Source organism: Mycobacterium sp. IDUB_36 (assembly GCF_055419225.1).
Map to the genome: position 1 here is coordinate 1 of NZ_JBVAXH010000001.1, position 57,671 is coordinate 57,671.

Annotated in this window: 44 protein-coding genes (1 of these 44 running past the window's edge); 18 read left to right on the forward strand and 26 right to left on the reverse strand. The window is 67.4% G+C overall.

The features are described 5' to 3' along the window. Nucleotides 1-293, forward strand: a 293-nt coding sequence (locus ACZYW1_RS00005) for a hypothetical protein (protein WP_463782234.1), incomplete at its 5' end; no start/stop codon positions are given. An 88-nt stretch (nt 294-381) separates the two neighbouring features. Here ACZYW1_RS00005 and tyrS read toward each other — a convergent pair. Continuing rightward, on the reverse strand, nt 382-1,656 hold the full coding sequence (gene tyrS / locus ACZYW1_RS00010; protein WP_463782235.1) for a tyrosine--tRNA ligase: 1,275 nt from the start codon (nt 1,654-1,656) through the stop codon (nt 382-384). A 53-nt stretch (nt 1,657-1,709) separates the two neighbouring features. Then, nucleotides 1,710-2,321: a DNA-3-methyladenine glycosylase gene (locus ACZYW1_RS00015; protein ID WP_463782237.1), complete on the reverse strand. Its 612-nt coding sequence runs from the start codon at nt 2,319-2,321 to the stop codon at nt 1,710-1,712. 58 nt (nt 2,322-2,379) lie between these two features. On the opposite strand from ACZYW1_RS00015, the gene ACZYW1_RS00020 reads away from it, so the two are divergent. From ACZYW1_RS00020 to ACZYW1_RS00030, 3 genes are read left to right on the forward strand one after another with little or no spacing between them, the layout of a single operon-like run. Further along, a complete protein-coding gene (locus ACZYW1_RS00020) occupies nt 2,380-3,132 on the forward strand; it encodes an ABC transporter ATP-binding protein (RefSeq protein ID WP_463782238.1) in 753 nt (250 codons plus the stop codon). Next, nucleotides 3,078-3,896 carry an ABC transporter permease gene (locus ACZYW1_RS00025; RefSeq protein WP_463782240.1) on the forward strand — a complete coding sequence of 273 codons (819 nt, stop codon included), beginning with the start codon at nt 3,078-3,080 and terminating at the stop codon, nt 3,894-3,896. The genes ACZYW1_RS00020 and ACZYW1_RS00025 overlap by 55 nt, the downstream gene beginning before the upstream one ends. Beyond that, nucleotides 3,893-4,516 carry a TetR/AcrR family transcriptional regulator gene (locus ACZYW1_RS00030; protein ID WP_463782242.1) on the forward strand — a complete coding sequence of 208 codons (624 nt, stop codon included), beginning with the start codon at nt 3,893-3,895 and terminating at the stop codon, nt 4,514-4,516. Before ACZYW1_RS00025 ends, ACZYW1_RS00030 begins: the two co-directional genes overlap by 4 nt. On the opposite strand, the gene ACZYW1_RS00035 is transcribed toward ACZYW1_RS00030, so the two are convergent. Beyond that, nucleotides 4,482-4,694: a Trm112 family protein gene (locus ACZYW1_RS00035; protein WP_463782244.1), complete on the reverse strand. Its 213-nt coding sequence runs from the start codon at nt 4,692-4,694 to the stop codon at nt 4,482-4,484. The genes ACZYW1_RS00030 and ACZYW1_RS00035 overlap by 35 nt on opposite strands. A gap of 14 nt (nt 4,695-4,708) precedes the next feature. After that, on the reverse strand, nt 4,709-7,678 hold the full coding sequence (locus ACZYW1_RS00040) for an acyl-CoA synthetase (RefSeq protein ID WP_463782246.1): 2,970 nt from the start codon (nt 7,676-7,678) through the stop codon (nt 4,709-4,711). Between the two features lie 180 nt (nt 7,679-7,858). On the opposite strand from ACZYW1_RS00040, the gene ACZYW1_RS00045 reads away from it, so the two are divergent. Together ACZYW1_RS00045 and ACZYW1_RS00050 are read left to right on the forward strand one after the other, a co-directional pair. Continuing rightward, nucleotides 7,859-9,637, forward strand: a complete 1,779-nt coding sequence (locus ACZYW1_RS00045) for an ABC-F family ATP-binding cassette domain-containing protein (RefSeq protein ID WP_463782247.1) — start codon at nt 7,859-7,861, stop codon at nt 9,635-9,637. A 170-nt stretch (nt 9,638-9,807) separates the two neighbouring features. Beyond that, nucleotides 9,808-12,108: a putative bifunctional diguanylate cyclase/phosphodiesterase gene (locus tag ACZYW1_RS00050; protein WP_463782249.1), complete on the forward strand. Its 2,301-nt coding sequence runs from the start codon at nt 9,808-9,810 to the stop codon at nt 12,106-12,108. Nucleotides 12,109-12,112: 4 nt separating this feature from the next. Here ACZYW1_RS00050 and argH read toward each other — a convergent pair whose 3' ends face one another. The 10 genes from argH to pheS are packed head-to-tail and all read right to left on the reverse strand — an operon-like array spanning nt 12,113 to nt 24,077. Continuing rightward, complete coding sequence (gene argH / locus ACZYW1_RS00055) at nt 12,113-13,525, reverse strand: argininosuccinate lyase (protein ID WP_463782250.1); 1,413 nt, start codon at nt 13,523-13,525, stop codon at nt 12,113-12,115. Further along, nucleotides 13,522-14,730, reverse strand: a complete 1,209-nt coding sequence (locus tag ACZYW1_RS00060) for an argininosuccinate synthase (RefSeq protein ID WP_463782251.1) — start codon at nt 14,728-14,730, stop codon at nt 13,522-13,524. The genes argH and ACZYW1_RS00060 overlap by 4 nt, the downstream gene beginning before the upstream one ends. Nucleotides 14,731-14,758: 28 nt before the next feature. Then, nucleotides 14,759-15,253 carry an arginine repressor gene (locus ACZYW1_RS00065; RefSeq protein WP_463787606.1) on the reverse strand — a complete coding sequence of 165 codons (495 nt, stop codon included), beginning with the start codon at nt 15,251-15,253 and terminating at the stop codon, nt 14,759-14,761. After that, complete coding sequence (argF, locus tag ACZYW1_RS00070) at nt 15,250-16,176, reverse strand: ornithine carbamoyltransferase (RefSeq protein WP_463782252.1); 927 nt, start codon at nt 16,174-16,176, stop codon at nt 15,250-15,252. Before argF ends, ACZYW1_RS00065 begins: the two co-directional genes overlap by 4 nt. Continuing rightward, complete coding sequence (locus tag ACZYW1_RS00075; protein ID WP_463782254.1) at nt 16,173-17,363, reverse strand: acetylornithine transaminase; 1,191 nt, start codon at nt 17,361-17,363, stop codon at nt 16,173-16,175. The genes argF and ACZYW1_RS00075 overlap by 4 nt, the downstream gene beginning before the upstream one ends. Next, nucleotides 17,360-18,229, reverse strand: coding sequence for an acetylglutamate kinase (gene argB, locus ACZYW1_RS00080; protein WP_463782255.1), 870 nt, complete (start codon nt 18,227-18,229; stop codon nt 17,360-17,362). Before argB ends, ACZYW1_RS00075 begins: the two co-directional genes overlap by 4 nt. After that, nucleotides 18,226-19,440 (reverse strand): bifunctional glutamate N-acetyltransferase/amino-acid acetyltransferase ArgJ, encoded by a 1,215-nt coding sequence (argJ, locus tag ACZYW1_RS00085; RefSeq protein WP_463782256.1) that lies wholly within the window; start codon nt 19,438-19,440, stop codon nt 18,226-18,228. Before argJ ends, argB begins: the two co-directional genes overlap by 4 nt. Then, nucleotides 19,437-20,489, reverse strand: coding sequence for an N-acetyl-gamma-glutamyl-phosphate reductase (argC, locus tag ACZYW1_RS00090; protein ID WP_463787607.1), 1,053 nt, complete (start codon nt 20,487-20,489; stop codon nt 19,437-19,439). The genes argJ and argC overlap by 4 nt, the downstream gene beginning before the upstream one ends. 49 nt (nt 20,490-20,538) lie before the next feature. Continuing rightward, nucleotides 20,539-23,025, reverse strand: coding sequence for a phenylalanine--tRNA ligase subunit beta (pheT, locus tag ACZYW1_RS00095; protein ID WP_463782257.1), 2,487 nt, complete (start codon nt 23,023-23,025; stop codon nt 20,539-20,541). Further along, on the reverse strand, nt 23,025-24,077 hold the full coding sequence (gene pheS / locus ACZYW1_RS00100; RefSeq protein ID WP_463782259.1) for a phenylalanine--tRNA ligase subunit alpha: 1,053 nt from the start codon (nt 24,075-24,077) through the stop codon (nt 23,025-23,027). The genes pheT and pheS overlap by 1 nt, the downstream gene beginning before the upstream one ends. Nucleotides 24,078-24,263: 186 nt before the next feature. Here pheS and ACZYW1_RS00105 point away from each other — a divergent pair, with 186 nt between their 5' ends. Beyond that, entirely contained in the window at nt 24,264-28,160 is a 3,897-nt protein-coding gene (locus ACZYW1_RS00105) for a Pls/PosA family non-ribosomal peptide synthetase (protein WP_463782261.1), read from the forward strand. After that, on the forward strand, nt 28,115-29,488 hold the full coding sequence (locus ACZYW1_RS00110) for a M1 family metallopeptidase (protein ID WP_463782262.1): 1,374 nt from the start codon (nt 28,115-28,117) through the stop codon (nt 29,486-29,488). Before ACZYW1_RS00105 ends, ACZYW1_RS00110 begins: the two co-directional genes overlap by 46 nt. A 3-nt stretch (nt 29,489-29,491) precedes the next feature. Here ACZYW1_RS00110 and ACZYW1_RS00115 read toward each other — a convergent pair whose 3' ends face one another. From ACZYW1_RS00115 to ACZYW1_RS00125, 3 genes are all read right to left on the reverse strand, one after another. Next, the gene (locus tag ACZYW1_RS00115) at nt 29,492-30,289 is read right to left on the reverse strand and encodes a rhomboid-like protein (RefSeq protein ID WP_463782264.1); all 798 of its coding nucleotides are present in this window, start codon (nt 30,287-30,289) and stop codon (nt 29,492-29,494) included. 9 nt (nt 30,290-30,298) lie between these two features. Then, nucleotides 30,299-31,210, reverse strand: coding sequence for an adenylate/guanylate cyclase domain-containing protein (locus tag ACZYW1_RS00120; protein ID WP_463787608.1), 912 nt, complete (start codon nt 31,208-31,210; stop codon nt 30,299-30,301). Nucleotides 31,211-31,413: 203 nt separating this feature from the next. Then, complete coding sequence (locus tag ACZYW1_RS00125) at nt 31,414-31,818, reverse strand: VOC family protein (RefSeq protein ID WP_463782265.1); 405 nt, start codon at nt 31,816-31,818, stop codon at nt 31,414-31,416. 210 nt (nt 31,819-32,028) lie between these two features. On the opposite strand from ACZYW1_RS00125, the gene ACZYW1_RS00130 reads away from it, so the two are divergent. Beyond that, entirely contained in the window at nt 32,029-33,090 is a 1,062-nt protein-coding gene (locus ACZYW1_RS00130) for an oxygenase MpaB family protein (RefSeq protein ID WP_463782267.1), read from the forward strand. Here ACZYW1_RS00130 and ACZYW1_RS00135 read toward each other — a convergent pair. From ACZYW1_RS00135 to infC, 4 genes are read right to left on the reverse strand one after another with little or no spacing between them, the layout of a single operon-like run. Continuing rightward, complete coding sequence (locus tag ACZYW1_RS00135; RefSeq protein WP_463782269.1) at nt 33,087-33,887, reverse strand: TrmH family RNA methyltransferase; 801 nt, start codon at nt 33,885-33,887, stop codon at nt 33,087-33,089. The two genes, ACZYW1_RS00130 and ACZYW1_RS00135, sit on opposite strands and share 4 nt — an antisense overlap. Before the next feature lie 11 nt (nt 33,888-33,898). Then, complete coding sequence (rplT, locus tag ACZYW1_RS00140; RefSeq protein WP_463782270.1) at nt 33,899-34,288, reverse strand: 50S ribosomal protein L20; 390 nt, start codon at nt 34,286-34,288, stop codon at nt 33,899-33,901. 52 nt (nt 34,289-34,340) lie between these two features. Continuing rightward, on the reverse strand, nt 34,341-34,535 hold the full coding sequence (gene rpmI, locus ACZYW1_RS00145; RefSeq protein WP_285189198.1) for a 50S ribosomal protein L35: 195 nt from the start codon (nt 34,533-34,535) through the stop codon (nt 34,341-34,343). Nucleotides 34,536-34,563: 28 nt separating this feature from the next. Continuing rightward, entirely contained in the window at nt 34,564-35,172 is a 609-nt protein-coding gene (gene infC, locus ACZYW1_RS00150; RefSeq protein ID WP_463787609.1) for a translation initiation factor IF-3, read from the reverse strand. A gap of 404 nt (nt 35,173-35,576) precedes the next feature. On the opposite strand from infC, the gene lysX reads away from it, so the two are divergent. From lysX to ACZYW1_RS00170, 4 genes are all read left to right on the forward strand, one after another. Next, the gene (lysX, locus tag ACZYW1_RS00155; protein ID WP_463782272.1) at nt 35,577-38,888 is read left to right on the forward strand and encodes a bifunctional lysylphosphatidylglycerol synthetase/lysine--tRNA ligase LysX; all 3,312 of its coding nucleotides are present in this window, start codon (nt 35,577-35,579) and stop codon (nt 38,886-38,888) included. 75 nt (nt 38,889-38,963) lie between these two features. After that, on the forward strand, nt 38,964-40,430 hold the full coding sequence (locus ACZYW1_RS00160; protein WP_463782274.1) for an alpha/beta hydrolase: 1,467 nt from the start codon (nt 38,964-38,966) through the stop codon (nt 40,428-40,430). Then, nucleotides 40,427-40,849, forward strand: coding sequence for a DUF6653 family protein (locus ACZYW1_RS00165; protein WP_463782275.1), 423 nt, complete (start codon nt 40,427-40,429; stop codon nt 40,847-40,849). Before ACZYW1_RS00160 ends, ACZYW1_RS00165 begins: the two co-directional genes overlap by 4 nt. 9 nt (nt 40,850-40,858) lie before the next feature. Continuing rightward, nucleotides 40,859-41,107 (forward strand): hypothetical protein, encoded by a 249-nt coding sequence (locus ACZYW1_RS00170; protein ID WP_463782277.1) that lies wholly within the window; start codon nt 40,859-40,861, stop codon nt 41,105-41,107. Here the strand turns inward: ACZYW1_RS00170 and uvrA are convergent. After that, complete coding sequence (uvrA, locus tag ACZYW1_RS00175) at nt 41,104-44,022, reverse strand: excinuclease ABC subunit UvrA (RefSeq protein ID WP_463782278.1); 2,919 nt, start codon at nt 44,020-44,022, stop codon at nt 41,104-41,106. The two genes, ACZYW1_RS00170 and uvrA, sit on opposite strands and share 4 nt — an antisense overlap. 102 nt (nt 44,023-44,124) lie before the next feature. Between uvrA and ACZYW1_RS00180 the strand changes: the two genes are divergently transcribed. Beyond that, the gene (locus ACZYW1_RS00180; RefSeq protein WP_463782280.1) at nt 44,125-44,802 is read left to right on the forward strand and encodes an MBL fold metallo-hydrolase; all 678 of its coding nucleotides are present in this window, start codon (nt 44,125-44,127) and stop codon (nt 44,800-44,802) included. A gap of 89 nt (nt 44,803-44,891) precedes the next feature. Next, a complete protein-coding gene (locus ACZYW1_RS00185) occupies nt 44,892-46,406 on the forward strand; it encodes an Hsp70 family protein (RefSeq protein WP_463782281.1) in 1,515 nt (504 codons plus the stop codon). A 6-nt stretch (nt 46,407-46,412) separates the two neighbouring features. Here the strand turns inward: ACZYW1_RS00185 and ACZYW1_RS00190 are convergent, their stop codons facing one another. Continuing rightward, nucleotides 46,413-46,853, reverse strand: a complete 441-nt coding sequence (locus tag ACZYW1_RS00190; protein WP_463782282.1) for a universal stress protein — start codon at nt 46,851-46,853, stop codon at nt 46,413-46,415. Nucleotides 46,854-47,156: 303 nt separating this feature from the next. Here ACZYW1_RS00190 and ACZYW1_RS00195 point away from each other — a divergent pair, with 303 nt between their 5' ends. After that, nucleotides 47,157-48,719 carry a glycosyltransferase family 39 protein gene (locus tag ACZYW1_RS00195; RefSeq protein WP_463782284.1) on the forward strand — a complete coding sequence of 521 codons (1,563 nt, stop codon included), beginning with the start codon at nt 47,157-47,159 and terminating at the stop codon, nt 48,717-48,719. A gap of 11 nt (nt 48,720-48,730) precedes the next feature. Here ACZYW1_RS00195 and ACZYW1_RS00200 read toward each other — a convergent pair whose 3' ends face one another. From ACZYW1_RS00200 to ACZYW1_RS00210, 3 genes are read right to left on the reverse strand one after another with little or no spacing between them, the layout of a single operon-like run. Then, entirely contained in the window at nt 48,731-50,122 is a 1,392-nt protein-coding gene (locus ACZYW1_RS00200) for an MFS transporter (RefSeq protein ID WP_463782285.1), read from the reverse strand. Next, nucleotides 50,119-52,287, reverse strand: a complete 2,169-nt coding sequence (uvrB, locus tag ACZYW1_RS00205; RefSeq protein WP_463782287.1) for an excinuclease ABC subunit UvrB — start codon at nt 52,285-52,287, stop codon at nt 50,119-50,121. Before uvrB ends, ACZYW1_RS00200 begins: the two co-directional genes overlap by 4 nt. Nucleotides 52,288-52,326: 39 nt before the next feature. Next, nucleotides 52,327-54,375: a serine/threonine-protein kinase gene (locus ACZYW1_RS00210; protein ID WP_463782289.1), complete on the reverse strand. Its 2,049-nt coding sequence runs from the start codon at nt 54,373-54,375 to the stop codon at nt 52,327-52,329. A 299-nt stretch (nt 54,376-54,674) separates the two neighbouring features. On the opposite strand from ACZYW1_RS00210, the gene ACZYW1_RS00215 reads away from it, so the two are divergent. Together ACZYW1_RS00215 and ACZYW1_RS00220 are read left to right on the forward strand one after the other, a co-directional pair. After that, nucleotides 54,675-57,290 carry an ATP-binding cassette domain-containing protein gene (locus tag ACZYW1_RS00215; RefSeq protein ID WP_463782290.1) on the forward strand — a complete coding sequence of 872 codons (2,616 nt, stop codon included), beginning with the start codon at nt 54,675-54,677 and terminating at the stop codon, nt 57,288-57,290. Between the two features lie 21 nt (nt 57,291-57,311). Beyond that, on the forward strand, nt 57,312-57,671 hold the 5' portion of the coding sequence (locus tag ACZYW1_RS00220) for a ribonuclease FAU-1 family protein (RefSeq protein WP_463782292.1). It continues 141 nt past the right edge of the window; 360 of the gene's 501 nt are visible here — the first part of the coding sequence; its start codon is at nt 57,312-57,314; its stop codon lies off the right edge, out of view.

Sequence of the window (57,671 nt, forward strand, 5' to 3'; positions counted from 1 at the left end):
ACAGGCAGGAAAGAATTCACAATCAGAGAAACCTGATCACAGCAAAAAGACACCAAAAACTGGCATCAAAAACAAAAAAAACCACACCCCCCAACACGGGAAGTCAGAAAGCATGGCCAAAAAACAACAACAAAAACAAAACCACCAAACACACTATTGAGTTCTCAAACAACACCCACAACGGCCGCGCACAAGACCCGCGGCTGAAAGCCGCTCACTCGCTCTGCGGACGTCGAAGGAAAACCACCGAAGCGGTTCTTCCCTCTGGGATGCCGCCGCGCTCTCCGGACTGACCGGGTCGCAGCGACTCGATTAAGTTACGTGACAGGAAACTTGGAGTCAAACAGGCTGCTAGAAGGCGTGTTTCACGCCGCCTCAAGATCAGTCGACGCGTTGGGCCCCGGCGATGTTCCGCTTGCCGCGGCGCAGCACGAGCCACCGTCCGTGCAGGAAGTCGGCCGGCTGCGGCGCCCAGTCCTCGGAATCGATCTTGGCGTTGTTGACGTAGGCCCCGCCCTCGGCGATCGTCCGCCGTGCGGCCCCCTTGCTCTCGGCCAGGCCGCTTGCGACCAGCAGGTCGACGATCCCGGTCGGCGCACCCGGCACCAGCTCGGCGACCGACGTCTCTTGAAGTGCGGCCTGCAGGGTGGCCTCGTCGAGGCCGGTGAGTTCACCGCGACCGAACAACGCGCCGCTGGCCTGCTCTACGGACTCGGTCGCCTGCTCGCCGTGGACGAGCGTCGTGAGCTCGCGGGCCAGCCGGCGTTGAGCCGCGCGCTGCTGGGGGCGTTCGGCGGTGCTGGCCTCCAGCTCCGCCAGCTCATCGGCCGGCAGGAAGGTGAACCAGCGCAGGTACCGGACGACGTCGGCGTCGGCCGTGTTGACGAAGTACTGGTACCAGGCGTAGGGACTGGTCATCTGGGGGTCCAGCCACAGATTGCCCCCGCCGGTCGACTTGCCGAACTTGGTCCCGTCGGCGGAAGTCACCAGCGGGACCGTCAACGCATGAGCTGAGGCGGCAAGCTTTTGGCGCACCAGCCGGACGCCGGCGATGATGTTGCCCCACTGATCGGATCCGCCGATCTGCAGCACGCACTGATGCCGTCGGTGGAGTTCGACAAAGTCGTTGGCTTGCAACAACATATAGCTGAACTCCGTGTACGAGATGCCGTCGCCCTCGAGCCGCCGCTTGACCGTGTCGCGGTCCAGCATGACGTTGACCGAGAAATGCTTGCCGACGTCCCGCAGCAACTCGATCGCAGACATCGCGCCGGTCCACTCGAGGTTGTTCTCCACGATGGCGCCGGTCGGCGAACCGTCGAAGTCGACGAAGCGCCCGAGCTGCCCGCCGATTCGACCGGTCCACTCCTGGACCGTCTCGGCGGTGTTGAGCACGCGCTCGCCGGTTTCGCGTGGGTCGCCGATCAGGCCGGTCGCGCCGCCGGCCAGGACGATCGGCCGGTGGCCGGCCTGCTGAAAACGGCGCAACGCCAGCAGCGGGACCAGGTGCCCGGCATGCAGGCTGGGCGCGGTGGGGTCGAAACCGGCGTAGAGGGTGATCGGCCCTTCGGTGGCCGCCGCGGTCAGCGCGTCGAGGTCGGTGGACTGTGCGATCAGTCCACGCCAACTCAGCTCTTCGATGATTTCAGCGCCCACGGAGATAGATCTTCGCGCATGTGCGCGGCACCTTCCCCGCGGGCGCACCCGAATCAGTCGCTGTCACCCGGCGCAGGTGCTCGTGGACTGCGTCGATAGGCGGATACCTCGGGGCGTCCAGCCAGCCACAGCCGCCACGGCCGGTCCGCGGCATGGCTGACGCCGACCCGGGGACCCGCTGTTGCCTGAACCGGCTCGTTGAGCTCGATTCGGATCGGACTGTCGACATCGAACAGATCGATGTCGTTGTCGGCCATGGTGATTCCTGTTGCAGCGCAGAGATTGCCCGGGCCGCGCGCCAATGCTCGTGGCTGGATCGACGCGTTGCGGCGGAATTGGGCGACCTCGAGTCCGGTATCGATCACCGCCGCCCGGAGCAGGACGGCCGCCGCCACCCCGTCGGCGGCGCAGACCACGTTCGCGCAGGTGTGAATCCCGTGGCTGAGATAGGCGTACAGCCGGCCGGGCGGTCCGAACATGACGGCACTGCGAGCGGTGCTACCGCGATAGGAGTGCGCCGCAGCGTCCGGCCAGGGCCCGCCGGGAGGCCCACCGTAGGCCTCGACCTCCACGATCGTGGCGCTGACGCCGCGACCGATGAGGGTGGCGCCGAGGAGTCGACGCGCTGCGTCGACCGGGTCGACCGCCAACTGGTGCGATCCCACCGGAGGAATTCTGCCTGCGGCCCTTGACAGCGCCTCGGCAGGGGCGGATATTCATCGCATGATGACTTCATCGCGTGATGAATTCACGACGAATCGCCACGAGGTGGCCATCGACATCGACCACCTGCGGGTCATCCGCGGTAAACGTCCGGCCCTGCACGACTTCTCGGTGCGGTTGGGTCGTGGCAGCATCACCGGTCTGCTCGGGCCGTCCGGGTGTGGGAAGACCACCTTGATCCGCAGCATCGTGGGGACCCAGCAGCTGACGTCGGGCACGGTACGGGTGCTCGGTCTGCCTGCCGGGTCGTCGTCGCTGCGGCAGCGGATCGGATATGTGCCGCAGAATCCGACGATCTACGACGATCTGCGGGTCATCGACAACGTCCGCTACTTCGCGGCGCTCTACGGTTTTGGCCGGCAGGCTGCGGAATCCGCGGTCGAGCGGGTTGGTCTCGGCGACCATGCCACCGCCTACAGCGGCAACCTGTCCGGCGGTCAGCGCACCCGGGTGTCGCTGGCCTGTGCGCTGGTCTGCCAGCCGGAACTGCTTGTCCTGGACGAGCCGACCGTGGGATTGGACCCGTTGCTGCGCGCAGATCTGTGGGAACAGTTCACCGACCTGGCCCGCGGCGGAACCACGCTGCTGGTGTCGAGCCACGTGATGGACGAAGCCGACCACTGTGGCGACCTGTTGCTCATGCGTGACGGTTACCTCGTCGCGCACACCACCCCGACCCGACTACGAGAGGACACCGGATGCAGGTCGCTGGAGGACGCGTTCCTGTCCATCATCAAGAAGAAAGCCGGGTAGGGCTGTCGGGGCAATTGAAACCGTTTGGCGCCACCACCTTCCGGATCCTTCGCCAACTGGCGGCAGACCCCCGCAGCATCGCGATGATCCTGCTGGTGCCGGTGCTGGTGATCACGCTGATGTATTTCATGTTCGAGAACGCCCCGCACCGGCCGGGCGCACCGACGCCGTTCAACAACGCGTGTCTGATTCTGCTGGGCCTCTTTCCGCTGTTCTTGATGTTCATCATCACGTCGATCACCATGCAGCGCGAACGGGCGTCGGGAACCTTGGAGCGCATCCTGACCACCCCGTTGCGCCGCCTGGATCTGCTGATCGCATACGGCACCGCGTTCTCACTCGCCGCGGCCGTGCAGGCCACCCTGGCGTGCGTGGTCTCGTTCTGGTTACTCGGCTTCGACACCGCCGGCAGCCCGCTGTGGGTGTTCGTGATCGCGATCGTCAACGCGGTCCTCGGCGTGGGCCTCGGGTTGCTGTTCAGCGCGTTCGCGCGAACGGAGTTCCAGGCCGTGCAGTTCATCCCGTTGGTGATGGTGCCGCAACTGCTGCTGGCCGGCATCATCGCGCCGCGCAGTCTGATGCCGACGTGGCTGGAATGGGTGAGCAATGTGCTGCCGGCCAGTTACGCCCTCGAGGCCTTACAACAAGTGGGAGCTCACAGCGAATTGACCGGTGTCGCGGTGCGTGACATTGCGATCGTGCTGGGGTTCGCGGTCGCGGCATTGTGCCTGGCCGCGGCAACTCTGCGCCGGCAGACGCCGTGACCACCGCCGACTCCGGACGCAAGAAACCCGGCCGGCCCGCGGGGAATTCGAACACTCGCGAGCGGATTCTGGACAGTGCTCGAGAGTTGTTCGCCCGCAACGGGATCAACAACACGTCGATCCGCGCTGTGGCAGCGGCGGCAGGCGTGGACTCTGCCTTGGTGCACCATTACTTCGGCACCAAGGAGAAACTGTTCGCGGCCGCCGTCCACATCCCGATCGACCCGATGGACGTGATCGGGCCGCTGCGCGAAGTGCCCGTCGAGCAGCTCGGCTACCGGCTTCCATCAATACTGTTGCCGCTGTGGGACTCTGAGATCGGCGCCGGGTTCATCGCCACGTTGCGTTCGATCTTGGCGGGCTCAGAGGTGAACCTGTTCAGCACCTTCATCCAGGATGTGATCGGCGGCGAGATAGGACCCCGCGTCGACAGCCCACCCGGTACTGGGATCGTCCGGATCCAGTTCGTCGCTTCGCAATTGGTGGGTGTCGTGATGGCGCGCTACATCCTGGGCCTGGAGCCGTTCGCGTCCCTGCCGGCGCAGCAGGTCGCCGACACCATCGCACCGAACCTGCAGCGCTACCTCACTGGGGATCTGCCGGCGTTGCCTGCGCAATGAAGCGGGCGTGCTCGTCGTCGCTCACGTCCGCCGCCTCGTCGACCAGCAAGACCGGGATGCCGTCCTCGATCCGGTAGGCCCGTCGCAGCCGCGGGTTGTAGAGCACCTGATCGACCAGCAGCAGTGGACCTCGATCTGCCGGGCAAACCAGGATGCTCAGCAGTTTCTCGTCAATCACATTGGCTCCGAACGTCATTGCGCACCAGACAACTCAGCGCGTACCGGACCTGTCAACCGTCGGAACTTGTTCTCCTCGGCGTCGAACACCCACGCGTGACGTCCCGCCTTGGGGATCCCGGCGGCGCGTAACGCGCTCACCGTCGGACGGTACGTCGCACTGAGCTTCAGCTCGGGCACCACGTGGACGATGTCGGGGCCGAGGCCGAACGGCATGGCGGCGATGGCTTCGGTGAGATCGGCCGCGGTGATCGTCGCGCCCGGCCGGGTCGACACCGCGGTGACCGCGACCTGGTGTGCGTCCATCGGCACCCCGTACGTCACCGCGAGGTCGACCGCCGGGATCAGACCGAGCGCGTCGGTGATCGGGTCGGTGTACACCACGCCGCGCGCGGTGGCCACCGTGGAACCTCGCCTGCCCAGCAACCAGAAATCGCCCTCGTTGTCGCGGCGGAAGAGGTACTCGGTGGAGATCCAGGTGTCGGCGGGAGCGAAGACACCACGCTTGACCGATGCGGTCGGGTCGATCGGTCCGCGCGGTTCGGCCAACAGCACGCCGACCTCGTTCGCGTCCGGGACGCGAACCAGGCCCGTGTCGACCTCCAGGATGAGGTCGTGTTCGGCGTCGTAGGCGCCCAGCTCGACCCGGCCGGCGCCGGGCAACGGCCGGCCCTTGCTGCCGATCTTGACGCCCGACACATTGGCCAGCACCGCGTGGCCGTCCGTCGTGGCAAAGAATTCGACGACGTGCGCGGGCGCGAATACGTCGACCACGCGTTGCCACAAACCGGTCGGCATGCCGGAGCCGATGAAAACCCGCACCGGATGGTTGCCGCCCAGGACGAAACCCGGGTCGTCGATGACGTCGCGCAGCATGGCCCAGGTGTACGAGACCACGGTCACGCCGTACTGGTGTAGCTCGGCCACGAATCGCTCGGGTTTCAGCCCGCGCGACAACGCGATCCGAGTGCCGCCGACCACCGCGCCGCCCAGGCTGACCAGCAGCCCGGACTCGTGGTGCAGCGGCGTCAGGCAGTACACCGTGTCGGTGCGTCCCAGGGCCGCCGCCGAGGCCGTACCGAAAGCCGACAGCGCCCACCGGTAATTGGTGATCTGCTTGGCCACGAGTTGCCCGCTGGCAGTGCTGAATCCGATGAATGCGAGATCGCGCGCATACCCCGGGTTCGGCCGGTACCACGCCGGCAGCTGGACGGCGTCGGGGTCGATCTTCTCCATGTCGATGACGTTGGCGTCGTCGGGCAGGTGCAGGTCCCGGGGTTCACCACCACCGAGAACCAAAATCTGCTCGGGCAGCTGCCGGGCCTTGTCGAGATTGGCGGGGTCGGTGATGATCTCCGAGACTCCCCCGAGCCTGACTTCGGCGGCCAGGTCGGTGTCGGGATGCAGCAGCACCGCGACGGCGCCCAATCGGGACAGAGCGGCGATGGCGACGAGTGCGCTCGGCCGGGTCTCCATCAGCACGCCGACATGTTCACCTTGGCGCACGCCGACCTCGATCAACCCACGCACCACGTTGTCGATGCGCCGGTTCACCGCCTCATAGGTGTGCACGCGACCGTCGAAGAGCAGGAATTCACCATTGGGTGCCTCGTGCGCCTGCTCACCGATGATGCGGCCCAACGAGATCCGGGTGTGGTCGTTGATCTGACCCAGCCGCGCAAGACGAGGCAGGGTACGCGCGGTCTCGACGGCCAGCGTGCGCACGGACTTGTTCGCGGCGACCAGCGCATCGGCCGCTCCGCGAGCGAGGGTCATGGCGACCTCGGAGGCCTCACCCAGCCCGTGCAGAACCCGTGAACTCAGCGCGACGCCGCGATCGGTGGGCTCGTCCGGCTGGTCGGCCATCGGGAAGATGTCGGTCGGTTTCTTGCCGTCTCCGGAGATCCAGAGCACCCAGTCGGCAACCGTCGGCCAACTCTCCTGCGCCGCCCGGGATCCGACGACAAGACCGAAATGGCCTGTCCGGATCAGGTATTCGTACACCTCGGCGTTGGGCGCCGCGCGCCGGATGCCGCGCACCGCGGCAGGCTGTCCGATGTCGTCGACTTCGCCGACGAAAGCCAGGATCGGGCAGGTGATGTCGGTCAGCGTCACCAGCTGGCTGTTGATGGCGAACCCGCCGGTCATCATCCGGTTGTGCGCGACGAACTGCTTGAGCAGTTCGGAGATCGCCGGGCCCGACCAGGCGATCCAGCCTTCGGACTCCAGGAATCTGCGCTGGGCCTCCCGCGGCAGCAACGCCTCGCGGTCGTGGAGCTGGCGCACGAAGTCGATCCGCGCCTTCGCGGTCTTGAGCGGGTCGAGCATCTGAAAACCGGTGCGCGCCAACCAACCTGGAATGTCCAACCGGTTGAAGACGTGGTCGGCCATGAAGGTGGCCACCCCGGGTGCGATGTTCGGCGGCAGTCCCATCGGCAGTGCGGCCAGGGTGTCGACCGGAGAACCGAACGTGACGATGCTGGCAATGCTCTTGGAGCGCCGGTACGCGGCCGCCTGGTAGCAGAACATGCCGCCCTGCGAATAGCCGATCAGGTGCACGTCGCGACCGGTGACATCGTTGATAGCGTCGAGCGCCTCGCTCAGCGCGACGATGTGGTCGGCCAGGTTGCGGCGCATGCCGCCCTCGACCTCGTCGGGAGAGCCGAAATCGATCACCCAGGGATCCAGCCCGGCGGAATGCAGAATTCCGACCGCGCCCTCTTGCCGGGTGACGTCCCACATGTTTGCCGACATCATCATCGGGTGCACCAACAACACCGGCTCACCCGCCTGCGGATGCCCGGGTCGGCTGTCCGGTGGGTAGTAGCGCCGAAGCTTGTACATCTGCGTGCTCTCGACGGTCTGCGACGGCGAGGGAGAGTTACCGGTTTCGAGCCCGCCGAGCCGCAGCACTTCCAGGCCGTTCTGAGCCGTCGCCACCAGCCGTTCAACGGGTCGGGTGACCGCCGAAAACTTCAGATCCATGCCGCCGCTCCCTCGAAACGAAGACCATGCTGTGCTGCGCGTGGGCCTGACAGCGCGCTCATCATGGCACATCGCAGGGGGTGCGCCCGTTGCTTTGATCGCGGTGCCGGTCCCGTTCGACCAGCCTAGTCGCCCGCCTCGCGGCCGTCCGTCACGCGGCAGACGTCTAGGGTCGGCCCGGTGGCACACCTGCTCGGCGCCGAGGCGATGCACCTCGAGTATCCGGCCCGGGTCGTCTTCGAATCGACGACCGTCGGGGTCAGCGACGGCGACCGCATCGGAATCGTCGGCCGCAACGGCGATGGCAAATCCAGTTTGCTGGGTTTGCTCACCGGCCAGCTACGCCCGGATGCCGGACGTGTCACGCGGCGCACCGGTGTGCGGGTCGGAGCGCTGAGCCAGGCGGACACCCTCGATCCGGACGCCACGGTCGGCTGGTCGATGGTCGGCGACCGGCCGGACCACGAGTGGGCGGGCGATCCGCGGATCCGCGACGTGGTCACCGGTCTGGTTTCCGACATCGCCTGGGACGCGGTTATCGGCACACTCAGCGGCGGGCAGCGGCGACGGGTCCAGTTGGCGGAGTTGCTGATCGGCGACTGGGACGTGATCGCGCTGGACGAGCCGACCAACCACCTCGACATCGAAGGCATCACCTGGCTGGCCACGCATCTGCGCGGGCGCTGGGCCCGCAACACCGGCGGACTGCTAGTGGTGACGCACGACCGCTGGTTCCTCGACGAGGTGGCGACTGCCACGTGGGAAGTGCACGACGGACTCGTCGAGCCATTCGAAGGCGGCTACGCGGCCTACATCCTGCAGCGGGTGGAGCGAGATCGTCAGGCCGCGGTGTCGGAGTCCAAACGGCAGAACCTGATGCGCAAGGAGCTGGCCTGGCTGCGCCGCGGTCCCCCGGCCCGCACGTCGAAACCCAAGTTCCGGATCGAGGCGGCCAACCAACTGATCGCCGACGTGCCGCCACTGCGGAACCCGGTCGAGCTGGCCAAACTCGCGACCGCGCGCCTCGGCAAGGACGTCATCGACCTGCTCGATGTGTCCGTCTCATTCGACGACCGGCACGTGCTGCGGGACGTCGAATGGCGAATCGGGCCGGGCGAACGTACCGGCATCGTCGGAGCCAACGGCGCCGGCAAGTCGACACTGCTGGGGCTGATCACCGGTGCCGTCCAGCCGGACAGCGGAAAAGTCAAGCGCGGCAAGACTGTTCAGCTGGGCATACTCGATCAGCGAGGCGACGAGCTGGTGCCGCTGGCCCAGGACCGGGTCGCCGACGTGCTCGGCCGGTTACGCAGCGGGTACGAGGTCGACGGTCGCGACGTCACGCCCGCCCAACTGCTGGAGCGCCTCGGATTCGCCGGTGGCCAATTGTCGGCGCGCGTCAACGAATTGTCCGGCGGGCAGCGTCGCCGCCTGCAACTGATGCTCACGCTGCTGGCCGAGCCGAACGTGCTGCTGCTCGACGAGCCGACCAACGACGTCGACACCGACATGCTGGCCGCCACCGAAGACCTGCTCGACTCTTGGCCCGGCACGCTGATCGTGGTCTCGCACGACCGCTACCTCCTCGAGCGGGTGACCGATCAGCAGTACGCCATCCTGGACGGCCGGCTGCGCCACCTCCCCGGCGGCGTCGACGAGTATCTGCGACTGGCCGAGCAGGCGCACGCCCGCAACGTCGCCTCGTCGGCCGTCAGACCGTCGCGTCCGCCCGAGGTTTCCGGTGCGGAACTGCGTGCGGCACAGAAAGAGATCTCGGCTATCGAGCGAAGGCTGGCGCGTCTGGCCGAGCAAATCGACGCCAAACATCGTGAGCTGGCCGACCATGACCAAGCCGACCATGTCGGTGTCGGCCGACTCACCGGCGAGTTGCGCGATTTGGAGGGCGACGTCGCCGACCTGGAAAACAGGTGGATCGACGTTTCCGAAGCCATCGAATGACATTTAACTAATTGACTGCGACAACAATTTCGGCAATTCGAAGCTGTTTGCTGTAACGGCGGATTAATAGCACTCCGATATTGCCTCCGCCAGGATCGTTGTCTTTTACGATGCTGACAAGCGAGCGTCGCTTACCCGGAATTTGGTAGCCACCACTGACAGGTCGAGAGATGTCCGCATTGACGGCACGCCGTATCGCGCTGGTCGTTTCGGCGTCGGCCTGCGTGGTGCTTTTCTCCGCGATGCTGCTGGGCCGCAGAACATTTGCCGGGCCCACCGGCCTCGATCTCCTCAGCCCCGTCGGTGCGTTGACCCTGGGTGGTATCGCGACGGCCTGTGCGGGTGGCGCAGCAAAGGCGGCGGACGGCGGTCAGCGTCTGGCGTGGAGCGCTGTCTCAGCGGGGCTGGGCGGCTGGACTGCCGGGAGTGCCGCATGGTGTTATGTCGCCCTCGGCGGCGCCGCGCCGATATCGAATGCGTCGGTGGCCGAGCTGGGATATCTGGTGTTGCCGGTGTGCGCGTTGAGCGCAGCGGTTCTGCTTCCCAGTCGCGACAACGCGCGCTTCGGTATCGGCCTGCTCCTGGACGGCGTCATCGTCGCCGCATCGTTGCTGCTGGCGTTGGGCAGCCTGGTCCTCGGCGCCGCAGCCACGGTGAGCATTCCCCGGATGTTATTTGTGGTTTTTACCGCGTTCTATTTGGGCCTTGCCGTCATGGCTTTGCTGGTCGTGCGCGCTACCGAACCGGGTCGCCGGCTCTCTCCGGCTTTGATGTCAGCAGGTTTCGCGGTGATCGGCGCCGGCGGGGTGTGGCACCTCTGCGCGCACAGTCCTGGTCGGACTCCGGGCGGCATGGTCACGCTCGGGTGGATCTGCGGGCTGTACCTCATCGCTCTGTCGGCGCTCACATCGCGGCCGGGACCGGACCTCGACGTGCGCAGCTCTGTTCGGACATCCAGGCTGTCGATCTGGCTGCCGTACGTGCCGTCGGTTATCGCGGTCGTCGTCGGCGCCTTTCACTTCTGGCCGGAGGATCGCGTCGACGCGTTTCTCTTCTCCACCGGCCTGGTACTCGTCGTCGCCATGCTCGTGCGCCACCTCATGGCACTCGAGCGAAAGCGACATCTGCTCGAGGCCATGGCCGACGCCGCGCTGCGAGACACGGTGACGGGTTTGGCGAATCGCCGATTGCTCGACGAACGGCTGGAGCATGCCGCGCGGTTGCATCACCGCCTGCAGGTACCGCTGAGTGTGCTGAGCATCAGGGTCGACGACTTCAACATCGTCAACGACACATTGGGTTACGCGGCCAGCGATGCGCTGTTGCGCAGCGTCGGCGAACGGATCCAGGCCAGCGTCCGGGTCGGCGATACGGTTGCCCGCCTCGGTGGCGACGAGTTCGTCATCTTGGTCGAAGACCGTCCCGAGGTGGCGGCACAGGTGGCCACGCGGATAGCCCTGGCCTTCGACACCGCGCTGGAGATCGGTGCCAACCGGGTCTATGTCCATCTGAGTATCGGAGTGGCGACAGCACACGCGGAGGACGAGGTGATGATCGCCGCGGCGGATCTGCTCAATCAGGCCGAGGCGGCTCGCTCGCGCGCCGAGCAGACCAGCGCTACGGACGTTCAGGTGTTCACCCCCGAGCTGGACGCGCATCTCGGCCGACGCCAAGCCTTCCGCGACGGTGTCGCGCGTCTTCAGCTGTTGTGGGATCTGCGTCGTGCCATCGACGACCGGCTGCTCACCTTGGTGTACCAACCGCAATTCGAATTGTTGGACGGGACGCTCTGCGGCGCTGAGGCGTTATTGCGTTGGGAGCACCCGACTCTGGGCATCTTGGAACCAAGCGAATTTCTTCCGTTGGTCCGCGAGCACGGTTTGATGGATGCCGTCACCGACTTGGTGCTTTCCCGGGCCGTGGCAGACGGCGCCGCGTGGCGTGCGGCCGGAACCGAGATTCCGGTGGCGGTCAACCTGTGGGCCCGCTCGCTCGACGACGACACCCTGCCCGACCGCATCATGACTGTGCTGGAAGATCACGGCATGCCTCCCAGACTGCTGACGGTGGAGATCACCGAGGAGTTGATGGTGGCCGATTTCGTGAAGGGCCGGGCCGTGCTCAATCGACTGCGGGACGCCGGTGTCCGGGTTTCGATCGACGACTTCGGCAGTGGCTACTCGACTTTGACCTATTTGCGTGAACTGCCCATCGACGAGGTCAAGCTGGACCGCCAACTGATCGTGCCGATTCTCTACGACCAGCGCGCCGCGACCATCGCCCGGTCGGTGATCGAGCTGGCCGAGGAGTTCGGCATCGCCAGCGTCGCCGAAGGCATCGAGAACGAGGAGACGGGGCGGTGGCTACGCCGTTTCGGCTGTGACGTCGTGCAGGGCAACTACTACTGCGGTCCATTGCCTGCCGGCGAGATACCGCAGGTTCCCTCGGTGCCCGCGCGCCGAGCGCAGTGATCGGCTAGCGGCGCAGCCGGACCCGAAGCTGTTCAGCGGTCGCCAGCACCGAATTGCGTTGGTGGGCAACCTGCGAAGGAGCCGTACCTCCACGGGCGTCCCGCGATGACACCGAACCCTGGATCGTCAGCACATCGCGTACGTGCGGCGTCAGGCTGGCGCTGATCTCAGCCAACTGCTCGTCGGTCAGCTCCTCGAGTCCGACGCCGAGTTTCTCGGCGACCTGCACGGCCGCACCCGCGGCCTCGTGCGCATCGCGGAACGGAACCCCTTGCCGGACAAGCCATTCGGCGATATCGGTGGCCAGGGTGTAGCCGGCCGGGGCCAGCGCCGCCATTCGCTCGGTGTCGAAGGTCAGACTGCCGACCAGGCCGGCCATCGCCGGCAGTAGCAGCTCCAACTGCGCCACCGAATCGAATACCGGCTCTTTGTCTTCTTGCAGGTCCCGGTTGTAAGCCAGCGGCTGCGCCTTCAACGTGGCCAGCAGCCCGGCCAGGTTGCCGATCAGTCTTCCCGACTTGCCGCGCGCCAGCTCGGCGATGTCGGGATTTTTCTTCTGCGGCATGATCGAGCTGCCGGTCGACCACGAGTCGTGCAACGTGACGTAGCCGAATTCCGTTGAGCTCCAGATGATGATGTCCTCGGCAAGCCGTGAGAGGTCGACACTGATCATCGCGAAGACAAAAGCCGCCTCCGCAGCGAAATCCCGTGACGACGTGGCGTCTATCGAGTTGTCGGCGGCTGCCGCGAAACCGAGTTGTGCGGCGATCGCGTCCGGATCCAGACCCAGCGATGAGCCGGCCAGTGCGCCAGAACCGTAGGGCGACAGCGCCGTACGTTTGTCGAGGTCGATGATCCGGTCGACGTCGCGCAACAACGGATGCGCATGTGCCAGCAGGTGGTGTGCCAGCAGAATCGGCTGAGCGGACTGCATGTGGGTCTTGCCCGGCATGATCGCATCCGGGTAGGCGGCGGCCTGGCTCGCCAACGCCTCGACGAGGCTCAGTGCACCGGCGGCCACCCGCCGCAGCGCATCGCGCAACCACATCCGGAACAGGGTGGCCACCTGATCATTTCGCGAGCGTCCGGCCCGCAGTCGGCCACCCAGCTCAAGACCGACGCGGTCGATCAGGCCTCGCTCCAGCGCGGCATGGACATCCTCGTCGGTGACCAGCGGCCCGAAGCTGCCGTCGGCCACGTCCACGGACAGGCTGTCCAACCCGGCCAGCAACCCGTCGCGCTGATCCGTGGTCAACAAGCCGGCGTTGAACAACACCTGGGCGTGCGCCTTGGAGGCGACCACGTCGTACGGGGCCAGCACCCAGTCGAAATGGGTCGACCTGCTCAGCGCGGTCAACGCATCGGACGGCCCGTCGGCGAACCGCCCGCCCCACAGCGAACCCTCGTTGGTGCTCACGACTCGTCGGTGGCCAGATCCCGGCGCGCCGCCAGCTTGGACGACAGCCCGTGCACGTAGACGAAGCCCTTGGCCATCGACTGGTCGAAGGTGTCGCCTTCGTCGTAGGTGGCGAGGTTGAAGTCGTACAGCGACTCGGAACTGCGTCGGCCGTTGACGGCAATGTGCCCACCGTGCAACACCATTCGGATCTCGCCGGTGACGTGCTCCTGGGTCTTGGTGACGAAGGTCTCCAGCGCCGTCTTCAGCGGCGAGTACCACAGCCCGTCGTACACCAATTCGGCCCACCGCTGATCGGTCTGACGCTTGAACCGGCCCAGCTCGCGCTCGAGCGTGACGTGCTCGAGTTCGGCGTGCGCGGTGATGAGCACCATCGCCCCCGGGGCCTCGTAGATCTCACGGCTTTTGATGCCGACCAGCCGGTCCTCGACGACGTCGAGGCGCCCGACGCCCTGCGCGCCCGCGCGACGGTTGAGCTCTTCGATCGCCTGCAGCACCGACACCGAGTTGCCGTCGATGGTGACGGGCACACCCTTGTCGAAGCCGACAATGACTTCGTCGGGAGTGTTCCAGTTCACCGTCGGGTCTTCGGTGTAGTCATAGACGTCTTTGGTCGGGGCATTCCAAAGGTGTTCCAGGAAGCCGGTTTCCACCGCCCGACCCCACACGTTCTGGTCGATGGAAAACGGTGAGCGCTTGGTGACGTTGATCGGGATGTCGTTCTCTTCGGCGAACGCTATGGCCTTCTCCCGGGTCCACGCGTAGTCGCGGACCGGTGCGAGGACCTCCAGATCCGGTGCCAGAGAAGCGAATCCGACCTCGAAGCGGACCTGGTCGTTGCCCTTGCCGGTGCAACCGTGTGCGACGATGCTGCCGCCGTGATCGCGGGCCGCCTTGACCAGATGCTTGGCGATGAGAGGTCGGCTGATCGCCGACACCAGTGGGTAGCGATCCATGTAGAGGGCGTTGGACAGGATGGTCGGCAGGCAGTAGCCGTCGGCGAACTCGTCACGGGCGTCGACCACGACGGCTTCGACCGCGCCGCAGTCCAGCGCCCGCTGGCGCACGACCTCCATGTCCTCGCCGCCCTGCCCCAGGTCGATCGCGACCGCGACCACCTCTTTGCCGGTCTCCTTGCCGATCCAGCTGATCGCCACCGAGGTGTCCAAACCGCCGGAATACGCCAAGATGACGCGCTCGGACATGAACTGATCTCCTTTTGTTGGTGCTGTGTTACGTCAGGTCTTGAATCAAGCGTGCGAGTTCGGCACCGGTCATCGGCTCGCGGGCCGCCACGAAGATGGTGTCATCCCCGGCGATGGTCCCGACCACGTAGGGCAGTGCAGCCCGGTCGATGGCGCTGGCCAGGTAGTCCGCCGCGCCGGGTGGAGTACGCAGCACGGCGAGGTTGCCGGAGGCATCGGTGGACACCAGCACCTCGCTCAGCAGCCGCGACAGTCGCGCCGTGCCACCGGACACGCCCCGCAGCGGGCTCCCGTCCTCCGGTACGACGTACACGCCGACGCCGCCGTCGGCCCCGCGCAGTTTCACCGCGCCGAGGTCTTCCAGGTCCCGGGACAGCGTCGCCTGGGTGACCTCGACTCCCTCGGCGGCCAGCAGGGCGGCCAGCTCGCTCTGGCTGCGGACCTCGGCCGATGACAGGATCCCCACGATGCGGGCCTGCCGGCCCACGCGGGTGATGTCCGAGGTGGTCTTCGCGCGTGTCACGTCGACCGTTCCAGCAGCCACACCAGCAGCGCCTTTTGCGCGTGCAGCCGGTTCTCGGCTTCGTCCCAGACCGCGCTGTGCGGGCCGTCGATCACGTCGTCGGTGATCTCGTGCCCGCGGTGTGCCGGAAGGCAGTGCAGCACAACGGCTTCAGTATCAGCCTTGGCCAAGAGCTCGGCGTTGAGCTGGAACGGGCGAAACGGCCGTACTCGATCGAGCCCGTCGTCCTCCTGACCCATCGACGTCCAGGTGTCCGTCACCAGCACGTCGGCTCCGGAGGCTCCGACGATCGGGTCCGCGGTGATGGTGACCGACCCTGCGGTGTCCGCGGCACGGTGTTGGGCCGCCGCGGTGAACAACGGATCGGGCGCGAACCCGGCCGGGGCCGCGACGGTGACGTGCATGCCCGCCGTTACGCCGCCCAGCATCAGCGAATGCGCCATGTTGTTGGCCCCGTCACCGAAGTACGTCATCCGCAAGCCCCGCAGCGATCCCTTGCGCTCGGCGATGGTCTGCAGATCGGCCAGCACCTGGCACGGATGGAACTGGTCGGAGAGCGCGTTGACGATCGGAACCGTCGCGGTCTCGGCCATCGCGCTCAGCCGGGCCTGCCCGTAGGTACGCCACACGATGGCATCGACGTAGCGGGACAACACTCGCGCGGTGTCCTGCAGCGTTTCTTCCCGGCCGAGCTGGGTGCTGCGTCCGTCGACCACGACGGCGTGCCCGCCGAGCTGAGCGATACCCACCTCGAAGGAGAACCGGGTGCGGGTCGAGTTCTTGTCGAAGATGACCGCGACGCCGCGCGGGCCCTCCAGCGGGCGGTAGCTGAACGGGTTCTTCTTCAGTTCGGCGGCGAGCTGCAGGACGGCGGCCTGCTCGTCGGGCGTCAGGTCGTCGTCGCGCAGGAAGTGTCGAGTCACTGTGCCCCCTTGGCGGTGTCGAGGATGCCCGGCAACGCCGTGACGAACGTGTCGAGCTGCGGCTCGGTGATGGTCAGCGCCGGCGCCAGTCGGACGACGTCGGGCGCGGCCGCGTTGACCAGGAATCCGGACGTGCGGGCGGCGGTCTCGACATCTTTCGCGGACGGCGTCGTGAGCACGATGCCGCACAGCAGGCCGCGTCCGCGGACGTGGTCGATCGACGGATGCCGCAGCGATTCGATGCTGTGGCGCAACGTCTTTCCGAGCGCGCCGGCGCGACGCACCAGGTCGTCGTCGGCCAGCACACGCAGGACCGCCAGCGCGGCGGAGGCACAGATCGGGTTGCCACCGAAGGTGCTGCCGTGCAGACCCGGCGTCAGCAGTTGTGCGGCCGGACCGGTGGCCAGGCACGCGCCGATCGGTAGGCCGCCGCCGAGACCTTTGGCCATCGTCACGACGTCGGGGGTGATGCCGTCGTGCTGATGGGCGAAAAACGTTCCGGTGCGTCCCATTCCGGTCTGCACCTCGTCGAGGACCAGCAACGCGCCGTGCTGGGCGGTGATGTCGCGGGCCGCGGCCAGGTAGCCGTCCGGCGGTACGACGATGCCGCTCTCCCCCATGATCGGCTCCAGGAATACCGCGGCCGTGTCGTCACCGACCGCGGCCGCCAGCGCATCGGTGTCGCCGTAGGGAACATGGGTGACGTCGCCGGGCAGCGGCGCGAACGGCGCCTGCTTGCTCGGCTGACCGGTCAACGCGAGGGCGCCCATCGTCCGGCCGTGGAAAGCGTCTTGGGCCGCAACCAGTTTGGTGCGTCCGGTCAGGCGCGACAGTTTGAACGCGGCCTCGTTGGCCTCGGTGCCGGAGTTGCAGAACAGGACACGCGTCTCGGAGTCGGCGGCCAGCAACCCGGCCAGCGCCTCGGCCAGGGCGACGCCGGGCTCGTTGGCGTACAGGTTGGACGTGTGGCCCAGCGTGGACATCTGACGGGTGACGGCCTCGAGGACGGCCGGGTGGCCGTGTCCCAGTATGTTGACCGCGATGCCGCCGAGCAGGTCCAGGTAGGACGCGCCGTCGACGTCGGTGACCACGGCGCCACTACCGCTGGCCAGGGCCACCGGTGGAACGCCGTAGTTGTTCATCATCACCGCGGACCACCGGTCCTGCAGGCCCTCTGTGCGGGTCATGCGCTCACCACCTTCGTTCCGGATCCTTTGTCGGTGAGCAATTCGACCAGCACGCAATGTTCGACGCGGCCGTCGATGACGTGTGCGCTGGACACGCCCCCCTGCACCGCGTTCAGGCATGCCTCGATCTTCGGAATCATTCCCGTCTCCAGCGACGGCAACAGCTGGGCCAAGGTGGCGGTGTCGATTTCGGCGGCCAGCGAATTCTTGTCCGGCCAGCGGGTGTAGAGACCCTCGACGTCGGTGAGCATCAGCAGCTTCTCCGCTCCCAGCGCCTCGGCCAGCGCACCCGCGGCGGTGTCGGCGTTGATGTTGTGCACCACCCCGTCGACGTCGGGAGCCAGCGTCGAGACCACCGGAATGCGATTGGCGGCAACGAGATCCAGCACCACCGCAGGATTCACCGCGGCAATGTTGCCCACCAGGCCGATGTCGGTGTCGACACCGTCGACAGTGACGCTGCGCCGGACCGCGGTGAACAGGTTCGCGTCCTCGCCGGTGACCCCGACCGCGTAGGGGCCGTGCGCGTTGATCAGGTTCACCAGTTCACGGCCGACCTGACCGAACAACACCATGCGGGCCACGTCGAGGACCTCGGGTGTGGTGACGCGGAAGCCGCCCTTGAAGTCGCCGGCGATACCGAGGCGCTTCAGCATGGCGCTGATCTGCGGACCGCCGCCGTGCACCACGACCGGGTGGATGCCGCAGTTGCGCAGAAAAGCCATGTCGGCGGCGAATTCTCGCCGCAGCGTGTCGCTGGTCATGGCGTTGCCGCCGTACTTGACCACCACGATCTTGCCGTGCAGACGGGTCAGCCACGGCAGCGCCTCGGCGAGTACCTGCGCCTTGATCTCGGTGGTGATCATGACGAATAGGCCGAGTTCTCTTCGACGTACGCATGCGACAGGTCGGTGGTCCGAATCGACGCCGCCGCCGCACCAACGCCCAGAGTGACCGTCACCTCGATGTCGGTGGCCGACAGGTCGACCTCGCGAGCACCCGGAGCCCCGACACCGTCGACACAGACAGCCGAACCGTTGAACGACACCGTGATCCGGTCGGGGTCGAGTTGCACCGGCGCCATGCCGACCGCGGCCAGTACGCGGCCCCAGTTCGGGTCGGAGCCGAACAACGCGGTCTTCACCAGGCTGTCGCGCGCGATCACCCGGGCCGCGGTGACGGCGTCGTCTTCGGTGAGTGCGCCGGTGACGGTGATTGTTATGCGCTTGGTGACGCCCTCGGCGTCGGCCTGCAACTGGGCGCACAGGTCGTCACAGACCCGGAGTACGGCCTCGTCGAGTTCGGCTTGGCTGGGCTCGATTTCGCTTGCGCCGGAGGCCAACAGCAGCACCGTGTCGTTGGTCGAGCAGCTGCCGTCGATGTCGAGCCGGTCGAACGTCAGCGCAATGGCGCGTTGCAGGGCTTGCTTGAGCGCGGCTGCGTCGGCGACGGCGTCGGTGGTGAGCACACACAGCATGGTTGCCAGCGACGGCGCCAGCATGCCGGCGCCTTTGACCAAGCCGCCCACGGTCCATGAGTTCGGGTGATGCAGCGCAACCTGTTTGGGGACGGTGTCGGTGGTCATGATGGCCCGTGCGGCCTCGTCGCCGCCGGTGATGCCGCCGGCCATTTCGTGCACCAGGTTCACGACTCCCGCCAGCACCTTGTCCATCGGGAGCCGATCGCCGATCAGGCCGGTGGAGCACACCGCGATGTCGATCGCTCCGGTCTCGGTGCCCCACTCCGACAATGCAGCGGCGAGTTTCTCGGCAGTGGCATGGGTGTCCTGAAAACCACCCGGCCCGGTGCAGGCGTTGGCGCCACCGGAATTCAGCACGACGGCGCGCAGTTGCCCGTCGGCCAGCACCTGCTGGGTCCAGAGCACCGGTGCCGCCTTGACCTTGTTGCGGGTGAACACCCCGGCGGCCGCGTAATCGGGTCCCTCGTTGAACACCAGTGCGAGGTCGAGCTTTCCGGATACTTTGATGCCCGCCGCGATCCCGGTGGCGCGAAAACCGGCCGGCGCCGTGACGCCCTGGGTGCGTACCAATGGCGCGGTGCTGACGAGGTCGGTCACGGCGCGACTCCGACCGCCGAAAGACCTTCGGACTCAGGCCATCCCAGCGCCAGGTTCATCGACTGCACGGCCGCACCCCCCGTCCCTTTGACCAGGTTGTCGATCGCGGCGATCGCGACGAACGTCGAGGCGTCCTCATCGACGGCGATTGCGATCTGGGCGGCGTTGCTGCCGACGACAGAACCGGTGCGCGGCAACTGGCCCTCGGGCAACAGGTGCACGAAAGGCTCGTCGTGGTAGGCCTTTTCGTAGGCGGCCCGCAGTTGCGACAACGGCGCCGAAGTCCGTGCGGTGCAGGTGGCCAGGATGCCGCGCGTCGTCGGGATCAGGACCGGGGTGAAGGACACCGTGATGTCGCGGTCGGTGACCTGGCCGAGGCCCTGGACGATTTCGGGAGTGTGCCGATGGGCGCCGCCGACGTTGTAGGCACGGGCGGACCCGATGACCTCGGCACCGAGCAGGTCGACCTTGGCGGCGCGGCCAGCCCCCGAGGTGCCGCTGACCGCCACGACGGTGACGGCGGGGTCGATGAGATCGGCTGCGATCGCCGGGAACAGCGCCAGCACCGCGGCCGTCGGGTAGCAGCCCGGAACGGCGATACGCCGCGTATCGCGCAGTGCGTCCCGGTTGCCCGGGAGTTCGGGCAGCCCGTACGGCCAACTGCCGGCATGCGGCGAACCGTAGAAGCGCTCCCAGGCGCCCGGGTCGGTCAACCGGAAGTCGGCGCCACAGTCGACGATCAGGGTCTGCGGCCCGAGCTGCTCCGCCAGTGCCGCGGAGTGACCGTGCGGGAGGCCCAGAAATACCACATCGTGACCTTCCAGGACGTCGAGATCGGTGGGCTCCAGTACGCGCTGGGCCAGCGGCAGCAGGTGCGGATGGTGGTCGGCGAGCGCGGTTCCGGCGCTGCCGGCCGCGGTCAGCGCGCCGATCGTCAACCGTCCGTCCTGGTATGCGGGATGGCCGAGCAGCAACCGCAGGATCTCGCCGCCCGCATAGCCGCTGGCACCGGCCACGGCCACCCGTATCGACTCGGTCATGGCACCCATCGTTGCATGACTATGCATGACAGTGCAAACTCATTCTCGACGGGGTGTTTCAGCTGCGCAGAACGGCACCGACGGCCTCGGTAGCGTGCGCGATCGCCGCGTCGCGAGCGGCGCTCGCCTCGTCTTCGGTGAGAGTGCGGTCGGTCGCCCGGAACCGCAGCGCGAAGGTCAGCGACTTGCGTTCTTCGCCCACCTGCGGACCGGTGAACACGTCGAACAACCGAACCTCTTCGAGCAACTCCCCCGCCCCGTCGCGAACGGCATCCGCGACCGTCTGCGCGGGCACGTCGGCATTCACTACGAGGCTGAGGTCCTGGAACACAGCCGGGAACGGAGAAACCCGGGGTGCGGTGAGTGCGTCGACAACGGGGATGGCGTCGAGGTTCAGTTCGAGCGCGCAGGTGCCTTTCGGCAGACCGGACCGCTCGATCACCGCCGGATGCAGCTGTCCGGCGTGTCCGACCACGGCGTTGCCGACCAGTACTTCCGCGCAGCGTCCGGGGTGCCACGGCAGATACTGGGCAGCCCGCAACTGCACGTCGATTCCGCTGGCGCGAGCGATGATTCGGACGGCTTCAAACGCATCGGTGGCGTCGGATCGCCGCCCGCCACCCCACGGACCGCGCGCCTCCCGCAGCCCGGTGAGCACCGCGGCGACATGTTGCGGCTGCCGCGGCAACGACGCGTCGAGAGTGGCGATCTCCTCATCGGTGGGTCGGCGGTCCACCGGGATCACCGCGACCCCTGTGGTCTGTGCGGTCGGCTGGACCACTTGCGCGATCGCAAACAGCGCGACATCGACGATGCCACGAGAAACGTTGCGCGACAACGCCTCCAGCAGCCCAGGTAGCAACGTGGTGGCCAGATGCGGGCGATCCGCCTCCAGTGGATTGAGCACCTGGGTGCTCAGGCGCCGGTCGTCGTCGGCGGGCAGGCCCCAGGCGTCGAAGACGCCGGCCGGCAGGAAGGGCGTCGGAAGAATCTCGACGAAGCCGGACAACGCGAGCGACTTGCCGATCGCGCGGCGCCGACGCTGCACCCCGGACAGCCCGCGACCGGCGGGAGCCGCCGGCAGCACCGACGGGATCACCTCCAGGCCCTCGAGTCGCAGCACCTCTTCGACGAAGTCGGCCGGCTGCAGCAGATCCGGTCGCCAGCTCGGCGGCGTCACGGTCAGGCTGCCGTCCGACTCGGTCACCGCGGCGCCGATCTGTGTCAGCCGGCGGGCCGTGGTGCCCGGGCGATAAACCACCCCGGCCAGCCGATCCGGCAGGTCGGCGGCCAACTCGACCGGGGGTGGCGACCAGTCGTCGCGGGCCGGGTCGCCGCGCCAGTCGGTCAGGGTGGGCGACACGCTGCCGCCGGCGATCTCGGCGAGCAAGGCGGCGCAACGGTCCAGCGCCGCAACGGAAATGGCCGGATCGACCCCACGCTCGTACCGGCGGGCGGCCTCGCTGGGCAGATGCAGCCGTCGCGCGGTGCGCGAGACCGCGGCCGGCTCCCACACCGCGGCTTCGAGCAGCACATCGGTGGAATCGTCGCGCATCTCGGTGCTGCCCGATCCCATCACGCCGGCGATCGCGGCGGTTGCGACATCGTCGACGATCAAGACGTCGGCCGCCTCGAGGGTGCGCTCGACGTCGTCGAGAGTCTCGACCTTTTCGCCGGGTTCGGCGAAGCGCACGTCGAAGCCGCCGGAGATGCGGTTGAGGTCATGGGCGTGCATCGGATGGCCGAGTTCGAGCATCACATAATTGGTCGCGTCGACGGCCGGCGAGATCGCCCTGATACCGCTGAGGAGCAGGCGGCGTTGTAACCACCACGGCGACAACGCGGTTGGGTCGATCTTGGTGACCGGGCGCAGTGCGAACCGGCGCACTCCGGTCTCGGGGTGGACGGTCAGCGGCCAGGCTTCGGCCTCGCGGGGTAACGGCGCGACAGCGGCCGGGTCGACGAAGTCCAGGTCGTACGCGCAGGCTATTTCGCGGGCCAGTCCTCGAACCGACATGCAATAACCGCGGTCCGGGGTGATCGCGAGATCGAAGACGACGTCGTCGAGACCGAGAACCTCGGCGCCGCTCGCACCCGGTTGGGCGGTCCCGGGCGGAAGCACCAGGATGCCGGAATGGTCGGTGCCCAAACCCAGTTCGGCGGCCGAGCAGATCATCCCGTCGGAGGTGTGGCCGTAGGTCTTGCGCGTGGCGATGTGGAATCCGCCGGGCAGCGTGGTCCCCGGCAGCGCCACCACCACCAGATCGCCGACGGCAAAATTGGTTGCGCCACAGACGATGTCACGCGGCTGCTGCTCGCCGACATCCACCTTGCAGGCCCGGATGGGTTTCTTGAATCCGGTCAGCTCGTCGATCGCCGACACTCGCCCCACGGTCAGCGGACCGTCCACGGGGCCGAGCGTGATGACGTCTTCGACCTCATGGCCGATACGCACCAGGGCCTGCTCGAGGTCGGCGGGCGCGACGTCCCACCCGGGCGCGCCCGCACCGACGACCTCCCGCAGCCAGCTGTAGGGAATCCGCATCAGGCGCCCACCCCGAACGGCAACGAGAAACGGACGTCGCCTTCGACCATGTCGCGCATGTCGGGGATACCGTTGCGGAACTGCAGGGTGCGTTCCAAGCCCATGCCGAACGCGAACCCGGAGTACTCATTCGGATCGATCCCGACCGCGCGCAACACATTGGGGTTGACCATTCCGCAGCCGCCCCATTCGACCCAGCCGGCGCCGCCCTTCTTGTTCTCGAACCACACGTCGACCTCAGCCGACGGCTCGGTGAACGGAAAGAAGTGCGGCCGGATTCGGGTTCGGGCCTGCGGGCCGAACTCGGCACGGGCGAACGCATCCAGGGTGCCGCGCAGATGCGCCATCGACAAACCGCGATCGACCGCCAGCCCTTCGACCTGATGGAAGACCGGCGTGTGCGTGGCATCGAGCTCGTCGGTGCGGAAAGTGCGGCCGATCGAGATCACATACACCGGCAGCGTGCGCTCCAGCAGCGCCCGCACCTGCACCGGCGAGGTGTGGGTGCGCAGCAACTGTCGCGAACCCTCGGGCGCGATGTAAAACGTGTCCTGTTCACTGCGGGCCGGGTGGTCAGCGGGAAAATTGAGCGCGTCGAAGTTGAACTGCTCGGTCTCGACTTCGGGCCCCTCGGCCAGTTCCCAACCCATTGCGATGAAGGTGTCGGCGATGTGCTCGGCCAAGATCGTGATCGGATGGCGCGCGCCGGTCGGCTGCCTGGTGGAAGGCAACGTCACGTCGATGCGCTCGGCAATCAACACCGCTGCGTCACGCTCCGCGCGCAGTGCCGCGAGCCTGTCGTCGTAGCTGCTTTGGACCTCGCTCCGAGAGGTGTTGACCAGTCGCCCAGCATCGGCGCGTTCAGCCTTGGGCACCGTGGCCAGAGCCTGCCGGGCCAGCGCCACCGGTGAGCGATCGCCGAGGTGTGCGGTCTTGGCCCGCGCCAGCGCGTCGAGATCAGCCGAGGCTGCAAAGGCCTGCCGGGCTGCGTCGACCGCGGCGGTCAACGCCTCCGGCGACAGGGCTTCCGTTGACGGGGGCTGGTCACCCACGCGGCGACACTCTCCTTCTCGGTGAACTCTTGATGAAGCACGGACTGCGAGCGCAGCACGGCATGCGGCGCAAGTGCCGATCATAGGTGGTCACGTTGCTGACGATCGGAAGCCGTCAGCCACATTTCCCACCCGCCGTGCGCGCGCCAGCCGTCGAAGCGCTCGGCCTTGAGTATTTTCGTACGGGTGGCGACGCCCGAAGCTCCCGAACGCGTGCCGGAGCACTACCTCTTGTCGCCGCGTGCCGCGAGCCCTCGCACCCTGATCGACGTCCTGTACGACACCGCCGCCTGCTTCCCGGAGGCCGCGGCGATCGACGACGGCACAGTCCAGCTCACCTACAGCGAACTGATCAGCGACATCGAAGCGAGCGTCGCCTGGCTCGCGGCGCGCGGCATCGGTCGTGGGGACCGGATCGGTATCCGGATGCCGTCCGGCAGTTTCGCGCTCTACGAGGCGATCCTGGCGACGCTTGCCGCCGGTGCCGCGTACGTGCCGGTGGACGCCGACGACCCGGACGAGCGTGCCGATCTGGTGTTCGGTGAAGCCAACGTGGTGGCGATCGTCTCCGATCGCGGGATGACCCGCGGGCCCGGTTCCTCACGAGGCTGGCGGGCCGAGGCGCCGCAACCCCGCGACGACGCCTGGATCATCTTCACCTCAGGGTCGACCGGCACACCCAAGGGCGTGGCGGTCACGCACCGCAACGCCGCGGCATTCGTCGACGCCGAGGCGCAGATGTTCCTGCGGGACAACCCGATCGGGCCAGGCGACCGGGTGTTGGCCGGGCTGTCGGTGGCCTTCGATGCGTCGTGCGAGGAGATGTGGCTGGCCTGGCGGCACGGGGCCTGCCTGGTTCCGGCGCCGCGGTCACTGGTGCGCAGCGGGATGGACCTCGGGCCATGGCTGGTCAGCCGCGACGTGACGGTGGTGTCGACCGTGCCGACGTTGGCGTCGCTGTGGCCGGCCGAGGCGCTGGAAGCGGTGCGGCTGTTGATCTTCGGCGGCGAGGCCTGCCCGCCGGAGCTCGCCGCTCGACTCGCGGTCGACGGCCGCGAGGTATGGAACACCTACGGCCCCACCGAGGCCACCGTGGTCGCCTGCGCGGCACGGCTGGACGGCGACGGACCGGTGCGCATCGGCCTGCCACTGCCGGGCTGGGATCTGGCCGTTGTCGACGGTGACGGACTCCCGGTGGCCGAAGGTCAGATCGGTGAGCTGGTGATCGGCGGAGTTGGCCTGGCCCGTTATCTGGACGAAGTCAAGGACGCCGAGAAATACGCGGCGATGCCGACGCTGGGCTGGCGGCGCGCCTACCGCAGCGGTGACCTGGTTCGGCTGGACAGCGAGGGTCTGGTCTTCTGTGGACGCGCTGACGATCAGGTCAAGGTCGGCGGACGTCGTATCGAGCTGGGCGAGGTCGATTCGGCGCTGGTACACCTGCCCGGGGTCAGCGGAGGTGCGGCCGCGGTTCGGCGGACGGCGGCGGGCACGCCGGTTCTGGTCGGCTACATCGCCAGCGCCGACCCGGACTTCGAGATGGCTGCCGCCCGTGCCCGACTTGCCGAGCAGCTGCCGGCCGCGCTGGTTCCGCGCCTGGTCCGGGTCGACGAGCTGCCCACCCGAACATCCGGCAAGGTCGACCGCGATGCGCTGCCATGGCCCCCGCCCGGCGGCGACGTGGAGCAGACTTCTGACCTCGTCGGCACGGCCGGCTGGCTGGCCGGGCTGTGGCGGGAGCTGCTGGGCGCCACCGTCGACGGACCGGAGGCCGACTTCTTCGCGCTCGGCGGCGGGTCGCTGGCCGCGGCCCAGCTGGTCGCGGCCCTGCGGGAGCGCTACCCGCAGGTGACCGTCGCCGACTTGTACGACCACCCGCGGCTGGGGTCGCTGGTCGGCTACCTCGACGAGCTGGAGAAGCCACCCGACGTCGTCGAGCGGATCGTGCGGCCCACACCCAGGTTGACCCAGATCGCGCAGACCGCACTGGCGGTGCCGTTGACCACCCTGACCGCGCTGCAATGGGTGACCTGGCTGGCGCTGGGCAACGGCGTGGCCGATGCCCTGCACGTGGTGCCATGGACCGTCCCGGTCAACTGGTGGCTGGTCGGCTCGGCTTTCCTCCTGTTCGTCACGCCAGTGGGCCGGATGAGCATCTCGGTGCTGGCCGCGCGGGCTCTGCTGCCGAATGTGCAACCCGGCAGCTACCCGCGCGGCGGATCCTTGCATCTGCGGGTGTGGCTGGCCGAGCGACTTGCCGAGGCCAGCGGCGCGGTGAACCTGGCCGGTGCGCCGTGGCTGGTCTACTACGCGCGCGCCCTGGGAGCGGACATCGGTAAAGGCGTCGATCTGCACTCGATCCCGCCGGTGACAGGGTTGTTGGCGCTCGGGCATCGCAGCGCGGTCGAGCCGGAAGTGGACCTGTGCGGGCACTGGGTCGACGGCGACGCGTTCCACGTCGGCGCGATCACGATCGGCAACGACGCCACGATCGGGACCCGCACGACTCTGTTGCCCGGTGCCGTTGTCGGAAAGAACGCCGATGTCGCACCCGGCTCGGGTGTCGTCGGCAAGGTCAAGAGCCGGCAGTACTGGAAGGGGTCGCCCGCGGTGAAATCCGGTCGGGTCAAACACCCCTGGCCCGACGAGCGTCCACCGCGCCGAACCCTCTGGGTCGTGGTGTACGCGCTGACGTCGGTGCTACTGGCGTCGATGCCGCTGACGGCGCTCGCCGCCTGCCTGTCGGTGATCGGGGTGGCCGTTCACCGCACGCAACACTTGTCGGAGGCAGTGCTGCCGACTCTGTACTGGACGCCCGTCGCCACCATGGCAGGGATGGCTGCGTACGCGGCGATGACGGTTGTGGCCGTGCGGCTGCTGTCGATCGGGCTGCGGGAGGGCTACCACCCGGTCCGCAGCCGCAGCGGTTGGCAGCTGTGGGCGACCGAACGGCTGATGGACGGCGCGCGTACCTATCTGTTCCCGCTCTACGCCAGCCTGGCCACGCCCGTGTGGCTCCGGCTACTCGGCGCCAAGGTCGGCCGCGACACCGAGATCTCGACCGTGCTGCTGACTCCGAAATTCACCGTCATCGAGGACGGCGCTTTCCTGGCCGACGACACCATGGTCGCCTCGTATGAGCTTGGCGGCGGCTGGATTTACGCAGCGAAGACGACGGTCGGCCGGCGGGCTTTTCTGGGTAACTCGGGCATCACCCAACCGGGCCGCCGGGTGCCCGACGACGGCTTGGTCGCGGTGCTGTCGGCCACTCCGCCGAAGGCGAAGCGCGGTTCGTCCTGGCTGGGCAGTCCCCCGATGCGACTGCGCCGGCGCCCCGCTGAGGCCGATGCGACGCGCACCTACGAACCGCCGCGGCGGTTGAAGGCGATGCGCGCAACGGTGGAAGGGTTCCGAGTGATCCCGGTGATGACGACCGCCGCGATCGGTCTCGGGGTGCTGGGAGCGCTGCAGGCGTTGGCCCGGATCTTCGGGTTCTGGGCGGCCGCACTGGGCGGCGGCGTGGTGCTGCTGACCGCGGGTGCGTTGGCCGCCGGCATCGCGGTCGCCGCGAAATGGCTTCTGGTCGGCCGGATTCGGGCGGGTGAATTTCCGCTATGGTCGTCGTTCGTGTGGCGCAACGAACTCGCGGACACGTTCGTGGAGACCGTCGCCGCGCCGTGGTTTGCCCGCGCGGCCAGTGGCACACCGGCGCTGAACGTGTGGCTGCGCGCGCTGGGCGCCCAGGTCGGCCGCGGGGTCTGGTGTGAAACCTATTGGCTGCCTGAGGCGGATCTCGTCACCCTCGGCCCCGGAAGCACCGTCAACCGTGGCTGCGTCGTGCAGACGCACCTGTTCCACGACAGAATCATGCGGATGGACGAAGTGGTGCTGGAGCACGGCGCGACGCTGGGCCCGCACGGTGTGGCGTTGCCCGCGGCCCGACTCGGCGCCGGCGTCACCGTCGGCCCGGCATCACTGGTGGTGCGTGGTGATTCGGTGCCCAAATCGACTCGCTGGCAGGGTAATCCGATCAGACCATGGAACGTTCCACGCGAGAAGACCGGCAAGAAGGCGGCCGCGTGAAACGTGCGCCCAAGAAGTCGGCACCCCGCCAGGCTTCGACCGTGATCGACCCGTATCTGCCGAAGGTCGGCAATCTCGGCTATCGCGTCTCGCAGTATGAGTTGGTCTTGGAATACAAGGTCACGAGCAACCGGCTGTCCGGTTCGGCGACGATCACCGCCACGACCCTGACCGAACTGGAGGACTTCACCCTCGATCTGTCCGACGCCCTGAGTGTGTCGAAGGTGATGGTCAACGGCAAACGGGTGGCCCACTTCGCTTGTCGTGAACGCAAATTGCGCGTCCGGCTGACGTCGAAGCTGGAATCCGATGTGGCGATGTCGATCCTGGTGCACTATCACGGCTCGCCGCGGCCGATTCGATCGCTTTGGGGTGACGTCGGTTTCGAGGAACTGACCAACGGCGCGCTGGTCGCCGGTCAACCGAACGGGGCGGCGTCGTGGTTCCCGTGCGACGACCATCCCAGCGCGAAGGCTGCCTACCGGATCCAGATCAGCGCCGACAACCCTTATCGGGTGGTGGCCAACGGGCGGCTGGCCTCTCGACGCCCGCGGGCCGCGCAGACCGAGTGGACCTACGAGCAACCCGAGCCGACGTCGACCTATCTGATGACCCTGCAGATCGGGATGTACGAGCTGATTCGGTTGGGCACGACCCCGGTGCAGATTCGCGCCGCACTGCCCGAGCGGCTGAAACACGAATTCCACCAGGACTTCGCGCGCCAGCCCGAGATGATGGAGTTGTTCGTCGACCTGTTCGGCCCCTATCCGCTGGCGGACGGTTACACCGTCGTCGTGGCAGATGACGACTTGGAGATACCGCTTGAAGCTCAAGGGATTTCGATCTTCGGCGCCAACCATTGCGACGGCACCGGGGCCAGCGAGCGACTGATCGCCCACGAGCTGGCCCACCAGTGGTTCGGTAATTCGGTGACCGCCCGGCAATGGCGCGACATCTGGCTGCACGAAGGATTCGCGTGCTACGCGGAGTGGCTGTGGTCAGAGCACAGCGGTGGCCCCGCCGCCGACGCGTTGGCCCGCCAGTACCACCAGAAGTTGCGCGCCGCCCCGCAGGATCTGCTACTGGCCGACCCCGGACCACGGCGCATGTTCGACGACCGCGTCTACAAGCGCGGCGCACTGACACTGCACGCGCTGCGCGGCCGTATCGGCGACGCGCAATTCTTCGCGCTACTGAAAGACTGGACCGACCGTCACCGGCACGGCAACGTCAGCACCGACCAGTTCACCGATCTGGCGGCCCACTACTGCGATCAACCACTGACACCGCTGTGGGACAGCTGGCTGTACTCGCGGGCGGTGCCCTGACCCTCAGCCGTTGAGAACGGGCTCGGGTGCGATGTCCGACGACGGCCGCCGACGAGCGGCCCGCGACCGGGTCAGCAACTCGGCCGTCAACGCGCCCACCCCGCCGACGACTGCGGCGCCCACCGTCGACCAGGCGCCGTGCGCCAGCAGGAAGAAACCGAACACCGCGGACACCGTCAGCAGCGCGCACCGGACCCGCGTCCAGCGCGCGGGACCGTCCAGTCGGGTGGCGACCAGCAGGCCCAACATCAGCGCGACAGAATGCCCGACGTCGGTGAAATCCTCGCCCAGGACCGCCGCGGCCACACCGACCGGAATCCAGAAGCCGAGCCACGCGGGACGCCACCGCACCGGAATGGCTGATGTCAGCGCACCCAGAACCGCGACCGCGCCGTAGCTCACCCCGACATCGCTCGCACGCGAGACCGACAATGGCAACCAGTGAAATTTGATCGCCGCGGTCAACCCGATCGCCACCAGCAGGGTCGCGCCGATATGGCCGGTGATGAACACGAGGGCGAGCCGACCACTGCGCCAGATCAATTCGGCCAGCGCCAGCAGACAGACGAAGCACGGCAGCCAGAAATAGATCGGGCCGGCGTCGGTGACGAAGGCGCTGTCCAACAGCGTGGCCAGATGACCGCGGGCCAGGTTGTGCAGATTCGTACTGGCCTGCGCGATGACGTGTGCGCGCGCACGCGGGTGCAGCCCGGCGAGCGCAGCGCTGACGGCGATCAGCACAGCCGCGTAACCGAGCGTGATCCGCACCCGCGACAGCCGCGACAGAACCCGCATCAACATCGCCATCTACTATGCCCGCGGACCGTCGTCGTCCGAATGATCCGATTCCGATGAGTCGCTGACCGATCCCCGGGCCGGCTTGAGCCGGTAGATGGCCAAATCAGCCGGGAGACCTGCAGGTTTGCTCGCAAATACCGGCCAGTGCACTCGCTTGGCCGACACGCCGAGTGTGACCAAGTCGTCGGCTTCGAGCTGCTCCAACGTGGCGCTCGAGATCATCACGCCGCCGCGGGTGGCCCGCTCCATCACCCGTGCCGCGACATTCACGTCGACACCCAACCAGTCGGCGGCCAGGCGTTGCGGGCGACCGGTGTGGATGCCGACCCGCATCCGCGGCTTGTATCCGTCGACGTCGACGGACTTCAGGGCGCGCTTGGCCTCCAAAACCGCGGCTACCGCGACACCGGGATCGGTGAACACGGCCATGGTGCCGTCGCCCATCCGCTTGACGATGTGACCGCCGGCGTCGAGCAGAGGCGGCTCGATCGCCCGGGCCACCCGCCGCAGCAGTTTCAGGGTCTTGTCGTCGCCGGCGCGCAGGGACCAGTTGGAGAACTCCACCAGGTCGGTGAAGACGATGGTGACTTCTTCATTCGCCGGGCGTCGCGACACCGCCTCAGTGAGCGCCTGCCACACCTGAAGCGCACCAAGGCTGACTTCCCGCGACGCACCACCGCGCTCGCCCAGCAGCCGTCCGGCGGCGCGGGCGGCCGCACGGGGCCCGCCGTGACCGGCCGTCGACAGGGGGTCGCCGAAGTCGGGATCGCCGGGCAAGCCTTTTCGGGCCCGACGGACCAGCGAGATGAGTCCGGGGCTTCGGTTGGTGTTGCGCAGCCAGTCCGCCGCACCGCGGATCGGCGAAGTGCGTCGTGATTCAGATGGATCCGGCGTCGTCACCGTCTGCCCGGACTGACCGGACATTCGTTGGGGCCCGAGTTCCACAACGCTCAGGGTAGGTGCTGTTCGGAGCGACCGGCAACGACCGAGGTGGTGGTGTCCACCACCGTCCCGGACGAACCACCTGATCATGGGGTTGGCCGGCGAGCCGGACGTCCGACGATGCCGCCGAGAGGGCGTGATAACAGTCTCGGTGCGGCAGGCGTGAAAGGTTCGATCCACCACGGCTATTTAGCGACCAGAACTTCACCCTCGAGGCCGTCAGGGTCGCGGAAGAACACGCTGCGCACCGCACCAAAGTCGTTGACCTCGCCGTCACTGGCGCCGTGTTGGACGAGACGTTGCCTGATGGTCTCGAAACCCTCGGTCGACGCAGCTTGGAGGCCGAAGTGGTCCAGCCGGCCGCGCCCCCACATCGGGGTCTGCCGGTCGGGTTCGGGGTTGCCCTCGATGGTGAAGACGTTGAGTTCGGTGTGGGGACCGATGCGGATCGTCGTCATGGTCTCGTCGCCGTTCTCGCCGTGCGGCTCGGTAGGTCCGACTTCGGCGTCGAAGACCTGGCTGTAGAAGGCCCGCAGGCCGTCGATGTCCTTCGATATGAGCGCGATGTGGTTGATTCCGTTCAGCAACACTGCGGCACTCCTTCCCCGTCGCCGTCGCGCAAGGGATGCCCGTCCCCGTTCCGTTTCATTCGCCGGTCGGCGACACCGTAATCGACCGGCTGATTTCACCGGCGTCAACCGTGACGACCTGCCGCGACGCGCCCCGCAGTCGTAGACAACGACTGTTGTCAACATTATCGTGGGTGTCATTCAGCACCCGTCGGGAGCCAGGAGGCTGTGATGACCGTGACGTCGATACCGCCCGTGCACGATCCGACCGTTGTGAACCGAGAGTCCGCGCCCGACTCGTCACCGCTCGGGCCGGAATCGCTGACCTGGAAGTACTTCGGCGACCTGCGCACCGGGATGATGGGCGTCTGGATCGGCGCGATCCAGAACATGTATCCAGAGCTCGGCGCCGGCGTCGAGGAGCACTCGATCCTGCTGCGCGAACCACTGCAGCGGGTGGCGCGGTCGGTGTACCCGATCATGGGCGTTGTCTACGACGGGACCCGGGCGTCGCAGACCGGTCACCAGATCAAGCAGTATCACCGAACCATCAAGGGTGTCGATGCCAGCGGCCGGCGCTACCACGCGCTGAACCCCGAGACGTTCTACTGGGCGCACGCCACGTTCTTCATGTTGGTGATCAAGGTCGCCGAATACTTCTGCGGCGGCTTGACCGAAGCCGAGAAGCGCCAGTTGTTCGACGAACACGTGCAGTGGTACCGGATGTACGGCATGAGCATGCGACCGGTGCCCGCGTCGTGGGAGGACTTCCAGGAGTACTGGCAGCGCGTCTGCCGCGACGAGCTGGAGATCAACCAAGCGACACTGGACATTTTTCAAATCCGGATCCCCAAGCCCAAATTCGTGCTGATGCCCACCCCGGTGTGGGATCAGCTGTTCAAACCCTTTGTCGCGGGCCAACGTTGGATCGCCGCCGGCTTGTTCGAGCCGACGGTGCGAGAAAAGGCCGGTATGCGCTGGACACCGGGCGACGAGGTGGTGTTGCGGCTGTTCGGCAAGCTGGTCGAGCTCGCGTTCCTGGCTGTTCCCGACGAGATCCGGCTACACCCTCGGGCTGTCGCCGCCTACCGCCGGGCCGAGGGGCGCGACTCCGCCGAGGCTCCGCTCGTGGAGGCACCCAGTTTCATGGGTCCGCCCTCGGATCGACGCGGATTGCCCATGCACTACTTCCCGCCCCGCAAGACACTCTTCGAGCGCGCGGGGTCGCTGGTACACACGACGTTCTCCTTGGCCGGACTGCGGCCGGCACGGGGCCGCGGCCAAGCCGCCTAGCCGCTCGGTCGCTCAGCCGGGGGACGATGCGCAGCGCGATGCGCGCTTGCACTCTGATAGAGGCAGATCGCCGCAGCGGCAGCCACATTCAGACTTTGCGCTTCGCCGGACATCGGAATGCTCACCCGAACATCAGCTCGATCGGAAGCCTCGGCCGACAACCCATGAGCTTCGGATCCGAACAGCCATGCCGTCGGCACGGTGAGATCGGCGTCGTCGAGCGACAATTCACCGTCCACGGTGGTGGCCGCAACCCGCAGCCCGGCGTCCTTCAGAGCACTGATCGCCGCGTCGGTATCGGACTCGACGACGACCGGGACGGAGAAGATGCTGCCCGCCGAGGCCCGCAGGCATTTGCCGTTGTAGGGATCGACACCCTGGCCGGCGAACACCACCGCCGCGGCGCCCATCGCGTCGGCGATGCGAATCAACGTGCCGGCGTTGCCGGGTTCACCGATCTGCACGCCGACGGCGACGAGTTGCGGCGGGTGCGCGAGCACGTCCGCAAGTGCCGTGTTCGGTTTGTCGCAGACCGCTACCAACCCCGCGGGAGTGACGGTGTCCGACAGGGCTTTCGCCGCGCGCTCGGTCACGAGGTGGACCTCGGATCCGGCCAGCAGCGCACTGTGTCGGTGCGCCGCTGCCTCGGTGGCGAAGATCTCGCGTGTCAGCCCGCGCCGCGAAGCGGCTTCCACCAGGTTGGCGCCTTCGACCAGAAACTGGTCGCTACGACGCCGGGCTTGCTGTCGATGCAGTTTGACCGCAGCGACCACCCGGGTCGATCGTTCGGTGAGCACCGGGTACGCGGTTAGGCGGCCTCTCCGGACGGTGCGTTGACGTCCTCCGGCAACGCCTTGCGCGCAACGGCGACCAGCGCGGTGAACGCCGCGGCGTCACTGACGGCGATCTCGGCGAGGTTCTTGCGGTCGACCTCGACACCGGCGGCCTTGAGGCCCTGGATCAGCCGGTTGTAGGTGATGTCGTTGGCGCGGGCCGCGGCGTTGATCCGGGAGATCCACAGCTTGCGGAACTCGCCCTTGCGCGCACGGCGGTCGCGGTAGGCGTAGGTCAGCGAATGTAGCTGCTGCTCTTTGGCTTTGCGGTAGAGCCGGGACCGCTGACCGCGATAGCCCTTGGAAGCCTTCAGGATGGTGCGGCGCTTCTTCTGGGCGTTGACCGCCCGCTTCACGCGTGCCATGGGGGTGTTCCTATCTGGTTGGGAAGTGGTTGTTCCGGCGCTGTGCTGCCGGTCAGCCGTTCAGCATCTTGTTGACCCGCTTGGTGTCGTTCGCCGACACGGCGGTGCGTCCGTCCAGACGTCGCGTCCGCTTGGTCGGCTTGTGCTCGAGCAGGTGGCGACGGCCGGCTTTCTCACGCACGATCTTCCCGGTGCCGGTGCGCCGGAATCGCTTTGACGCGCCGCTGTGGGTCTTGGCCTTGGGCATCTGTTCTCGGTCCTCTGTCTTGGTTGGGTCAGTTGGGCGACGGTTCGGGGTCGCCGCTCGGTGCCGGTTTGGCGGCAGGTCCGGAGGGGCCGGCGGCGTCTTCGGCCGCCCGGGCGCGGGTCTTGGCGCCGCGGTGCGGTGCCAGCACCATCGTCATGTTGCGGCCGTCCTGCTTGGCCGAGGTCTCGACGAATCCGTAGTCGGCGACGTCGGCGCCGAGGCGCTGCAGCAGTCGGTAACCGAGCTCGGGTCGCGACTGCTCGCGTCCGCGGAACATGATGGTCACCTTGACTTTTGCTCCTGCCTCCAGGAACCGGACGACGTGACCGCGCTTGGTCGCATAGTCGTGGTCGTCGATCTTGGGCCGCAATTTCTGTTCTTTGACGACGGTCTGCTGCTGGTTCTTGCGAGACTCCCGCGCTTTCTGCGCCGCCTCGTATTTGAACTTGCCGTAGTCCATGATCTTGCAGACCGGCGGCCTGGCATCCGGGGCAACTTCGACAAGGTCGAGGTCGGCATCCGCGGCGACGCGAAGGGCGTCTTCGATACGCACGATGCCTACCTGCTCCCCTCCTGGGCCGATGAGTCGGACTTCAGGTACGCGGATGCGTTCGTTGACGCGGGTCTCAGTGCTGATGGGGCCTCCCTTATTGATCTTCTCGTCAATTGCCACCGCCACCTGCGCAAGAGCCAGCGATTGGGATGCCACGCCATCAGCAAAAAAGCCCTGCATAAGCAGGGCCCGGTGCCGACCGATCACAGCCTCGAAGGCTGCCTGCGCAACTGCAGGAGCCGACACAGTCGATGTGCCGGTGACCGGACCGCTGAGCCTTTTCGGCCAACGGTGGGAGTGGGACTCCACTTGCTGTCTCTGGCTCAGCCGGAGACGGTCGCGCAGGCGAGTCTACCAGTCACAAGGGCATCTGCCGACACGTCGCTGCAGCACCGGCCGCCACGAACCGTGGCTAACGCCGACACGGCCGATTTCCTGCCAGCCAGATCATAGGCATTCCATAGCGATACCGAATATCCTCGCGGTCTGTGACCCTCATTGCCTCCCGCCCACGGAGCGACTCGAGCTCCCGCCTTCGCTGGGTGCCCGCGGCCGCTGGCTGGACGGTGGGTGTCATCGCCACGTTGTCGCTGATAGCGAGCGTGTCGCCGGCGATCCGGTGGGCCATCCGGGTGCCGCGCGAATTCATCAACGACTACGTCTTCAACTTCCCCGACACCAGCTTCGCCTGGTCGTTCGTCATGGCACTGCTGGCTGCTGCGCTGACCGCGCGCAAACGCATTGCATGGTGGGTGCTGCAGCTCAACCTGTTGCTGGCCGCCGGGCTGAACGTGGCCGGCCTGGCCGATCACCCCAGCCCGGCCAAGAGCTTCGGCGAGACACTGGGCCTCGGCCTGCACCTTGCCGCGGTGGTGGTGGCGACGTTGGCCTACCGAGAGTTCTGGGCCAAGGTCCGCCAAGGTGCGCTGTACAAGGCCGCCGGGGTGCTCGTGACCGGCTGGGCGATCGGCATCGGGTTGTCCTGGGCGTTGGTGGAGACGTTCCCCCGGACGCTGGCCCCCGACGACCGGCTGCTCTACGTGGTGAACCGGGTGGTCGGATTCGGAGTCGTCGAGTCCGCGCAATTCACCGGCCGGCCGCCGGTTCTGCTCAACGCGCTTTTCGGGTTGTTCAGCGCGATGGCGCTGATCGCCGCGGCGATCGTGCTGTTCCAATCGCAGCGCGCCGAAAATGCGCTGACCGGTGAGGACGAGTCGGCGATCCGTGGCCTGGTGGAACTGTGGGGCAAGAACGACTCCCTGGGTTACTTCGCCACCCGCCGCGACAAGTCGGTGATCTTCGCGCCGAGCGGTCGCGCCGCCATCACCTACCGCGTCGAGGTCGGTGTCTGCCTGGCCAGCGGGGACCCGATCGGAGATCCGCGGGCGTGGCCACAGGCCATCGACGCCTGGCTGGCGCTGTGCCAGCGTTACGGCTGGGCGCCGGGCAACATGGGCGCCAGCTCGGCTGGGGCGAAGGCATTTCGGGAGGCGGGCCTCAACGCCCTGGAGCTCGGCGACGAGGCGATCCTGCAGACCTCCGAGTTCAAGCTCTCCGGACGGGACATGCGCGGCGTTCGCCAAGCGGTGACGCGAGCACGCCGCGCCGGGCTGACGGTGCGCGTCCGCCGGCACTACGACATCGATCCGGCGGAAATGGCCGAGGTGACCGAGCGCGCGGACGCGTGGCGGGACACCGACAACGAGCGCGGATTCTCGATGGCATTGGGTCGGCTCGGTGACCCGGCCGACGGCGACTGCCTTCTGGTCGAGGCCATCGGCACCGACGACACGGTGGTTGCGATGCTGTCCCTGGTGCCGTGGGGTCGCAACGGTGTCTCGCTGGACCTGATGCGCCGGTCGCCACAGTCTCCGAACGGAACGATCGAACTCATGGTGAGCGAGCTTGCGCTGCACGCCGAGCGCATCGGCATTACGCGAATCTCGCTGAATTTCGCCATGTTCCGGTCCGCATTCGAACAGGGCGCTCAACTCGGCGCCGGCCCGGTGGCACGGCTGTGGCGCGGTTTCCTGTTGTTCTTCTCGCGGTGGTGGCAGCTGGAGACGCTGTACCGCTCGAACATGAAGTACCAGCCCGACTGGGTACCGCGATACGCCTGCTACGAAGACGCGCGGATGGTTCCGCGGGTAGGCGTCGCGTCGGTGATCGCGGAGGGCTTCCTGGTGCTGCCCTTCACCCGACGCGACGAGCAGCACACCGGCCACCACTCAGCGGTACCGCCGACGTTGCTGGCGACCGGCCTGCTGCACGGCGACGGCTCGGCGCCGGACGTGGCGGCGTTGCAGGAGGCTGACTTCAGCGACCCGGATGAACGCGGTCGCCGACTGCCGGAGCAGATGCGCGTCCGGTTGTCCAAGCTGAAGGCGTTGCAGGACAGCGGTATTGACGCCTACCCGGTCGGCCAACCGCCCAGTCACACCGTTGCGCAGGCACTGGAGACCGATGACGGGACCGACGTCTCGGTGGCCGGCCGGGTGCTGCGTATCCGCGACTTCGGCGGCGTGCTGTTCGCCCAGCTGCGCGACTGGTCGGCCGAAGTGCAACTGCTGCTGGAGAATTCGGTCCTCGAGCACGGTCGCGCCGCCGATTTCACCAAGGCCATCGACCTCGGCGATCTGGTCGAGGTAACCGGTCGGATCGGATTCAGCAAGACCGGCACCCAATCGCTGATCGTGCGCCGCTGGCGATTGATCGGAAAGTGCCTGCGACCGCTGCCGAACAAATGGAAGGGGCTGACCGATCCCGAAGCGCGGGTGCGCAGCCGCTACGTCGACCTCGCGGTCAACGCCGACTCGCGAGAGTTGATCGCAGCCCGCAGCAATGTCCTGCGCTCGATCAGAGACACCTTGAACAGCAAAGGGTTTCTGGAGGTCGAGACCCCTATCCTGCAGCAGGTTCACGGTGGCGCCACGGCCCGCCCGTTCATGACCCACATCAACAGCTACGACCTCGATCTGTACCTGCGAATCGCGCCCGAGCTCTACCTCAAGCGGTTGTGCGTCGGCGGGATGGAGCGAGTCTTCGAACTGGGCCGCGCGTTCCGCAACGAGGGTGTCGACTTCAGCCACAACCCCGAGTTCACGCTGCTCGAGGCCTATCAGGCGCATGCCGATTACAAGCACTGGATCGACGGCAGCCGGGAGTTGATCCAGAACGCCGCGCAGGCCGCCAACGGAGCTCAGGTGGTGCTGCGGCCAGGATCCGGCGACGTGCTGGAAGAGGTTGACATCTCCGGTGTTTGGCCGGTGAAGACCGTTCACGACGCAGTCTCCGAGGCGCTGGGTGAACACGTCGACGCCGGCACCGAGCTGAGCACCCTGCGACGGCTCTGCGACGCGGTGCAGATTCCGTATCTGGCACGCTGGGACGCCGGCGCAGTGGTGCTCGAACTGTACGAGCACCTGGTCGAGGCCCGTACCGAGCAGCCGACGTTCTACATCGATTTCCCCCTGTCGGTCTCGCCGCTGACCCGACCGCATCGCAGCCAACCTGGCGTCGCCGAGCGCTGGGACCTGGTCGCGTGGGGCGTCGAATTGGGCACCGCCTACAGCGAACTCACCGATCCCGTCGAGCAGCGCCGTCGCCTCGAAGAACAATCCTTCCTGGCCGCCGGCGGTGACCCCGAAGCGATGGAGCTCGACGAGGACTTCCTGCAGGCGATGGAATACGCGATGCCACCGACCGGTGGCCTCGGCATGGGTGTCGACCGCGTCGTCATGCTGATCACCGGACGAAGCATCCGCGAGACCCTGCCCTTCCCGTTGGCCAAGCCGCGCTAGCCAACTCCGCGTCGCACGACACGCGCGGCACCGAATCGGCAAAACTCGTGCTCAAAGCACGCATCACGGACGACAATGGACCGCGTGACGGGTTCAGCGGCGAACCTCCCCATTGCGGTGCTGGCTGACAACCACACCTCGTTGATGCACGGGTGGGTACCTGCGGTGACCCAGGCCGTGGCCGCCGCACTGCTCGTGATGGCAGTCGGGCGACGATCGCGCCGGTGGCGGGTGACGTCGCTACCGTCGTCGGCGTTGCTGGGCGCCGCGCTGGCCGCGGTGTCGCACTGGTACATCGAGAACCGGGGGCTGGCCGATGATCCGGCACCCCGTCTGCTGTGGTGGTGGATCGCTGGAACCGGCGCCGCCGCCGTCCTCGTGATCGTGGGCTGGCGTACCGCCCGCTGGTGGCGGCGCAGCGCCGCCCTGTTGGCCGTGCCGCTCTGCGCGCTCAGCGCAGCACTCACACTCAACCTCTGGGTCGGCTACTTCCCCACCGTGCAGACGGCGTGGGATCAATTGACCGAGGGGCCACTTCCCCACCAGACCGACGCCGCCGGTCTCGCCGCAATGGCCGCCGCGGGACTACGGCCCGCCCACGGCATCGTGCTCTCGGTAACGATTCCCGACCAGGCGTCGCACTTCAAGCACCGCGGCGAAGTCGTCTATCTGCCGCCGGCCTGGTTCGCCAGCAGTCCGCCGCAACCGCTGCCGGCGGTCATGATGATCGGCGGCGAATTCAACACGCCCGCCGACTGGTTGCGGGCAGGCAACGCCGCCAAGACCATCGACGACCTGGCCGCGACCCATGACGGCAATGCGCCGGTGTTCGTCTTCGTGGACTCCGGCGGCGCCTTCAACAACGACACCGAATGCGTCAACGGCATTCGCGGCAACGCAGCCGATCACTTGACCAAAGATGTTATCCCATATGTTGTTTCGCGGTTCGGCGTCAGTAATCGAGCGGCCAATTGGGGCGTCGTCGGCTGGTCGATGGGTGGGACCTGTGCGCTCGATTTGACCGTCATGCACCCGGAGCTGTTCAGCTCGTTCGTCGACATCGGCGGCAACCTGGGCCCCGAAACCGGAACCAAGGCGCAGACCATCGCTCGGCTCTTCGGCGGCAACTCTGACGCCTGGGCGTCGTTCGACCCGTCCACCGTAATCACCAAACACGGTCAATATCAGCGTGTTTCGGGCTGGTTCGATGTCTCGTCGAGCGCACCGACCAAGCATCACCGCGGCATCTCGGTCACCGAGGCCGGTGACACCACGCTGGCCGGCGGCGAGGGGGTCAATCCTGGTGACCAGACGGCGGCAGCGGAGGCGTTGTGCGCCCTCGGCCGCGCCAACGGCATCGACTGCACGATCGTCGCTCAGCCGGGCCGGCACGACTGGCCTTTCGCCAGTACCGCTTTCGTCGCGGCGCTGCCTTGGCTGGCGGGCCGGTTGGAAACGCCCGGTGTGCTCCGGATCCCGTCGCCGTCGGCGTGGCCGCCCACCGCGGGCCCGAGTCCGCACGCCGAACCGATCGGTCGTTGACCGCGACGACGATCGCGCGGATACGCCGCGCGATATTCTCCCGCCACGCCCACCCGTGGAGTGCCTGGAGCCGCTGGGCGACCACGCCTGCGGTGCTGGTGCCGGTGTGGACGCGGCGACGCGACCACGCGCTGGCGGTCGTTGCCTGGTTCGCGCTCAACCCGGTGATCTTCCCGAAGGTCGGCGATCAACGGTCATGGGCGACCCGCGCGATGCTCGGTGAGGAACTCTGGATCACCCGCCGGCCGAAGGACGCCGCGGCAGCGCTGAGCGTGCTGACGTCGGTGGTCGCCGTCGGCGCTCTGGTCGCGGCGCGCCACCATCGGGCCGTCCCGGCAGCGGCCGCGACCACCGCCCAGATGGCCCTGACGCTGGTGTATTGGCAGCAGATGGTCCGTTATCTGGAACGTCACGGGTAGCGTGGCAGGGTGCCCGACGAGCCCGATCCATCTGCCCCGGAGCCTGACGCCGATACCGGCTACACCAGCGCCGGGGTGCCGACATTCGACTCGGTCCGAGACAAGATCGAGTCTCGCTACGAAACGTCCATCGGCGCACACGAATTGGACTCCGAAACACCGGAGGGCCGCGACGTCGAGGAGCAATACGAAGAGCGCCGGCGCGCGGCCGCCGATCGCTTGGCGCAGATCCGCGAGTCGATGCGTGACGACCGTTAGGCGCTGACCTTGCGGCGCTTGGTGGTTCGGCGGGTGGCGCCGGCCTTGGGCTTGCTGGTGTCGGCGAGAACCTCGGCGAGGAACTTGCCGGTGTAACTCTCCGGAACGGCGACGACATCTTCGGGTGTGCCTTCGGCGACCACCGTCCCCCCGCCGGCACCCCCCTCGGGTCCCATGTCGATGATCCAGTCCGAAGTCTTGATCACATCCAGGTTGTGCTCGATCACGATCACCGTATTGCCCTTGTCCACAAGGCCGTTGATGACATCGAGCAATTTGCGGATGTCCTCGAAATGCAGACCGGTGGTCGGTTCGTCGAGGATGTACACCGTGCGACCCGTGGAGCGCTTCTGCAATTCCGACGCGAGTTTCACCCGCTGCGCCTCACCGCCGGACAGCGTGGGCGCCGACTGACCCAACCGCACGTAGCCGAGGCCGACGTCGACCAAAGTCCGCAGGTAACGGTGAATCCCGGTGATCGGCTGGAAGAAATCCGCGGCTTCCTCGATCGACATGTCGAGCACCTCGGAGATCGTCTTGCCCTTGTAGTGCACCTCCAACGTCTCACGGTTGTAGCGAGCGCCGTTGCAGACCTCACAGGGCACGTACACGTCCGGCAGGAAGTTCATCTCGATCTTGATCGTGCCGTCACCGGTGCAGGCCTCGCAGCGGCCGCCTTTCACGTTGAACGAGAACCGGCCCGGTTGATAACCGCGCACTTTGGCCTCGGTGGTCGCCGCGAACAGGGTGCGGATCTTGTCGAAGACCCCGGTGTAGGTGGCCGGGTTGGACCGCGGGGTACGCCCGATCGGCGACTGGTCGACCCGCACCAGCTTGTCGACGTGGTCCAGGCCGGTGACGCGGGTATGCCGGCCCGGGACATGGCGGGCGCCGTTGAGCCGGTTCGCCAGGACCGCGGCCAGGATGTCGTTGACCAGCGTCGACTTGCCGGAACCCGAGACTCCCGTCACCGAGGTCAGCACGCCGAGCGGGAACGCCACGTCGATGCCGCGCAGGTTGTGTTCGTTGGCGCCGACGACGGTGAGGTTTCGCTTCTTGTCCACCGGACGCCGAATGCTGGGCGCCGCAATGCTTTCCTTGCCGGACAGGAAGGCACCGGTGATCGAGTCTTTGTTCGTCAGCAGGTCGGCGTAGGTGCCGCTGTGCACGATGTGCCCGCCGTGCTCCCCTGCCCCGGGGCCGATGTCGACCACCCAGTCGGCGTGCGCGATGGTGTCCTCGTCGTGCTCGACGACGATCAGCGTGTTGCCCAGATTCCGCAGCCGCGTGAGAGTTTCGATCAGCCGGCGGTTGTCGCGCTGATGCAGCCCGATGGACGGCTCGTCGAGCACGTAGAGCACCCCGACCAGACCGGAGCCGATCTGGGTGGCCAGCCGGATCCGCTGCGCTTCACCTCCGGACAACGTGCCGGCCGCCCGTGACAGCGACAGGTACTCCAGCCCGACATCGAGCAGAAAGCCGAGCCGCGACTGAATTTCCTTGAGTACCTGGCCGGCGATCGCCTGTTCGCGGGTGCCCAGCGTGAGCCCGTTCAGGAAGTCCGCACAGTCGTTGATCGACAGCTCACAGACTTCGGCGATCGACTTGGCGCCGTGCGCGCCAGCGGTCAGGCTGACCGCCAGGATTTCGGGCTTGAGCCGCGTTCCGTCGCACTCCGGGCACGGGACGTCGCGCATGAATCCCTCGTAGCGCTCCTTCATCGTCTCCGACTCGGTCTGGTCCAGCTTGCGCTCCAGGAACGCCAGCACACCCTCGAAGTCGGCGTAATAGGAGCGGGTCCGGCCATAGCGGTTGCGGTAGCGGACGTGCACCTGCTCGTCGCAGCCCTCCAGAATCGCCTTGCGCGCCTTGGCCGGAAGCTTGCGCCACGGTGTGTCGACATCGAAGCCCATCGCTTCACCGAGGCTGGCCAGCATCCGGGTGAAGTACTCCGCGGTGTGCCCCATCGACCACGGCGCCACCGCGCCCTCCGCGAGCGTGCGGTCCGGGTCGGGGACCACCAGTTCGGGGTCGACCTCTTTGCGGATGCCCAGACCGACGCACTCCGGGCAGGCGCCGTAGGGCGAGTTGAACGAGAACGACCGCGGCTCCAGGTCGTCGACGGCCAGGGCGTGGCCATTGGGGCAAGCCAGCTTCTCGGAGAACCGCTGCTCGCGGTTGTGGGCGTCGTGCTCGTGGTCGACGAATTCCAGCACCACGATGCCGTCCGCCAGGTTGAGCGCAGTCTCCACCGAATCGGTGAGCCGCTGCTTGGCGCTGGCCTTGACGGTGAGGCGGTCCACCACCACCTCGATGTCGTGTTTCTCCTGCTTCTTCAGCTTGGGCGGATCGGTCAGCGGGTGCACGACGCCGTCGACCCGGACGCGGCTGTAGCCCTGCGCATTCAGCTTCTCGAAGAGGTCGGCGAATTCGCCTTTCCGGGTCCGAACCACCGGGGCCAGCACCTGGAACCGGGTGCCCTCGGGCATCACCAGCACCTGGTCAACGATCTGCTGCGGAGTCTGACGGGCGATCCGCTCACCGCAGACCGGGCAGTGCGGCGTACCGGCGCGGGCGTAGAGCAGACGCAGATAGTCGTACACCTCGGTGATGGTCCCGACCGTCGACCGAGGGTTGCGGTTGGTCGACTTCTGGTCGATGGACACCGCCGGCGACAGACCCTCGATGAAGTCGACGTCCGGTTTGTCCATCTGGCCGAGGAACTGGCGGGCGTAGGCCGACAGCGACTCGACATAGCGCCGCTGCCCTTCGGCAAAGATGGTGTCGAACGCCAGCGAGGACTTTCCCGAGCCTGAAAGCCCGGTGAAGACGATCAACGCGTCGCGCGGCAAATCAAGATCGACACCGCGCAAGTTGTGCTCGCGCGCACCTTTCACGATGAGGCGATCAGCCACGCAATCCCTTTCCGAGCGATTTCCGGGCGCTGCCCAGACACGTCGTTCCCATGCTATGTGCCCGCACCGACAAGCAATCGTCGACCAGTACCGTGGACTGGTATGACCGCCCTGGACGACAACTACACCGGCCACGTCGAATCGGGTAGCGCGACCCGACGAACCCTGCCTGGCGTGTCGATCGTCAAGACGTCGGTGGGCCCCATGGACAACAACGCCTACCTGGTCACATGTTCCGCGACCGGTGAGACCCTGCTGATCGATGCCGCCAACGACGCGGACGATCTGGTCGAATTGGTGCGCGCGCACGCGCCGAAGGTGTCGCTGATCGTCACCAGCCATCAACATTTCGACCACTGGCAGGCGCTGGAGGCGGTGGCCGGAGCCACCGGCGCGCCGACGGCCGCGCACGAGATCGACGCCGAGCCGCTGCCGGTGACACCCGACCGCCTGCTGACCGGAGGCGACACCATTGCGATCGGCGAGTTGACCTTCGAGGTCATCCATCTGCGCGGGCACACGCCGGGGTCGGTGGCGCTCGCGCTCGACGGTGCGGCCACCGGCGGAGTCACCCAGTTGTTCACCGGGGACTGTCTGTTTCCGGGTGGCGTCGGCAAGACCTGGCAGCCCGGCGATTTCGAGCAGCTGATCTCCGACGTCACCACCCGGGTGTTCGACCGGTTCGACGACGACACGGTCGTCTACCCCGGTCACGGCGACGACACCACACTCGGTGCCGAGCGGCCACACCTGGCGGAGTGGCGCGAGCGCGGCTGGTGATCCGCCCATGCTGCCCGCGGGGCCTCGGCGGGGCAACTCGGTCGGTGAATAGCGGTCGCGAAACACGCTGCTGCGCCTACGCTTAGCCGATGAGGCTGGGGATCGACTTCGGCACCACACACACCGTGGTTGCGATCGTCGATCGGGGCAATTATCCGGTGGTGTCGTTCGACGGAGTCGACTCGTGGCCGTCGCTGATCGCGGCCGATGACGCCGGTGAGTTGCGCTACGGGCCGGACGCCGCCGCCGTGCGCCACGACCCGGGCTGGTCGGTGCTGCGATCGTTCAAACGGCTGCTCAACGATGCCGGGCCGGCGACCACCGTGGAGCTGGCCGGGCGGTCGCACCGGCTGACCGACCTGTTCGCCGGCTTCCTCACCCGGTTGAAAAGCGATCTGCAGACCCGCTCCAACGCGGAGTTGCCGCCCGGCGAGCCGATCGAGGTTGCCATCAGCGTGCCGGCCAACGCGTCGAGCTCGCAGCGCTTCCTGACGTTGGATGCGTTCGCGCAGGCGGGTTTCGAGGTGGTCGCCCTGCTCAACGAGCCGTCGGCGGCAGGCTTCGAATACGCCCACCGGTACCGCTCGACGATCACCGCCAAGCGCGAGTACGTGCTGATCTACGACCTCGGCGGCGGAACCTTCGACGCGTCCCTGCTGAAGATGACCGGACGGCTCAACGAGGTGGTTGTCAGTGAAGGCATTCAGCGCCTCGGCGGTGACGACTTCGACGAGGCAATCCTCACGCTGGTCCGCGGTGGGGCCGGTCTGCGCACGCTGCCCGCGGGTGTCCGTGCCCAGCTCCTGGAGGAGTGCGCTGCCCGCAAAGAAGCGATCGGACCCAACACCCGGCGATTCCTCGTCGATCTGAGTGCGGTGGGCAAACCGCCGTTCGCCTGCCCTGTCGACGACGTGTATCAGGCCTGTACCCCGCTGGTGGACAAGACGATTGCCGCGCTTCCTCGCGTGCTGAACAACCGCGGCGGCGTCGAGGTCGACAGGTCCGAGATTGCCGGCGTCTATGTCGTGGGCGGCGCCGGCAGCTTTCCGTTGATCGCCCGGTCGCTGCGCAACGCGTTCGACGACAAGCGTGTCAAACGTTCGTTGCACCCGTTTGCCGCAACGGCGATCGGTCTGGCGGCTTTCCTGGATCAGGAAGCCGGATTCGCCTTGTCGGAACGCCTTTCACGCCATTTCGGGGTGTTCCGCGAGGCGCGCGCCGGGCAAGACGTCTACTTCGACCCAATTGTGCCCAAGGGAGCCGAACTGCCCACTGCCGGCCAGCCCCCGTTCGTGGTCACCCGCAATTACCGTGCGGCGCACAACATCGGACACTTTCGCTTCGTGGAATGCAGCCGACTGCGCGACGGCCGACCCGACGGTGACGTCACCCCGTACGACCCGGTGTATTTCCCGTTCGACCCGGACCTCGACGACGACCGGGATCTGCCGCGACGTCCGGTTCACCGCCGCGACGGCGGCCCGGAGGTCGAGGAGCGGTATGTCGTCACCTCCGGCGGAGCCGTCGAGGTCACCCTCTCCACCCGCCCGGACCGGCTCAGCCGCACCTTCCGGTTGGAGCGCCGAGACCTCGCCAGCGCCTGAACAGGCTTACGAGGTGTGCACGATCAGGACGTCGACCTTGGCGCGCCTCGAGACGTTGGCGGGCACCGAGCCGAGCAGTCGGCCGGCGATCGTGCTGAGCCCGACGTTGCCGACGACGAGCAGATCGGCGCCCACCTCTTCGGCCAGACCGACCAGTGCGTCGACCGGGGCGCCGACCACGGACCGTTCCTCGACATTCGCGGCCCCGGCAGCGGCGGCGCGGTCCTTGGCCTCGCGCAGGATCGCGTAGATCGGGGCGCTGCCCGACACCTTGTAGCTCTCGTCCTTCAGAGCGTCCGCCGCCCGTGAGTCCTCGTTCTGGGGTAGATAGGCCGTCGCCACGATCAGCTTCGCGTCGGCCCCGGCGATGCTTCCTGCCTTTTCCACCGCGCGCAGCGACGAGTCCGAGCCGTCGGTTCCTACCACCACGGTCCGATAGGCGGTCATTTACCCTCCCAGGTGTCGGTTGCTACGCAGACAGTAACGGTTCGCCGCATGCAGATGGTCGTATTGAAACACGCCGATTTGGTTGGCAATTCTGCGCTCCGCGCATTGTGTGGCGCTCATCCGCGCCCGATATTCGACGCGCACCCGCGGACGGTGTTGAATTCCATTGATTGGCAGGGTGTTTCGGTGTCGACGCCGTTCGGCAGCGAAGCAGCTGTTTCTGGGTATTTCGACAAAAGTAGGGCGTGAGCAGGGAGTACGGGTAAGCAGGTTCACCGGTGTGGCTTTAAAGTGACACACATCATGGTTGCCACCACAGCTCAGGAGCCGAGCACCGCGCTCGTATCCGACGAGCCGCCTCCCCGGCAGCCGGGCAGGCTATTCGACCCGCTTGTCGTCGCGGTATTGGCGGCACTGGTCGGCGTTGTCGCGGCGAGTCGCCCTTCGCTGTGGTTCGACGAAAGCGCGACGATCTCAGCCTCCGCCAACCGTTCGCTGTCCGAGCTGTGGCGGCTGTTGAGCCACATCGACGCGGTGCACGGCCTGTTCTATCTGGTGATGCACGGCTGGTTCTGCGTGTTCCCGCCGACCGAGTTCTGGTCGAGGGTGCCCAGCGCTATCGCCGTGGGCATCGCGGCGGCCGGGGTCGTGGTGTTCGGCAAGCAGTTCCTGCCGCGAACCACCGCGGTGTGCGCGGGCGTGGTGTTCGCGATCTTGCCGCGGGTGACGTGGGCTGCGGTCGAAGCACGCTCGTACGCGTTGACGGCGGCCGCTGCGGTCTGGCTGACCGTTTTACTGGTCACCGCGATCCGCCGGCACCGACCGCGGCTGTGGGTGCTGTATTCGCTCGCGCTGATGGTGTCGGTTCTGCTCAACGTCTACCTCATCCTGCTGGTGCCGGCCTACGCCGTGGTCACGCCGTTGCTGCGGCGCGAACGATCCGTGGTGGCGTGGTGGGCAGCCACGTCGGCGGTGGCGGTGGGCGCCGTGACGCCATTCCTGCTGTTCGCCCACGGCCAGAGCTTTCAGGTCGCGTGGATACATTCGCTGAATTGGCACAACGTGCTCGACGTCGTGCTGCATCAGTATTTCGACAACAGCGTGCCGTTCGCGATCCTGGCCGGGCTGATTCTCGCCGGCGCGCTGGCTGTTCGGCTCGCCGGTCGACGGCGACCCGCCGATGACACCCGCCGGATGCTGATCGTCTGCGCGGCCTGGATGTTGGTGCCGACCGTCATCAGCCTGGTGTATTCGGCGGTCAGTGATCCGTTCTACTACCCGCGCTATCTGTTCTTCACCACACCGGCGATGGCGGTCGTGCTGGCGATCGGCATCGTGGCCGTTGCGCGCCGGCCACGATGGATCGCCGTGGCACTCGTTGCGCTCACCGTGGCCGCGGCCCCGAATTTTCTTCTGTCGCAACGGCAGCGCTATGCGAAGGAGGGCTGGGACTACAGCGACGTCGCCGACCTGATGACGGCGCAGGCGGCGCCCGGCGACTGCCTGCTCGTCGACAACACGGTGGGCTGGCTGCCGGGACCGGTCCGCGCGCTACCGGCCGCCCGGCCCGACGCCTTCCGTCCACTGATCGACATCGGCCGCGCCGTCCCGGCGCCCAAGCGAGAGACGTTGTGGGACGGCCACATTGCGGTCTGGCTGATCGTCGGCAAGCTGTACAAGTGCACGACGTTGTGGACGATCACCACCCACGACACCAGGCTGCCGAGCCACCAGGCCGGGAAATCGCTACCTCCGGGCAGGATCCTGACCCGCGCACCTGCCTACCTGGTGCCGCAGAACGTGGGATTCCACATCGTCGAACGGTGGCAGTTTCATCGCACGCAGGTAATCAAGTCGATCCGCTGACCACCGCGCGCCTAACGCAGGCCCTGGACAGCGCGACGGGCGGCCAGGGCGCCCAGCACACCGACCACCGCAAACACCGCGAACAGTGCTCGGGCGGCATTCACCAGGCCACCGTGCACGCTGTTGACGACCACACCGGCGAGCCCCGAACCGAATGCCCCGGCGATCATCTCGACCGTGTTGATCGCCGCGCCGGCGGCGGCGCCCTCCTGCTCGTCGACGCACTGCATCGCCCATGCCGACAAATGCGGCCAGCCCGCGCCGAGCCCGACCCCGGTGACCGTCAGCGCCACCGCCCAGATGGCGACCAGCCCTCGCGACGCATTGTCGACCTGTGTGACGGCAGCCAGGGTCAGGCCGAGCGTGATCACCAGCGGCGCGGCCACCACGACACGGTTGATGGTGGTCGCGCTCTTCAGCGACGCGCTGAAGATCTCGCTGACCGCCCAGCCGATCGCGAGTGCCGCACCCAGGAATCCGGCCACCACGGGAGCCAGGTGAGCCAACCGCTGGCCGAACAACGGAACGTACATGTCGACCATCGCCGAGATCATCAGCACCGACAGCGCCAGGTAAATCCACTTCAGCGGCCCGGGGCCAAACATGCTCGGCGGCAGCACTTTTACCGTCGAGCGGCGATCGACGAAAACGAAAGCGACGATCAGCAGCGCGCTCAGCACCAGCAACGCGGCGGTCAGCGCGATGCCGGTCGGCACCTGAGCGATGCTCACCGCCAGCGCCGCAGCGCTGAGCAGCAACACCGACCACACCGGCACCCGTAGCGCGGGGCGGGGCTGATCGGAACTGGTGTGGCCGGTCCGGAGCACCAGCGGGACGAGCAGTCCCATCGCCAGCGATAGCATCGCCATGACGCCGAATGCCCAACGCCACAAACCGAATTGGGCGAACAGTCCGCCGGCCGCCGGCCCCGCGACCGTGGCCACCCCCCACATCGCCGACACCAGTGCCGACGCCCTGGTCCACAACGCTCGCGGCAGGGTGGTCGTGATCAACGCGTAGCCCAATCCGGCCAGCAATCCCCCGGCCGCACCCTGGAGTGTGCGCCCGAGCAGCAGCACGGCCATGTCCGGGGCGGCGGTGCACACCACGCTGCCGAGGCCGAAGACGGTCAGTCCCAACAGAAACGACCACCGAGCCCCGACGCGCAGCAGCGTCGCATTGACCGTCGCCGCGGCCACCACCGATCCCAGCAGGTACAGCGTCGTCACCCACGCGTAGAGGCGTTGGCCTCCGATCTCGGCGATCGCGCTCGGCAGCAAGCTGACCGTCAGGAACTCGTTGGTCGCGTACAGCGCCACCCCGCCCGCCAGCAGAGTCGAGGTGCCGAGAAACTCAGCACCCAGCAGCGACCGCCAGCCGGCGTCGGCCCGCGTGTCGCTCACTTGAGTCCAGCGGCGTCCATCCCCCGCAGCTCTTTCTTCAAATCGGAGATTTCGTCGCGGAACCGGGCGGCGAGCTCGAACTGAAGGTCGCGCGCCGCGGTCATCATCTGCTCGGTGAGGTCTTTGATCAGGTCGGCCAGTTCCGCTCGAGGCATGTTCGCGGTGTCGCGCCCCTCGACGATGCCGGCGCTGACCGCCCGCCCCGGCTCACCCTGGGCCCGTCGGCCACGCGACGAGTTGCGGCCCGAGCCGCCGATCTGAACCGCCTCGGTGGCATCAGTATCCGCGGCCTCGCGGTACACCTGATCGAGAATGTCGGCGATCTTCTTGCGCAGCGGCTGCGGGTCGATGCCCCGCTCCTCGTTGTAGGCGACTTGCTTGGCTCGCCGGCGCTCGGTCTCGTCGATCGCCTCTTTCATCGAATCGGTGATCTTGTCGGCGTACATGTGGACCTCGCCGGACACGTTGCGGGCCGCGCGACCGATGGTCTGGATCAGGCTGCGCGACGACCGCAGGAAGCCCTCCTTGTCGGCGTCGAGGATCGCGACCAGTGACACTTCGGGCAGATCGAGGCCTTCACGCAGCAGGTTGATGCCGATCAGCACGTCGTACTCGCCCAGCCGCAGCTGACGCAGCAGCTCCACCCGCCGCAGGGTGTCGACTTCGGAGTGCAGGTAGCGCACCCGGATGCCGAGCTCTAGCAGATAGTCGGTGAGGTCCTCGGCCATCTTCTTGGTCAGGGTCGTGACCAAGATCCGCTCGTCGGCCTCGGCGCGCTTGCGGATTTCGCCGATCAGGTCGTCGATCTGGCCCTTGGTCGGCTTCACCACCACCTTGGGATCCACCAGACCGGTCGGGCGGATCACCTGCTCGACGAACTCACCGGCGGCCTGGCTCAGCTCATAGGGGCCCGGCGTCGCCGACAGGTACACCGTCTGCCCGATCCGGTCGGCGAACTCCTCCCAGGTCAGCGGCCGGTTATCACACGCCGACGGCAGCCGGAAGCCGAACTCGACCAGGTTGCGCTTGCGCGACATGTCGCCCTCGTACATGCCGCCGATCTGCGGCACGGTGACGTGCGACTCGTCGATCACCATCAGGAAGTCTTCGGGGAAGTAGTCGATCAGCGTCGCCGGCGGCGATCCGGGCCCGCGGTCGTCGATGTGCCGCGAATAGTTCTCGATGCCGGAGCAGAACCCGACCTGGCGCATCATCTCGACGTCGTAATTGGTCCGCATCCGCAGCCGCTGAGCCTCCAGCAGCTTGCCCTGACCCTCCAGTTCGGCGAGCCGTTCCTCGAGTTCCTGCTCGATGGTCGAGATCGCGTGGGCCATCCGTTCCGGTCCGGCCACGTAGTGCGTGGCCGGGAAGACTCGCAACGAATCGACCTGACGCACAACGTCGCCCGTCAACGGGTGCATGTAGTACAGCGCCTCGATCTCGTCGCCGAAGTACTCGATGCGCAGCGCGAGTTCCTCGTACGACGGGATGATCTCGACGGTGTCGCCGCGCACCCGGAAGGTGCCACGGGTGAACGACATGTCGTTGCGGGTGTACTGCACGTCGACCAGCAGGCGCAGCAGCCCGTCGCGCGGCACCTCGCTGCCCACCTTCAATTCGACCGACCGGTCGAGGTAGGACTGCGGCGTACCCAGACCGTAGATGCAGGACACCGAAGCGACCACGACCACGTCGCGACGGGACAACAGCGACGACGTCGCAGAGTGCCGAAGCCGCTCGACGTCGTCGTTGATCGAGCTGTCCTTCTCGATGTAGGTGTCGGTCTGTGCGATGTACGCCTCGGGCTGGTAGTAGTCGTAGTACGACACGAAGTACTCGACAGCGTTGTGCGGCAACATCTCTCGTAGCTCGTTGGCCAACTGTGCGGCCAGCGTCTTGTTGGGTGCCATCACCAGCGTCGGCCGCTGCAACCGCTCGATCAGCCACGCCGTGGTGGCCGACTTGCCGGTACCGGTGGCGCCCAGCAGCACGACATCGCGCTCGCCCGCGTTGATGCGGCGCTCCAGGTCGTCGATGGCGGCCGGCTGATCACCGGCCGGCGCGTAGGGACTGACCACTTCGAAGCGGCCGCCGGCGCGCACCATGTCTTCGACCGGGCGGTATTCGGAGTGCGCCAGCACGGGATGCTCGGTAGCGAACGCCATGCCACCAGGGTAGAGCCGTCCACCGACAAGCGGCGGCGGTCACCCGTGCTGGTTGCTCCACACCCGGGTACCGGGATCGCACTGGATCAGGTGCCCGTCTTCGGACTTCGACATGGTGAACACCGGTGTGTCGGTGCAGGAGGTGCCGACCGGATGCACGCCGCTGGTCGCCGGCGCCTTGTCCCAGACGTTGGTCTCACAGACCACTTGCTCGTTGGAGGTGGAGTCGTAGGCGACCCTGTCGATGTCGCTGCACGACCCGCCCAGCACGGGCGGCGACGGGGCGCCGAGCGGGGTGGCCGTCTGGTTGGCGGCCTCGGCCGGGTCGGCCACCGTCACGTCCGGCGGCACGTCGCCGGTGCGCGAAGCGACCACCGGGATCCGCAGCGTCGCTCCCTGTGCGCCGCATTCGTTGCTCTGTACGGCCTGGGTCTGGACTCCGCGCAGGGTGCCGTCGGGCTCCGGCGTCAACGTCCACACCACGGTCTCGGACTGCGTGACGACTGGAGCTCCTCGGGTCTTCTGGCACTGCACCTGCAACTGGCGCGGCTCGCTCTGCCAATGACCGTCGACGAAATGCAGTACCCCCGCGTTGCCGGTACCGGTGCTCTTCGCGTACGCGTGGCTGGCGTCGTCGAGCTTGGTGCCGGTCGACGCACATCCGGCGGCCGTGCACGCCGACGAAAACGCCCACCACGTGGTGTCGCCGCCGTTGGTCCGGATGACGCCGTTCGACGTCTGCTTGGCGCGGTCGTAGTCGAGCCGGTAGGTGCCGTTGAGCGGAGGCGCGGCGAGTGCCGATCCGGACGTCGACGTCTTGTTCACCCGCGGCGGCGATGCGTTGTTCAGCGGGGGCTGGTTGTCCCAGGAGAAGAACGAGATGGCCCACGTCACGGCCAGCGACAGCAGCGCGAGCACCATCGCCCCGGCGATGCCGGATCTCACGGTCAGCTTGCGTGCGCGCACCGCGGTGCGCGGGCGGCGGAGCGGTCGTCGCACCCGACCCTGGTCGCCGCACCCGGCGACCTGCTCGCTGAGGGCCGCGGCGAACTGCCGGCACCGGTCGTACCGGTCCGCGGGGTCCTTCGCCAGCGCGGCGAAGAACACTTCGTCCATGCCGGCCAGGTCGGGGCGGTAGTCGCTGAGCCGCGGCGGTGCGGCGTGCAGGTGCTGACTGATCACCGCGACCGGGTTGGAGTTCTGGAACGGCGGCACGCCGGCGAGCAGGTGAAACGCCGACGCCGCCAGCGCGTACTGATCGGCGCGGCCATCGATGTTCGACCCGACGAGCTGCTCGGGAGCCGCGTACGCGACGGTGCCGACCGCGACGTTGGTCTCGGTGATCCCACTGATGTCCGCGAGCTGCCGAGCAACACCGAAGTCCGCCAACAGGATTCGGCGATCGTCCTCTTCGGGGTGGGTCAGCAGGATGTTGGCGGGTTTGACGTCGCGGTGCAGCAGGCCCCGGGCATGGGCGTAGTCGAGCGCCCCCGCGACCGCGGTGACGATCGCGCAGACGTCCTGCTCGGCCATCCCGCCGCGGAACCGCTCCCGCATCAGCCGGGCGGCGTCGGTGCCCTCGACATAGTCCATCGCGATCCACAGGTGGCCGTCGAACTCACCGCGGTCGTGCACCGCGACGATGTGCGGGTGCCACAGCGTGGCGGCCAGATCGGCTTCGCGGTTGAACCTTTCGCGGAATTCAGCGTCGTTGGTGGTCCCTTCGCTCAAGATCTTGAGCGCGTCGCGGCGGGGCAGCCGGGGGTGCTTGGCGAGGTAGACGTCGGCCATTCCGCCCGACCCCAGCGGCCGCAGGATCGTGTAGCCGGCGAACGAGGTCGGTGTGGCCAGCGCGCCGTCCGACGGCTCACCGGTCACGGCGCGACGAGCCTTCACCGGCTCGCGGTCCGGACGCGAACCGATCAGCGGCACCCGGGTCAGCAGGCGGGTGATCGCCAGATCAGGAAGCGACGCGTAGCCGCGCTCGAGGAGGCTGCGGGAGCGCGGCGGTTCCGAAGGCTGCGGCGCCGGCACAGACGGCCCTGATTGGGCGTCCCAGCGCTGGGTGGCTCTGGTCGCCTCGTCCATCGACGTTCTCCCCCTCACTCCGCTCGCGTGGCGTTGGCCTCACCGCTCTCCGATCACCCGCCGGACTGAATTCGTGAATCAGTTGCGAGCCGGGCATTTTCACCACCCCCGGAGGCGCAGCCGAGCTCACAGAACTGACTCACCATCCACGATCATGCCTCCGGATGCGGTGCGCTCCTGCTGTGCCGATTATGAAACAGCTGTGAATCGAGATGCTTGCTGCAGCTCGCGAACCCCATCCAGACGAATCACAGTGCGTCTGGCCGAATGCATGCCTTGACGGAGCCGATACTGGTGTGGTGAGTCGACCAGCCCCGCCCGTACTGACCGTTTGGCACAACGGCTCCGAGAGTACGTTCGCGCCGGGCCATGACGTCATCATCGGCCGGGATCTACGCGCGGACGTCCGGATCCCCGACCCGCGGATTTCGCGCGCACATCTGATCCTGCGCTTCGACGAAGGCAAGTGGGTCGCCATCGACAACGGCTCGGTGAACGGGACTTTCGTCAATGGCTACCGCCGGCCCGTCATCGACGTCCACGACGGACAGAGCATCAACATCGGTAACGCGGGCGGACCGCAGCTGACGTTCGAGATCGGGTCGAGCCGCGGCCACAGCGGCCCGCCCCCGCCTCCGGCGCCGCGTGTCGCGCAGCAGACGACGACGTGGTCGACCCCGGAGAGGCCGGCCGCTCCGGCTCCCCCCAGGTCCGCTCCACCGCCACGGCCCGCTCCGCCACCGCGACCCGCACCACCGCCGCGCCCGGCGCCGCCGCCCTCCGAGCACCCGACCACCGTGCAGGCCGGGCGCCCGCCGGTAGGGCCGTCGACGGACGAGGCGACCGTGGTGAATGCCCGTTCCGCGCCGGCTCGAACGGACGTGCCCGCCACCGAGGTCACCATGCTCGGCGCCCGCCCGGCCGAGGACGCGAACTTCGCCACTCGCTTCGTCAAGCGCATCGCGCCGCGATCGACCCCGTCGGCCAAACCGGTCGGCTCGGTCACCATCGGCCGGGCCGCCGACAACGACATCGTGGTGCCTGACGTGCTGGCATCGCGCTATCACGCAACGCTGACCCTGACCGCGTTGGGCACCGAGATCCGGGACACCAGCGTCAACGGCACGTTCGTCAACGGCACCCGGGTCGGGTCGGCCATCCTCCGCGAGGAGGACGTGGTCACTGTCGGCAACATCGACCTGGTGGTCAGCGGTGGCCTGCTGGTCCGGCGCAGCGACACCGAGGCGGCCACCCGTACCGGTGGCCTCGAAGTACGCAACGTCCAGTACACCGTCGAGAACGGCAAACAACTGCTCAGCGACATCTCGCTGACCGCCCGCCCCGGCACGCTGACCGCGGTGATCGGCGGATCCGGCGCTGGAAAGAGCACCCTGGCCCGGTTGATCGCCGGCTACACGACCCCCAGCGGCGGCTCGGTCACCTTCGAGGGCCACGACATCCACGCCGAGTACGCCTCGCTGCGCAGCCGCATCGGCATGGTCCCGCAGGATGACGTGGTCCACCGCCAGTTGACCGTGCAGCAGGCGCTGAGCTACGCCGCCGAACTGCGCCTGCCCCCCGACACCAGCAAAGCCGACCGGATCAAGGTCGTCTCGCAGGTGCTCGAGGAGCTCGACCTGACCAAGCACGCCGACACCCGGGTCGACAAGTTGTCCGGCGGACAACGCAAACGCGCCTCGGTGGCGCTGGAACTGCTGACCGGTCCGTCGCTGCTGATGCTCGACGAGCCCACGTCGGGACTGGACCCGGCGCTGGACCTGCAGGTCATGACGATGCTGCGACAGCTGGCCGACGCTGGCCGGGTGGTGCTGGTGGTCACCCACTCACTGTCCTACCTCGACGTCTGCGACCAGGTGCTGCTGGTCGCGCCGGGCGGCAAGACCGCCTACTGCGGGCCGCCGGACGGCATCGGCGAGGTGATGGGCACCACCAACTGGGCCAAGATCTTCAGCCAGGTCGGCGCCGACCCCGAGGAGGCCAACCGTCGGTTCCGCGAGCGCCAGGAACAGCAGCCTCCGCCGAAATCCGGCCCGCCGGCCGACCTCGGCGAGCCAGTGCACACCAGTGTGCCCCGGCAGATCTCGACGATCGCCCGTCGCCAGGTCCGGCTGGTCATCGCTGACCGGGCCTACTTCGTCTTCCTGGCCTTGCTGCCCTTCATTCTCGGCGCGCTGTCGCTCACGGTCCCGGGTACCACCGGGTTCCGCGCCACCGATCCGCACACCGGGACGCCTGATGAGGCCGCCCAGATTCTGGCGTTGCTACTGCCGGCCGCTGCGTTCATGGGCGTCGCGTTGACGATTCGCGATCTGGTCGGCGAGCGAGCCATCTTCCAGCGCGAGCAGGCCGTCGGGCTGTCGACAACGGCGTACCTACTGGCCAAGACGTTCGTGTTCTGCGGCTTCGCCGTTCTGCAGGCGGCAATCGTCACCGCGATCGTGGTGGTCGGCAAGGGCGCTCCCAGTCGTGGCGCGGTCCTGCTGGGTCACTCGACGACGGCGGCCACCGCTGAGCTGTTCCTCACGGTCGCCGCCGCCTGCGTGGCATCGGCCGTTCTCGGCCTGGCGATCTCATCGCTGGTCCGGTCGAGCGAGCAGATCATGCCGCTGTTCGTGGTCGCGGTGATGGCGCAGTTGGTGCTGTGCGGCGGCATGGTCCCGGTGACCGGCCGGCTCGGCCTGGACCAGCTGTCCTGGCTGATGCCGGCGCGCTGGGGGTATGCAGCCGCGGCGTCGACGGTCGATCTGCGGCATCTCGTGCCGCCGACGCTGCTGCCGCAGGATCAGTTCTGGCAGCACACCCGGCACTTCTGGCTGCTCGACATGGGCATGCTGGCTGGACTGGCGCTGTTCTTCGCCTGCTTCGTCCGGTGGAAGATCCGGCTGAGGCGCTAGTCCGTCGAGACGAGGTGAGCCATGCACCCGCCAAAACACGAGCGGTTCGATCTCCGCGCCCGCACCAACACCGACCCCAAAGGCATTGTGCGGGCGGTTGACCGGTACGTCGTGCAACCCTGGGGGCTGTACCTGGCCCGTCCCACCCCGGGCCGCGCACAGTTCCACTACCTGGAGTCGTGGCTGCTGCCGTCGCTCGGGTTGCGCGCGACGATCTTCCACTTCAACCCCGGCTACGAGCGCGATCAGGACTACTACCTCGACGTGGGTGAATACACGGCCGGGCCCGACGAGTGGACCTCGGAGGACCACTACCTCGACCTCGTCCTACGAACCCACCGCGGGGTGGATCTCGCCGATGTCGACGAGCTGCTGGAGGCG

Excerpts from the sequence above, each read along its gene's own strand:
- ACZYW1_RS00020 (WP_463782238.1), top strand. The coding sequence starts at position 2,380 with ATGATGACTTCATCGCGTGATGAATTCACGACGAATCGCCACGAGGTG.
- ACZYW1_RS00025 (WP_463782240.1), top strand. The coding sequence starts at position 3,078 with ATGCAGGTCGCTGGAGGACGCGTTCCTGTCCATCATCAAGAAGAAAGC.
- ACZYW1_RS00040 (WP_463782246.1), bottom strand. The coding sequence starts at position 7,678 with ATGGATCTGAAGTTTTCGGCGGTCACCCGACCCGTTGAACGGCTGGTG.
- ACZYW1_RS00050 (WP_463782249.1), top strand. The coding sequence starts at position 9,808 with ATGTCCGCATTGACGGCACGCCGTATCGCGCTGGTCGTTTCGGCGTCG.
- ACZYW1_RS00060 (WP_463782251.1), bottom strand. The coding sequence starts at position 14,730 with ATGTCCGAGCGCGTCATCTTGGCGTATTCCGGCGGTTTGGACACCTCG.
- ACZYW1_RS00075 (WP_463782254.1), bottom strand. The coding sequence starts at position 17,363 with ATGACCCGCACAGAGGGCCTGCAGGACCGGTGGTCCGCGGTGATGATG.
- argB (WP_463782255.1), bottom strand. The coding sequence starts at position 18,229 with ATGATCACCACCGAGATCAAGGCGCAGGTACTCGCCGAGGCGCTGCCG.
- argC (WP_463787607.1), bottom strand. The coding sequence starts at position 20,489 with ATGGGTGCCATGACCGAGTCGATACGGGTGGCCGTGGCCGGTGCCAGC.
- pheT (WP_463782257.1), bottom strand. The coding sequence starts at position 23,025 with ATGCGGATTCCCTACAGCTGGCTGCGGGAGGTCGTCGGTGCGGGCGCG.
- ACZYW1_RS00110 (WP_463782262.1), top strand. The coding sequence starts at position 28,115 with ATGGAACGTTCCACGCGAGAAGACCGGCAAGAAGGCGGCCGCGTGAAA.
- ACZYW1_RS00115 (WP_463782264.1), bottom strand. The coding sequence starts at position 30,289 with ATGTTGATGCGGGTTCTGTCGCGGCTGTCGCGGGTGCGGATCACGCTC.
- ACZYW1_RS00120 (WP_463787608.1), bottom strand. The coding sequence starts at position 31,210 with ATGTCCGGTCAGTCCGGGCAGACGGTGACGACGCCGGATCCATCTGAA.
- ACZYW1_RS00130 (WP_463782267.1), top strand. The coding sequence starts at position 32,029 with ATGACCGTGACGTCGATACCGCCCGTGCACGATCCGACCGTTGTGAAC.
- rplT (WP_463782270.1), bottom strand. The coding sequence starts at position 34,288 with ATGGCACGCGTGAAGCGGGCGGTCAACGCCCAGAAGAAGCGCCGCACC.
- rpmI (WP_285189198.1), bottom strand. The coding sequence starts at position 34,535 with ATGCCCAAGGCCAAGACCCACAGCGGCGCGTCAAAGCGATTCCGGCGC.
- ACZYW1_RS00160 (WP_463782274.1), top strand. The coding sequence starts at position 38,964 with ATGGACCGCGTGACGGGTTCAGCGGCGAACCTCCCCATTGCGGTGCTG.
- ACZYW1_RS00180 (WP_463782280.1), top strand. The coding sequence starts at position 44,125 with ATGACCGCCCTGGACGACAACTACACCGGCCACGTCGAATCGGGTAGC.
- ACZYW1_RS00185 (WP_463782281.1), top strand. The coding sequence starts at position 44,892 with ATGAGGCTGGGGATCGACTTCGGCACCACACACACCGTGGTTGCGATC.
- ACZYW1_RS00190 (WP_463782282.1), bottom strand. The coding sequence starts at position 46,853 with ATGACCGCCTATCGGACCGTGGTGGTAGGAACCGACGGCTCGGACTCG.
- ACZYW1_RS00195 (WP_463782284.1), top strand. The coding sequence starts at position 47,157 with ATGGTTGCCACCACAGCTCAGGAGCCGAGCACCGCGCTCGTATCCGAC.
- uvrB (WP_463782287.1), bottom strand. The coding sequence starts at position 52,287 with ATGGCGTTCGCTACCGAGCATCCCGTGCTGGCGCACTCCGAATACCGC.
- ACZYW1_RS00210 (WP_463782289.1), bottom strand. The coding sequence starts at position 54,375 with ATGGACGAGGCGACCAGAGCCACCCAGCGCTGGGACGCCCAATCAGGG.